This is a genomic window from Paracidovorax konjaci, assembly GCF_900112675.1.
Taxonomy (GTDB): Bacteria; Pseudomonadota; Gammaproteobacteria; order Burkholderiales; family Burkholderiaceae_C; genus Paracidovorax; species Paracidovorax konjaci.
Genome location: NZ_FOMQ01000017.1, coordinates 1 through 57,671, shown reverse-complemented (window position 1 = coordinate 57,671; position 57,671 = coordinate 1). Strand labels below are relative to the sequence as shown.

The following is a 57,671-nucleotide window of genomic DNA, read 5'->3' as shown; positions in this document are numbered from 1 at the left end:
GGCGAAGGCCGGGTTGAAGCGCCGGATCAGGCCATCGGCCACCAGCAGCACGGGCGGGGCGTTGTCGAAGATGGCGGTCTGCTGCGCCAGCGCCTCGTTGAGCTGGCGTTCGCGCAGCTGCAGCGCCTGGTGCGCCGTGATGCGTTCGGTGACGTTCTCGTGCAGGCCCACGATGGCGATGCGCCGGCCCCGGTCATCGAACACGGGCGACAGCGTCGCCTCGTCGTGGTAATGGCTGCCGTCCTTGCGCTGGTTGATGAATTCGCCGCGCCAGGGCAGTCCGGCGATCAGGCGCGCCCACATCTGGCGGTAGGTCTCGGGCGGCGTGCGTCCGGAGGCCACCAGCGAAGGCTTGCGCCCGCGCACTTCGTCCAGGCTGTAGCCGGTGTTGGCCTCGTATTGCGTGTTCACCCAGTCGATGCGGCCGTCCGCGTCGGTGATGACCACGGCCACGGGGCTGGACTGCAGCGCCGCACCCAGCACGCGGAAACGCTCCATGGCAAGCGCCATGCGGGCGCGGTGGCGCAGCATGTCCAGCAGCATGCCGCCCAGCACCATCAGCAGCGCAAACACGCCCCCGCCGATCTGCCAGCGCTGCGAGGCCGGCACGAGCGCCTGCAGGTCGTCGAGCATCACGAGCTGCCAGGGGCCGTCGGGGTCATGCCATTCGAGCGGACGGCGCTCCACGGCGTAGCGCACGCCGTCCACCACCGCTTCGCGGGCGTCCGGCCGGAACGGCAGGGCCTGCGCCACGCCGTTGTCGAACAGGGCCCCGAACTGGCGCTGCTGCCGCACGGCATCGATGCGCTCCTGCGTGAGCGGAGGCGCCATCGCATAGCGCCATTCCGGCCGCGTCGCCGCGAACGCCACGCCCTGCGGCGACAGCAGCAGCATGGGAAAGCCCGAGCGCTCCATCTGCGTCTCGAACGGCTCGAAGGACATCTTCACCAGCACCACGCCCACGATGGCGCTCGCGGGCGTATCGCCTTCGTAGAGCGGCGCCGCGTAGTACATGCCACGCTCCTGCGAGTTGCCGCCGAGCGCCGGGTACACGTTGACCGCGCCGCGCATGGCCTGGTGGAAGTACGGGCGGTGGGAGAGGTCCATGCCGAGCGCGGCCGGGCCCGGTGTCTCGTGGGCCACGACCTTGCCGTCACGCCCCAGGACATAGACGCCGCTCACCAGGAAACGGCCCCTCGCCACGGCCATGCGGGCCAGGGCCTGCGGCGCGTTGGGAGGCAGCGTGCCGAGCGCCACCGCCTTCAGCGTGGGCTCGCTCAGGCCCAGCAGGGTGACCGCGCCCAGCAGCGGGCTGCCCGCGGTCTGGTTGAGCAGCACGTCGGCCGTGTGCGTCAGAAGGCCCGCGCGCTCCGCGGACCGGGCCGCCGCGCGCCATTGCGACACCGCCTCCACCGCCAGCCACGCACCGCCCAGCGACAGCACCACCACTACGGCCCAGCCCTGCAGCCAGCGGCCGTCGCGCAGCGCCACCTTGTCGAACAGCGCGGTCAGGCTGCCCAGGCGCGGGCTCATGCGCATGGGCGCTCCGTACCGAGGCACGCACGGCGGGCCATCGCATGCGGCAGCACGCGCGCCATGCGCGCGGCCCGCCGCAGGGCAGTGGGAGGAATGGAAGAGGCATGGACAACCACAGTCGCTTTGAACCTTCGCAAACGGCAAGAAACACACTGGGCAGGCATGCGCGGCAGCGCATGGCCCCCACAGTATGGCAAAAGGTAACAAACTATGGATCTTTTTACACGCCTCTCTCCCTGGGTCGCCACAGCGGTCGCTGCGCTGGTCGCCGTGACCGCCGCGGCGATCGTGCACCGGATCGCCGCGCTCCTCGCCCTGCGTGCCACGCGCGGGCTGCCCGTGCTGCACACGGTGGTGAGGGCCTGCGTGCCGGTGGTGCGGGTGCTGCTACCGCTGGTGGCGCTGCAGGTGGTGTGGGTGGCGGCAAGCAACGATCAGGCGCACATCGGCATGGTGCGCCACGCCGGTGGCCTGGCGCTCATCGCGGCAGCGGCCTGGCTGCTGATCGCCGCGATCGGCGGCCTGGCGGACGGCGTGATCGCTCGCCATCCGGCGGACGTGGAGGACAACCTCATGGCGCGCCGCATCGCCACGCAGGCCCGCGTGCTGTCGCGCACGGCCATGACGGGCGTGCTGATGGCCGCGCTCTCGCTGATGCTCATGACCTTCCCGGGCGCACGGCAGGTGGGCGCCAGCCTGTTGGCTTCCGCGGGCGTGGTCGGCATCGTGGCAGGTATCGCGGCCCGGCCGGTGTTCAGCAACATCATCGCCGGCCTGCAGATCGCGCTGGCCCAGCCGATCCGGATCGACGACGTGCTCATCGTCGAGGGCGAATGGGGCCGCGTGGAGGAGATCACCGGCACCTACGTGGTGCTGCGCATCTGGGACGAGCGCCGGCTCATCATCCCGCTGCAGTGGTTCATCGAGAACCCGTTCCAGAACTGGACCCGCACCAGTTCGGCCATCCTGGGCACCGTGTTCCTCTACACCGACTACCGCATGCCGCTGGAGCCGTTGCGCGAGGAACTCGACCGCGTGCTGGCCACGGCCCCCGAATGGGACCAGCGCGTGAAGGTGCTGCAGCTCACCGACGTGACCGAGCGCACGATCCAGATCCGCGTACTCGTCTCGGCGCGCTCCTCGGGGCTCGCGTTCGATCTGCGCTGCCGCGTGCGCGAGGCGCTGGTCTCCTTCATCCAGCGCGAATACCCGGACTGCCTGCCGCAGACCCGGGCGCAGCTCTCCGGGAGCGAGGCCACCCCAGGCCCTGCCCGGCCGGAGGCGCCCCTGCCCGGCGTACCGGGCTGACGCCCCACCCCTTCCGGCGGCAGGGCGCGCCGCAATTCAACTGCCGGAGCCTTCCTTGCCGGAGCGCGTGCCAGAGGCCGCGGCGCCGCCCGACTTCTGGCCTGTCTCTGCCGTGCTGCCCGTGCCGCCCGTGCCGCTGCCGGAGCTGCCCGAACTGCCGGACTGGCCGGCGCGCTGGGTGCGCCAGCTGTTGAAGTCGTCCGAGAACTTGCGGTAGCGCTCGCTGCGCCAGCTTTCGTAGTCGCTGTCGAGATTGCGCAACTGCTCCTCGCGCCACTGGTGGTAGTCGGGATCGTGGTGGCCGCCGTGCTGACGGCCCTGGGGCGCGTATCCCTCCTGCTGGTCGTAGCCGCCGCCCCAGCCGCTCTGCTGGCCCCGGCCTCCCTGGCCGCCACCGTAGCCGCTGCCAGAGCCGCCACTGCCGTAACCGCCGCCGTGCCCATAGTCGCTCTGGCGGCCGCCACCACCGAACGACTCTCCCTGTGCCTGCTGCCGCCAGCCGCCGCGGTCGTCCTGCGACTGCTGGCCGCCATAGCCGCCGTAGCCGCCACCCTGGCCACTGCCATACCGGCTACCGCCGCCGTAGCCGCCAGAGAAGTCCCCGCCGCGGCCATAGCCGCCGCCCACACCCCCGTGGCTCTCGGGGTAGCCCTCGCCCTGCTGCCCCCAACGGGCACGGCCGCCATCGCCATCCCAGGCCTGCTGCTGGCCGCCATATCCGCCACCGCCATGGCTTCCCTGTTCGGGGTAACTGCCCTGGTGTTGCCGGCCACCACCGTACTGGCCATAGCCTTCGCTCTGCCCGCCGCCGTGGCGGCCCGAGCGATCGTCGTCCTGGTCGCGCCCCTGGTTGCGGCGCTGGTAGTCCCCGTAGTCACGTGAAGCCATTTGATCTCTCCAGAGTTCGTTCAAAGGTGGTGGGCTCGACGACGCGTCGCACCCGCTGCCCGGGCCGTCTGGGGCCGCGGTGCTTTCACTCTGCGCCCCGGCCGTGCTCCGCCGCGTCGGCTTTCGCCTACCCCACCCGCACAGCCGTGTCCAAATGCATTTGCGAAGGCAAGCCGTAAGCATCCGCCCGTACCGGAAACCATTCGGAGCGTCCTGTTACCGATGCCTCCGGGTGCGCTGCGCAGCGCCTACAACCGCCGGCGGAGCCCACGGCCCACACTGGTTCTCTCCCCCCTTTGGCGTCTCTTCCACGGTCCAGACCGCCTCCCACCCTGCTGAAAGGAGCTTTTTGATGCCGAACGTTTCCGATGTGATGACCCGCGGCGTGCGCACCATGGCACCCGGCGATTCGATGGTGCTGGCTGCCCAGGCCATGCGCGAATTGAATGTGGGCGCGATCCCCGTCTGCGACGGCGAGCGCCTCGTGGGCATGGTGACCGACCGCGACATCGTGATCCGCGGTGTGGCGCAGGAGCGGCACGATGCACGCCTCACCGAGGTGATGTCGCCCGAGCCCATCTACTGCTACGAGGACGATCCGGTGGACATGGCGCTGCAGGCCATGCGCGGCGAACAGATCCGCCGCCTTCCCGTGGTGGACCGCGACAAACGCCTGGTGGGCGTGGTGTCGTTCGGCGACATGGCGACCGATGGCGACGAGCGGCAGACTGGCGCGGCCCTGCGCGAGATCACCACGCCCTCCGAGCCCGATCGTTCGGGCAATTCGGCCGCCGCCGGCAACGCGGCGGGAGGCCAGACGCGCTGACGGCGTGGCAGGTCGCGGCGCGCGGCTTTAAGAAGCCCGGGATCGGAGGCGCCGCGAGGAGCCGCCTCGCTGCGCTGTCCGGCCCGCACGGGCGCAGCGGCCTGCCGCACGCCAATAATCGGCAGTGTTGCACCCGGACACACTGCATGACTGACTTCTGGCTCCTGCCGCTCTTCCCGCTCGTTTGGTTCGCCGCCAGCCACATGATCGCCACGCATTCGGGCTGGCGCGCACTCGCCGCACGGTTTCCCCAGGATGCGGCGCCACCCTCGGGGCAGCGATTCCGGTTCGTCTCCGGGCGCATGGGACGGGTCCACGGCATGCCCATCCACTACGCCCATTGCCTCACGGTCACCGTCGGGCCGGAGAGCCTGTCGATGTCGATGGTCTGGTTCCTGCGCCTGCACAGCCCGGCGTTCAGCCTGCCCTGGTCGCAGGTGGAAGCGGTGGAGCCGATCGCAGGCGGCCAGGACGCCCTGTTCCGCCTGCGGGGCGGCGGGGCGCCGACGGAGTTCGTGCTGGAGGGCCGGGCCGCGCAGGCCGCGCTGGCGGCGTTCGATGCCGCGCGCGGCATGCGGGCACAGCCACCGGGCCACGGCCGGGCCGGTGGCGGCACCGGTCCATAATCCCCTCCCCCGCACCGGGGGCGAAGCCGGCGGCCCGCTCCGCGCGGCGGCGCATTTCCCGAATTTGAGCAAAGGCACGAATGCAGCAGGCAGACGCTGGCACTCCCGACCCCCGCAACGCCCCTTCCTCCGCCGCACCGCCGGCGGCAGCGCCGACGGCGGCCGACTTTCCCCAGCACACGCCCATGATGGCGCAGTACCTCGCGCTCAAGGCAGGGCACCCGGAGACGCTGCTCTTCTACCGCATGGGGGATTTCTACGAGGTGTTCTGGGACGACGCCGAGAAGGCGGCGCGGCTGCTGGACATCACGCTCACGCAGCGCGGCCAGTCCGCCGGCCGGCCCGTGGTGATGGCGGGCGTGCCCTTCCACGCGCTGGAGAACTACCTGGCGCGGCTCATCAAGATGGGTGAATCGGTCGCCATCTGCGAGCAGGTGGGCGAAGTGGGCGCCGCCAAGGGGCCCGTGGAGCGCAAGGTGGTGCGCGTGGTCACCCCCGGCACGCTCACCGACAGCGAACTGCTCCCGGACAAGTCCGAGTCCATGCTGCTGGCCGTGCACCAGGCCGCGCGTGCGCGCTGCGGGCTGGCCTGGCTGAGCGTCACCCAGGGCGTGGTGCACCTGGCCGAATGCGCGCACGACGAAGTGGGCGCATGGATCGCCCGCATCGCCCCCAGCGAGGTCCTCTACAGCGCCGGCGTGACCGAGCGCTTCGAGCAGCAACTGCAGGCGCTGCGTCAGAACGGCGTGCTGACCTGCCCCTTGAGCCTGCGTCCCGACTGGCAGTTCGACACGGCTTTGGGCGCCCGCAAGCTGCTCGAACACCTGGGCGCCGCGAGCCTCAACGCCTGGGAGGCGCAGGACCTCGCCCATGCGCACGCGGCCAGCGCGGCGCTGCTCTCGTACGCCGAACACACCCAGGGCCGCGCGCTCACGCACATCCACGCCGTGCGCGTGCAGAAGAACGATGAGCTGATCGCCCTGCCCGCCGCCACCCGGCGCAACCTCGAACTCACGCGCACCCTGCGCGGCGAAGAGGCGCCCACGCTTTTCTCGCTGCTGGACACCTGCATGACGGGTATGGGCAGCCGGCTGCTCAAGGCCTGGCTGCTGGAGCCCCGGCGCGACCGGACCGAGGCGCGCCAGCGGCTCGCCGCCACGGCCGCCCTGCGCGGCGATGCGGAGGCCGGCGGCCAGGGCGACGGGCCGGCCCTGCGCGCCGCGCTGCGCGGCGTGAGCGACGTGGAGCGCATCACCGCACGCATCGCGCTGCGCCAGGTGCGCCCCCGGGAACTGGTCGCGCTCTGCAAGACGCTACAAAAAGCAGAGCAACTTTCTCAACAGAATCGGCGGCATGAGCCACTTTTGGCTCAGATTTTCGAGCACCTGCAGGCGCCCCCCGCCTGCGGCGCGCTGCTGGGCTGCTCGATCCTCGAGGAGCCCGCCGCGCTGGTGCGCGACGGCGGCGTGATCGCGGACGGCTTCGATGCCGAACTGGACGAGCTGCGCGGCATCCAGAACCACTGCGACGACTTCCTGCTGGCGCTCGAAACCCGCGAGAAGGCCCGCACCGGCATCCCCAACCTGCGCGTGCAATTCAACAAGGTGCACGGCTTCTACATCGAAGTCACCAGCAGCCATCTGGACCGCATCCCGGACGACTACCGCCGCCGCCAGACGCTCAAGAACGCCGAGCGCTTCATCACGCCCGAACTGAAGGCCTTCGAGGACAAGGCCCTGTCGGCGCAGGAGCGTGCCCTGGCGCGCGAGAAATGGCTCTACGAGCAGGTGCTGGACCAGCTGCAGCCGCACGTGCCGGCGCTCACGCGCACCGCGCACGCCATCGCCACGCTGGACGCGCTCTGCGCGCTGGCCGAGCGCTCGCTCACGCTGGGCTGGTGCGCGCCGCAGTTCGTGCCGGAGCCCTGCATCGAGATCGAGGGCGGCCGCCACCCGGTGGTGGAGGCGCGGCTGGCGGAGACCTCGTCGGGCGCGTTCATCCCGAACCACACGCGCCTCAACGCCAACACGCGCATGCAGATCATCACCGGTCCCAACATGGGCGGTAAATCGACCTACATGCGGCAGGTGGCCCTCATCGTGCTGCTGGCCAGCATGGGCAGCCACGTGCCGGCCGCGCGCTGCCGGCTCGGCCCGATCGATGCGATCCACACGCGCATCGGCGCGGCCGACGACCTCGCCAACGCGCAGTCCACCTTCATGATGGAGATGACCGAGGCCGCGCAGATCCTGCACGCGGCCACGCCGCATTCGCTGGTGCTCATGGACGAGATCGGCCGTGGCACCAGCACCTTCGACGGCCTGGCGCTGGCCAGCGGCATCGCCACCCACCTGCACGACCGCACCCGCGCCTTCGCCCTCTTCGCCACGCACTATTTCGAGCTGACCGAACTCGCCGCGCGCCACGCGCATGCGGTGAACGTGCACGTGGGTGCCACGGAATCGGGCTCGGACATCGTCTTCCTGCACGAGATCCAGCCCGGCCCGGCCAGCCGCAGCTACGGCATCCACGTCGCGCGGCTGGCCGGCGTGCCCGCTCCGGTGCTCAACCATGCGCGCCACGCGCTGGCAGCCCTGGAAGAGCGCGCCAGCGAGGGCGAGCGGCAGGTGGACCTGTTCGCGCCACCGCCCGAAAGCGAGGCGCCCGGCGCCAGCGCCGTGGAGGCCGCGCTGCAGGACATCCACCCCGACAGCCTGAGCCCGCGCGAGGCGCTGGACGCGCTCTACCAGCTCAAGCGGCTGGCGCAGCCGGGCTGAACGACCCCCGCGGCGGCCCGGGCGGGGGCAGCCGCCCCCGCACCGCTGCGGGAATGTCCCCCGGGTTAAGATCCGGCCGCGCTCCGGGGTGCACACCTGTGCTGAGATCCACACCCGCGAACTTGAACCGGGTCATTCCGGCGGAAGAAGAGCCACCGTCCCCACGCGGCCCCGCGCGGGCGCGGGACACCTTCGGAGCCTCGTGCCACAGGTCGAGAAGGAAACCCATGCATTCGGTCGCTCCGCTGATCGCGGAAGTTCTCTCATTCATCGCGCAGGACGGCTGCACCGATGCGCAGTTCGACGCACTCGCGCTGCGGCTGTTCGCGCACCAGTACGCCGCCAACGGGGCCTACCGCGCCTTCTGCCAGGGCCGCGGCACCACGCCGAGGAGCGTGCGGGCCTGGAGCGACATCCCGCCCGTGCCCATCGACGCCTTCAAGGCGCAGGAACTGCGCTGCGAACCCGCCGCGCCCGGGGAGCGCGTCTTCATGACCAGCGGCACCACGCGCGGGGACACGCGCGGCCGGCACTTCCACCCTCGGCTGGACGTATACGACCTGTCGATGGAACGCAACTTCGCGCGGCGCTTCATGCACGGACAGGCGCGCATGCCGATGGGCATCCTGTTCCCGGACGAGGACGCGATGCCGAACTCATCGCTCGCGCACTACCTCGCGCTGGCGAAGTCCACCTTCGGCGCGCCCGGCAGCCGCTATTTTCTGGGCCCGCAGGGCACCGACTGGGACGGCCTGTGGGAGGCGCTGCAATCCGCCGAGCGCACCGGCACGCCCTATGCGCTGCTGGGCGCGAGCTACAGCTTCGTTCACCTGATGGATGCGCTGCGCGCGCAGGGCCGCACTTTCCGCCTGCCGCCGGGCAGCCGCCTGCTCGATACCGGCGGCTACAAGGGCCAGTCGCGCGAATTGCCGCTGGAGGCGTTCTACGCGGAGCTGTCGCAGGCGCTGGGCGTGCCGCGGGAGCACTGCATCAACATGTACGGCATGACCGAGCTCAGTACGCAGTTCTACGACGGCGGCAATGCCGTGGTGCCTTCGGTCAAGTCGGGGCCGCACTGGATCCGCTCGCGGCTGGTGGACCCGGCCACGGGCCGCGACGTGCCGGCGGGCGAGCGCGGCATCCTCGTGCACTGCGACCTCGCCAACGTCAATTCCGTCACCACCATCCTCACGGAAGACGTGGGCCTGTGGGCCGAGGGCGGCTTCCTGCTGCTCGGGCGGGCCGAGGGCGCGCAGGCCAAGGGCTGCTCGCTGGCGGTGGACGAATTCATGCGGGCCACGGCCGCATGACGGCTGCGCAGAAGGCACTGCGGGCCGGCTACCTGCCAGGGATCGATCCGCAGGACGTCGCCTGGGAGGTGCTGCCGTTCACGCAGGGCCGCACCCGCGTGGACGTGGCCGTGCCGGTGCTCTCCGCCGCGCAGATGGCGGCGCTCGCCGACCGCGTGCGGCAAGCGGCCGCACGGCACCTCCAGACGATGACGGTGGCGCAGATCATCGCGGTGGTCGACCGTGCCGTCGCGCGCCTGCTCGACCGCGCCGACCCGTTCCGCCGCCAGGCCGAGGCGCTGCTGCCCGTGGTGAGCGGCTACGACGCCGAGATGGTGCGCCTGGGGCTGACGGGGTTCTTCAAGACCTTCCGAGCGCCGCAGCTGCGCCGCTTCGTGGCGGAGGATTTCGCCAACCCGCTGGTGCTCGACGGCTTCCAGCCCGCCCCCAAGGGCGGCGCGGTGCGGGCCGTGGGCCCCGGCCTGCTGGTGCACAGCTGGGCCGGCAACGTGCCGGCGCTGCCGCTCTGGAGCCTGGTGTGCGGCCTGCTGGTCAAGGCCGGCAGCATCGGCAAGGTGCCGAGCGCCGAGCCGCTGTTCGCCGGGTGGTTCGCGCAGTTGCTCGCCGAGGTGCATCCGCCGCTCGCCGATTGCCTCGCCGTGGTGTGGTGGCGCGGCGCGGGCGCGGACGACGCATCCGCGCTCTACGCCCGCGCCGACACGGTGCTGGCTTACGGCGGCAACGCATCGCTGGATGCGATCCGGCGCCGCCTGCCCGTCACCACGCGGTTTCTGCCGCACGGGCACAAGCTGGGCTTCGGTCTGGTGGCCGCCGCGGCGCTCGACGCGCTCGAAGGCCCCGCGCTCGCGCGCCGTGCCGCCTGGGACGTGATGCGCTACGACCAGCAGGGCTGCTATTCGCCGCACGTGTTCTACGTGGAGCGCGGCGGCGCCATTGCGCCGCGCGATTTCGCCGGGCGGCTGGCAGGCGAACTCGCCCAGCTGCAGCGGCGCTTTCCGCGGCGGGCGCTGGCGGTGGAAGACGCGGCCGCCCTCGCCCACTGGCGCCAGGGCGTGGAATGGCGGTCGATCCCGGGCGCTTCCGGCGAGGCCTGCGAACAGCTCATCGGCACGCTGGACGATGCCTGGTGCGTGGCCTTCGCCGACGGGCCGCGCGCCCTCTCGCCCACCGCGCTGCAGCGCACGGTGCAGGTGGTGGCTGTCGATGCGCTGGAAGACGCGGTCGCCGCCGTCGCCGCGCAGAAGGATTACCTGCAGACCGCCGGCCTGGCCGCGCCACCCGAAGCGCTCTACCGCCTGGCTTCGCTGCTGGGCGACGCCGGCGTGAGCCGCGTCTGCGCCATCGGCGCGATGAGCACGCCCGAGGCCGGCTGGCACCACGACGGGCGCTTCAACCTGCTCGACCTCGTGCGCATGGTGGAGATCGAGCCCTCCGCCGAAACCGCCGCCGAACCGTTCGCCCCCTATGCCGACTGATCCGCAGGCACAGGTCCCACAGGTGCAGGCACGTGCGGATGCCGTGCCCTCCTCCGCACCCTTCCTGGAGATCGACGGGGCCACGTTCGCCTACCCGGGCCGGCCGCCGGCCGTGGACGGCGTGCGCTGGCGCGTGGGCGCCGGGGAGCTGCACTGCCTCGTCGGCCGCAGCGGCTGCGGCAAGACCACGCTGCTGCAACTCGCCGCCGGGCTGCTGCGGCCGCAGTCGGGCACGGTGCGCCTGCAGGGCGGGCCGGTGCCTGCACCGGGGCCGTGGCTCGGTTTCATGTTCCAGGCCCCCACGCTGCTCGACTGGCGCAGCGTGATCGACAACGTGCTGCTGCCCGTGTCGCTGCAGCGCCGGCCGCAGCCACGCGACGTGGAGCGCGCGAGCGCCCTGCTGGAGCAGCTCGGGCTGGCCGGCCATGCGCACCACCATCCGCGCCAACTCTCGGGCGGCCAGCAGAGCCGGGTCGCGCTGGCGCGCGCGATGGTGCTGGAGCCCGCCCTGCTGCTGCTGGACGAGCCGTTCGCGGCGCTGGACGCGATCACCCGCGCCGACCAGCAGGACGACCTGCTGCGCACCTGCCGCCGGCACGGCACCACCGTGCTCTTCGTCACGCACGACATCACCGAAGCCGTGTATCTGGGCGACCGCATCGCCGTGATGCACGCCGGGCGCGTGGCGGCCGACATTCGGGTGGATCTGCCCGCGCCGCGCACCCAGGCGATGCGCCACGAGGCACCTTTCAACCACCTGTGCGCACGCGTGCGGGCCGCCATGGACGGCGTGGACGGCATGGGAGCTGCCGCATGACGCCCGCCTCTTCTTCGCTTCCCGGCTCCCCCTGGGGACACCGGGCCCTGGGCGCCGCACTGCTGCTGACACTGCTGGCCGCCTGGGAGTGGACGGCGCGGCACGCAGGCCTCTCGGCCCTGGTGCTGCCCGCGCCCTCGGCGGTGGCGGCCGCGCTGTGGACAGGGCTGCGCTCCGGCTACTTTCTGCCCCACGTGGGCGCCACGCTGCATGCACTGGGGCTGGGCCTGGCCGGCGGCGGCGCGGCGGGCCTGCTGACCGGCGCGGCGCTGGCCGAATCGCCCCTGCTGGAGCGCGTGCTGCGCCCCTACGTGGTGGTGAGCCAGGTGGTGCCCAAGCTGGCGCTCGCGCCGCTCTTCGTGCTGTGGTTCGGCTTCGGCATCACCTCCACCGCGCTCATCACCGGCCTGATCTGCTTCTTCCCGCTGATGGAGAACACGCTCACCGGGTTGCGCCAGGCCGATCCGCAGCGGCTGCAGCTCTTTCGCATGCTGGGCGCCACGCGCTGGCAGACCCTGCTGCGGCTGAAGCTGCCGATCGCGCTGCCGACCATCCTCGCCGGGCTGCGCATGGCCGTGGTGCTGGCATTGGTCGGCGCGGTGGTGGGCGAATTCATCGGCGCGAGCCGCGGCCTGGGCGCGGTCATCATCGCCGCGCAGGGAATGATGGACACCACCCTGATGTTCGCCGCGCTGGTGCTCATCGCCGCGATCGGGCTGCTGCTCTACCAGGTGGCGCTGCTCGTCGAGCGGTGGCTGCTGCGCGCCCATGCGGGCACCGACTGACCTTTTTCACGACTTCCACGGCAACGACCATGTCCACATCCCGCAGTCTCTCCCGCCGCGCCCTGCTCGCGGCCTCCGCCGGCATCGCCGCCGCGCCCTGGGCCGGCACGGCCCTGGCCCAGTCCGCACAGCCGCCGATGCGCGGCAAGGTGACCGTGGCCGGATGGAGCAAGCCGATCAGCGAGATCACCAACCTGCTCGCCGAACCCGACAAGGGCTTCTTCCGCGCCCAGGGCGTGGAGCTCGCCTATCTGCCGGGCGCGGGCGGCGGGGACGCGCTGCGCAACACGCTCAGCGGCCAGGGCGACGTGGCCTTCACCGACCCGGGCTCGTTCTTCATGGCGCTGGACAAGGGCGAGCGCCTCACCGCCATCTACGACATCTATCCGCAGAACGTGTTCAACGTGGTATCGCTGCAATCGGCCGGCATCCGCACGCCGGCCGACCTGAAGGGCAAGCGCATCGGCGTCTACAGCCTCTCCAGCGGCACGCGGCAGAACCTGCTGGTGCTGCTGCACCAAGCCGGGCTCAAGGAATCCGACGTCACCATCGTGGTCACCGGCCTGCTCAATTTCGCGCCGTTGCTGCAGGGGCAGGTGGACGCCACCGCCGCCACCGACACCGGCCTCGCCGTCGGCCGGCGCCGGGGGCTCGGCCCGGTGAACGTGATGCAGGTGCGCGACCACCTCAACGTCTCCAGCGACCTGTTCGTGGTCCGGCAGGACGTGCTGTCGCAGAAGAAACCGTTGCTGCAGGCCTTCCTGAAAGGCTACCGCGACAGCGCGGCCTGGATGATCGCCCAACCCGACGAGGCCGCCGGCGTGGCCGTGAAACACGCGATCGACGGCACGCAGCCGGACGTCAATCTGGAAGTGATCCGCCTGCGCAATGCCGCCGCGCAGCCCTCGCTGCCGGGCCAGCCCCTGGGTGCGTTCAACCTCGCGTCGCTGCAGCAGGCGGCCGACGCGTACCGTGCGCTCGGCCTGGTGCAGCGCGGCATCCGCGTTGCCGACGTGGTCGACGCCAGCCTGCTGCCGGCCGCATGAGCAAAAAGAAGGAGCGATGACCATGCAGTTCAAAGGCCAGGTCGTGCTGGTGACGGGCGCGGGACGGGGCATCGGCGCCGCCATCGCCCGGGCCTTCGCGCAGGAAGGCGCCACCGTGGCGGTGAACCATCTGTCGAACGACGCGGCCGCGGCCGACACCGTCGCGGCCTGCCGGGCCGCGGGCGGCGATGCCTGGGCCGCGCGGGCCGACGTGGGCGACGCGGCGGCGGCGCAGGCCCTGGTGGAAGGGGTGCTGCTGGAGGCCGGCCGCATCGACGTGGTCGTCAACAATGCCTTCCGCCCCTACACGTTCGACCCGCGCCGCCGTGCGCTGTTCGACAGCCTGCAGTGGAGCGACTACCAGGCCCAGTTCGACGGCGCGGCGGGCAGCGCCTTCCACGTCTGCCGTGCGGTGCTGCCGCACCTGCGCCAGCGCGCGCGCGGCAGCATCGTGAACATCGCCACCAACCTGGTGGAGCATCCCGTCGTGCCCTACCACGACTACACCACCGCCAAGGCCGCGCTCATCGCCTTCAGCCGCAACCTCGCGGCAGAAGTCGGGCCGCAAGGCATCCGCGTGAACTGCGTGGCCCCGGGCCTCGTCTACCCCACGCAGGCCAGCCAGGCCACGCCCGAGGCGCTGCGCGAATCGATCACCGCCGCCACGCCGCTGCGGCGCATCGCCAGGCCCGAGGACGTGGCCGGGCCGGTGCTGTTCCTTGCCTCGGAGTGGAGCGGTTTCATGACCGGGCAGGTGCTGTACGTGGACGGCGGCCTCGTCATGCGCTGAGCGGCGCGCGGGGACGCCCCGAGGCTTGCGGTTCCCGCACGCCGGCACGGCATGTCCGCTGGGCGAATGCGGCCCCGCGCCGGCCCCACTACACTCGACCCCTTCGCCTTTCCCTTCCCTACCGTTCTCCATGACGTACTGCGTCGCCATCAAGCTCAACGCCGGACTGGTCTTCCTGTCCGATTCCCGCACCAACGCCGGCCTGGACCAGATCAGTTCGTTCCGAAAGATGATGATCTACGAGCGCCCCGGCGACCGCTTCATGGTCCTGCTGTCGGCCGGCAACCTCAGCATCTCGCAGTCGGTGCGCGAAATCCTGCAATCCGAACAACTCGTGGACCGCGACCGCGACGGCAGCGATCCGATCACCATCTGGAACGCCAAGAGCATGTTCGATGCCGCGCGCGTGCTCGGCTCGGCCGTACGCCATGTGTACGAACGCGACGGTGCCGCGCTCAAGCGCTCGGGCGTGGATTTCAACGTGTCGCTGGTTTTCGGCGGGCAGATCCGGGGCGAAGGCATGCGCCTTTTCCAGGTCTACTCGGCCGGCAACTTCATCGAGGCCACCACCGAGACGCCGTACTTCCAGGTGGGTGAATCGAAATACGGCAAGCCCGTGCTGGACCGTGTGCTCACGCCCGACACGCCGCTGGACGAGGCCGCCAAGTGCGCGCTGGTGTCGATGGACAGCACGCTCAAATCCAACCTCTCGGTGGGCCTGCCGCTGGACCTCGTCGTCTACGAGGCCGGCCGGCTCTCCACCGACAAGATCGTCTGCATCGACGAGCAGAACCCCTATTTCCGCATGCTGCACAGCACCTGGGGCGAGCGGCTGCGCCAGGTGTTCGACAGCATCGAGGACCCGGCCTGGAACGGCGGGGCCACCGACGTGCCGATCAAGGTCGAGCCGTCGCGCAGCCGGCCGCTCAAGAAGATCAACACGCCCGACGAAAAGCTCATCTGAGCCTGGCCCACCCGCCCCGCCCGCCATGACGCCGCTGGTCTTCTCCCACGCGAACAGCTTTCCGGCGGATACCTACCGCGTGCTCTTCGGGCACCTGCGCGGGCGCGGATTCGGGGTGAGCGCGGTGGACCGCTTCGGACACGACCCGCGTTACCCCGTCACGAGCAACTGGCCTGCGCTGGTGCAGCAACTGGCCGATTTCGCACGCGAGCAGGCCGAGCGCGCCGGCGGGCCTGTATTCCTGGTGGGGCACTCGCTCGGCGGATTCCTGAGCGTGATGACCGCGGCGCGGCACCCGGAAATCGCGCGCGGAGTGGTCATGGTGGACTCGCCGCTCATCGGTGGCTGGCGCGCGGGCGCGCTCGGCATGGCCAAGCACACGCAGGTCGTCGGAGCGGTGTCGCCCGGCAAGATCAGCCGGGCCCGCCGCAACCGCTGGGAGAGCGCCGATGAAGCGCTGGAGCACTTCCGGCGCAAGAAGGCGTTCGCACGCTGGGACGAGGCGGTGCTGCGCGACTATGTGACCCATGGGCTGCACCCGCACGCCGACGGCGGCGTGGCGCTGCATTTCGAGCGCGAGGTCGAGACCGCCATCTACAACACGCTGCCCCACAACCTGGGCCGGCTGCTGGCGGCACACCCGCTGCGCTGCCCGGCCGCCTTCATCGGCGGGCTGGCCTCGGACGAATTGCGCCAGGTGGGCCTGGACTTGACACGGCGCGTGACGCAGGGGCGCATCACCATGCTGGACGGCAGCCACCTCTTCCCGATGGAGCAACCGCGCGCCACCGCCGCGGCCATCGAGGCCGCGGTGTTGAACCTGGACGGAGCGGCGGCCCGCTGATCCTGCCGGACGAGGCCGGCACGGCCGGGTTGCACGTGCCCGGCAGGTGTCCCGGGACGCCGGCAGGCGCGGCGCTCGGCATTCTCGGCAGAAAGCTCTGCAGCGGGGAAAACCCGGGCCGGCAACCTGCGGGAAACCTGCGCAAATGCGCTGGATTCCCATAAACTGGCCGCACCGTTACATATCGTGACAGCCATGCCGCACGCACCGCTCTGCCGCTCCCACCCCTCCACCCTCGGCCTCACCAAGGCCCGGCACGGCCCCGCCGGCTGACACGCGCCCGTCACCGCTGCGCCCAAGAATCGTGCGCAGCGGCGTCGCATTCCGGTTACCACCCGGGTCACCGCAGCCCTGGCTCCTGCCGACCCGGACACCCCCGAGCCTGTTCTCGAAAAAATCCTGAGGGAGAACCCACCGCCATGGCCCATCGCAAGAGTCCCGCCCGCCGCGCCAAAGACCAGCGCATCGCCCACCTCCACGCGCTCTCCGCGGCCAACACGGAGGTCGGGTTCCCCTGGGACGCACTGATCCAGCTCGAAAAAGCCCTGGTCGGCCACATCGTTCTCCCGCTCAGCCCCTCGTACAACGATGCGCGCCAGGAATCGAACCACGCCTTCCAGGCCTATCCCGCGCTCATCGCCTACTGCGAATGCGAGAACGACGTGCTCGTCTGCCTGCAGTTCGCGCAGACCTATGAGGCCTGGGTGGCGGTGCGCTGCGGCGGCCACAGCACGGCCGGCTATTCGGTCAACAACCGCGGCATGGTCGTGGACCTGAAGGGCCTCTCCGGCGTCACGCTCGACCCGCAGGCACAGCGCGTGCATGTGCTCCCGGGAACGGACTTCGACCATTTCAACGGCGCGATGGGCGCCACCGGCTGGCATGTGCCCACGGGCGCCTGCGGCAACGTGTGCGTGGGCGGCTTCGTGCAGGGCGGCGGCTACGGCTACACCTCGCGCCAGTTCGGCATTCAGAGCGACATGGTGGAATCGATGCGGGTGGCGCTCGCCGACGGCAAGACCATCGTGACCGCCAGCGCCACCGAGAACCCGCTGCTCTACTGGGCCCTGCGCGGCGGCACGGGCGGCAACTTCGGCGTGCTCCTGCAGGTGACCTACCGCATGGTGCAGCTGCCCCAGGTGTGGGCCTGGTCCATCAGCTGGGATGCCGCGAATGCCGCGGATGTGCTGGTAATGCTGCAAAAGGACTTCATGCGCACCGGCGCGCCCGACGCCCTCGGCTACATGATGAACCTGGGCTACCAGAACGGGGAGCCCGTCTTCATGATCCAGGGCATGTACTGCGGCACGCGCGACCAAGGCATGGCGGCCGTGAAATCCCTGCTGGACGTGCCCAGCGCGCAGCTGCTCGTGGACTGTTCTGGCACCTACCCGGAAATGAACGCCTGGCTGGAAGACCATCCCTACGACCTGCCGCAGAACCTCACCGCGAACGTCTGCGAGACCAAGTCGAGCGGCTACATCAATCAGACGCTGACCAAGGCGCAATGGCAGGCCGTGATCGACTACTTCGCCACGTCGCCCAACACCTGGTCGCTGGCCTACCTGGAGCCCTACGGCGGCGCGATCCAGCGCTACCCCGTGGAAGACAGCGCCTTCATCCACCGTGACGCGGATGCCGATCTGGTCGTGGATGTGTTCTGGACCACGGCCGAGGAGCGGCGCCAGACGGAGACATGGCTCGCGGGCTTCATGGACCTGATGCGCCCCTTCCTGAGCGGCGAGGTGTACCAGAACTACCCCGACGGCTCCCTGGACGACTTCGCCCAGGCCTACTGGGGCCCGGCCTACCCGAAGCTCCAGCAGGCCAAGCTGCAGTACGACCCCGGCAACTTCTTCCACTTCGCGCAGAGCGTGGCGCTGCCTGGATGAGGGGCATCCCCCCTGCGGCTTGCGCCGCTCCCCCCTTCTCTCGCTGCGCTGCGCTTCGCGGGAAGGGGGGGTGAGGACCGCGGCTCCGTGCCCGCCTGCGCGGGCACGGACGGGCCGAACGCCCCTTGTCTCTGGCAAGGGGCTTCACGCCGGTGGCCGGGCAAAGCCGGATCCACGGCGTCTGCTGGCCTGGCCTGCTCCGCGGCCATCGGACGGGTGAGATCTAAAGCAACTCGTACGACGCGCCCTCAGCACATGCGCCTTGATCCCGAAGAACAACTGCCGCAGTGGGTGCGTCAGCCCGAGCCGGCGTAGCGCACGCACCCCGGGCCGGCGCGCTTGGCGGCGTACATCGCCTGGTCGGCGCGGGCCATGAGCAGTTCGATGTCGCCCTCCAGCGGGGGGTGCATGGCCACGCCGATGCTCGCGCCCACGCGCACCGCATGGCCCGCGACCTCCATGGGCTCGGAGAGCGCATCGATGATGCGCGCGCCGATGTGCTCGGGCAACGCCGCCTGCACGTCGGTATCCAGCATGACCAGGAATTCGTCGCCGCCGAGCCGTGCCACGGTGTCGTGCCCGCGCACGGCATGGGCGAGTCGCCGGGCCACGTAGCGCAGCACCTCGTCGCCGACCTTGTGGCCATGGCCGTCGTTGATCTTCTTGAAGCCGTCGAGGTCGATGAAGAGCAGCGCCACCGCCCCGCCCTGCGCACGGACTTCGGCCAGCGAGCGCTCGAAGCGGTTCTGGAAAGCCGAGCGGTTCTGCAGCCCGGTGAGCGAGTCGTGGTTGGCCAGGTAGTGCTGCTGGCGCGATATCTCGATCTTGGCCGAGATGTCCTGCACCAGCGACATGATCGAGGTCACGCGCCCCGCGTCGTCGGTGAGTGCCGAGTTGAACCACTCGCAGTGCACTTCCGAGCCATCGACCCGTTGCAGGCACGATTCGGTACGGTTGCGCGTGGCCCGGCCCGACCGCAGGTCGGCCAGCGCATCGGCCAGGTGGTGGTCCATGGCCGAGGTCACGGGCAATTCGAGCAGGCTGCGCGATTCGATCTGCACCAGGTCCTGCCAGCCCATGAGTTCGATCGCGCGGCGGGAGCAGCGCAGCACGCGCAACTGGTCGTCCATTTCCAGTACGGCCAGCGGGCTGTTGTCCATGTGGGACGACAGCCGCTGGTTGGCCGCCCGCAGCGCTTCCATGGCCACTTGCAGCTCATCCACATCGAGCGCGGACGTCACGAAACCGAGGATGTCGCCGCCCGGGCCGCGCCAGGGCGACAGGCAGATGGTGCGCCAGGACTCGTAGCCTTCGGGGTTCAGCACCAGGCGCTGGTAGCTCACGCGTTCGCCGCGCAGCACGCGCTGCACGAAGGGGGTGAACTGGGTGTAGTTGAATTCGCCGTAGAGGTCCATCAGCGACTTGCCCACCAGCGCCGAGGGCGGCATGCGGAACCAGCGCGCGTATTCGTCGTTCACGTAGACGACGCGTTGCGCGCGGTTCACCACGGCCACGGTCGCGCCCACGTTGCGCGTGAGCAGATCCAGCATCCCCGGGTCGGCCGGTCCGGGCGCGAGCCCCCCGGCGGGCCATGCGCCGCCATCCAACGGCAATTCGTTCGGCGTCATACGGACAGCAATCCCTCGTACCCGTCCGGAGCCACCGCCGCATGCGCGCAGTGCGGTCGAAGGCCTGGAAGCGGCTGCTTTCATCTCCCCTGCGGTGGCGGCGCAGCCTAAGGGGTGCTATTTCGGCCGCAGCTTATCACTTTCTTTTTTTAATAGAAGCCCTTGAGATGCTGCACCGCGGTGCTTCCCACGCACTGGGACGGCATGGGTTGGAGGCCACGCCCGTGACGACGGCTTCAACCCGACCAGTTCACCCAGCCCGTCCAGGCCGTGATGAGCACCACGACGCCGAACGCGATGCGGTAGTAGGCGAACGGCACGAAGCTGTGCGTGCTGATGTAGCGCAGCAGCCAGCGCACGCAGAGCCAGGCGCTGACGAACGAGAACACCAAGCCCACGGCGAAGAGCGGCAGGTCGGCCATCGAAAGCAGATGGCGTTCCTTGTAGAGGCTGTAGACGCCCGCCCCGATCAACGTCGGGATCGCGAGGAAGAAGGAGAAATCCGTGGCAGCCTTGCGCGACAGGCCCAGCAGCATCCCGCCGATGATGGTGGCGCCGCTGCGGCTGGTGCCGGGCACCATGGCCAGGCACTGCACCAGGCCCACCTTGAGTGCATCCAGCGGCGTCATGTCGTCCACCGACACCACGCGCACCGCGCGCGGCGCGCGGCGCTCGGCCCAGAGGATCACGAAGCCCCCCAGGATGAAGGTGGTGGCCACGACCACCGGGGTGAACAGGTGCGCCTTGATCGCCTTGCCGAAGATGAGGGCCAGCACCACCGCGGGCAGGAAGCCGATGAGGACGTTGAGCGTGAAGCGCTGCGCCTGCCGCTGGGTGGGCAACGCGACCAGCGTTTCCCGGATCTTCTGCCAATAGACGAGGATCACCGCGAAGATCGCCCCCGTCTGGATGGCGATGTCGAACACCTTGGCCTTTTCGTCGTCGAAGCCGAGCAGCGCGCCGGCCAGGATCAGGTGGCCGGTGGAAGAGATGGGAAGGAACTCGGTCAGGCCCTCGACCACGCCCATGATGGCGGCCTTGGCCAGCAAGATGAAATCCACGGAAATCCTTTGTACTGGAGCAGGAACAGCCGCGGATTATCGGGGCGCGGCAGCCGCGGCCGGCGCACCGGCCGTACCGTCCATCCAGGAGGCCTGCCAGCCGCCGCCCAGGGCCTGCACCAGCGAGGCCACGGCCAGTTGCCGGTTCACCTGCAACTGCAGCAGCGACCGCTGCGCGGAGAGCGCAGCCACCTGCGCGGTGACCACCTCGGTGTAGCCCACCTGCCCGGCACGGTAGCGGTTGAGCAGTTGCTCCTCGGTGCGCTGCGCGGCCGAGACGGCCTCCTGCCGCAGCGGCTCCTGCGCCTGCAGCGTGCGCAGGGCGGTGAGCTGGTCTTCCACGGCCTGGAAGGCGCCCAGCACCGTCTGGCGGTAATTGGCCACGCGCGCCTCGCGGGCGGCACGGGCCTGCTCCACGCGCGCGGCGATGGCACCGCCGTCGAACACCGTCTGCGCCGCCGACAGCCCCAGCGACCAGAGCGCGCCCGAGGCGCTGAAGAGGTCGCCCAGGCCGGTGCCGGAACGGCCGAGCGATGCCGACAGGCTCACGCTCGGGAAATACGCGGAGCGCTGCACCCCGATCTGCGCATTGGCGGCGGCCACGGCCCGCTCGGCCGCGGCGATGTCGGGCCGCCGCTCCAGCAGCGTGGAGGGCAGCCCCGGCGGAACGTCGGGCACGCGCGCCACCCACGGGCCCTGCGGCAGGGCGAATGCGGCGGGCGGCTGCCCCACCAGCACCGCGATGGCGTGCTCGTAGCCGGCACGGCTGCGCTGCACGGTGGCGAGGTCGGCGCGCGCGTTGGCCAGTTGGGTGCGTGCCTGCAGCACGTCGGATTGCGCGGCCACGCCTGCGTCGTAGCGGTTCTGGGCGATGCGCAGGCTGCGCTCGTACGCCTGGACGGTCGCGCCCAGCAGGCTCGCCTCGGCGTCGGCCTCGCGCAACTGGAAGTACGCGGCCACCAGGGACCCCACGGCCGACAGCCGCGCCGAAGCCAGGTCGGCCTCGCTGGCCTGCGCATTGGCCTGGGCGCTGTCCACTGCGCTGCCGAGCCGGCCCCACAGGTCGGGCTCCCAGCTGGCGCCCAGGGCGGCCTGCGTGGTGGTGCCGCGGCGCGCGGAGCCTTCGCCGCCCGCACGCGTGCCGCTGGCCGAGAGGTTCACGCCGGGCAGGAAACCGGCGCGCTGCTCGCGCACCAGTGCCTGTGCCTGGGCATAGGCCGCCACGGCGGCGGCGATGTTCTGGTTGGACACCTGCACCTGCGCGGCGAGGCGGTTCAAGTCGTCGTCGCCGAACAGCGTCCACCAATCGCCGCGGGGCTCGGCATCGGCAGGCGCGGCGGGCTGCCAGAGCGCGCCGGCCTCCTTGAATGCGGCAGGCACCGGCGTGGCGAGCACGGGCGGCTCGTACACCGGCGCCACCGAACACGCGGTGAGCCACACCGGCAGCAGCGCCGCCATGCAGGCATGCCGCGCTGCGCAGGCGACGAAGGAGCGCGCCGGGCGGCGGGAGGAAGAGAGGACGAGGGTCATGGTCGTTGCGCGGGAGCAGGCAGCGCCGCGGTGCCGGCGGCGCGGCTGAGTTGTCGTTCGTTGTCCGAGGGGCGGCGGAGCCGGTCGAGCAGCACATAGACCACGGGCGTGGTCAGCAGCGTGAGCAACTGGCTGGCGATGAGACCGCCGATGATGGCGACGCCCAGGGGCTGGCGCAGCTCCGACCCCTGCCCGAAGCCGATGGCGAGCGGCAGCGCACCCAGCGCGGCGGCCAGCGTGGTCATCAGGATCGGGCGAAGGCGCAGCATACAGGCCTCGCGCACCGCGTCGGTGGCCGAGAGGCCCCGCGCGCGCTCGGCCTCCAGCGCGAAGTCGATGATGAGGATGGCGTTCTTCTTCACGATGCCGATGAGCAGGAACACGCCGATGAGCGCGATGATGGTGAACTGCATGTTGAACAGCAGCAGCGCCAGCACCGCGCCCACGCCGGCCGAAGGCAGCGTGGTCAGCACCGTGACCGGATGGATCAGGCTCTCGTAGAGCACGCCGAGCACGATGTAGATCACCACGATCGCCGCCAGGATGAGGAAGAGCTGCTGCCCCTGCGTCTGCTGGAAGCTGCGCGCCGTGCCCTGGAAGCTGCCGCGCACGTTGGTGGGCATGGCGATGTCGGCCTCGGCCTGCTCGATGATCTGCCGCGCCTGTCCCAGCGAGGTGTTGCCGTCCAGGTTGAACGAGATGGTGGTCGCCAGCTCCGCGTCCTGGTGGTTGATCGAGGTGGGCGCCGCGCGCTCCACCACCTTCGCGATGGCGCTGAGCGGCACCATGCTCTCGGCGGTGTTGGCCAGCACCTGCCCCGTCGATGCGCCGCGCTGGCCGGGGTTGGCGGAGGTGCCGGCCGCATTGGTGGGGTTGGCCGCGACGAAGATGTCCGAGAGCGCCGGGGGGCCGCGCGTGTATTCCGGCGCCCATTCCATGATCACCGAATACTGGTTCAGCTCCCCGTAGATCGTGGCGACGGACCGCTGCCCGAAAGCGTTGTAGAGCGCCGCATCGACGGCGGACGCGCTCACGCCCAGCCGCGCCGCACTGTCGCGGTCCACCTGCACGTAGGTCTCCGAGCCGTTGTCGGCCTGGTCGGTGTCCACGTCGGTCAGCAGCTCTTCCTGCTTGAGCCGGTCGGCCAGGCGACGCGCCCACAGGCGCATGTCGGCCATGTTGTCGCTCTTGAGCGTGTACTGGTAGGTCGAGTTGCTGGAGCGCCCGCCCATGCGCAGATCCTGCACGGGGCTCAGGAACACCTGCAGGCCCGTGATGCGCGCGAGCTGCGGGCGCAGCCGTGCCACGGCGGCCATGCTGGGCTCGCTGCGCTCCGACACGGGCTTGAGGTTCACGAACATGAAGCCGCCGCCCGCGCGCCCGCCGCCGGAGAAGCCCACCACGGTGTCCACCGCCGGGTCCTGGCGGATGATCTCCAGCGCCTGCCGCAGCTTGCCCGACAGCGCCTCCGACGAGATGCTCTGGTCCGCGCGCAGGCCGCCCGCGAGCTGGCCGTTGTCCTGCTGCGGGAAAAAGCCCTTCGGGATATGGCTGAAGAGGTAGACGTTGAGGCCGATGACGGCCACCAGCACGAGCATGACGAGCAGCTTGCTCGCCAGCGCCCAGTCGAGCGCATGGCCGTAGCCGCGCAGCACGGCGGCCTGGCCCTGCTCGGCCCACCGGGCGAGCCGCCCTGGCGCACGGGGAGGCCCGCCGCGCAGGCGCGCCTCTTCGCGTTCGGAACGCAGCAGCCACGCGCACATCATGGGCGTGGTGGTGAGCGAGATCACCAGCGAAATCATCACGGCCACCGACAGCGTGATGGCGAATTCGCGGAACAGGCGCCCCACCTGCCCGTCCATGAACAGCAGCGGAATGAACACCGCCACCAGCGACAGGCTGATGGAGAGCACCGTGAAGCCGACCTCTCGCGCGCCCTGCAGCGCCGCTGCCATGCGGTCCATGCCGTCCTCGATGTGGCGGCTGGTGTTCTCCAGCACCACGATGGCATCGTCGACCACGAAACCCGTGGCGACGGTGAGCGCCATGAGGCTCAGGTTGTTGAGGCTGAACCCCAGCAGGTACATGATGCCGAAGGTGCCCAGCAGCGACACCACGGTGGCCACGGCCGGGATCACGGTGGCGCGCGCCTTGCGCAGGAAAAGGCCCACCACCAGCACCACCAGCGCGATCGAGGCCATCAGCGTGAACTCGATCTCGCGCAGCGAAGCCCGGATCGAATTGGTGCTGTCGGAGGCCACGGCGATGCGGATGTCCGGCGGCAATTGCGCCTGCAGGGCGGGCAGCAGCGCGCGCACGCCGTCCACCGTCTCGATGATGTTGGCCCCCGGCTGCCGCGTGATGAGCACGATGATCGCCGGCTCGGCATTGAAGAGCCCGAGCGTGCGCGTGTTCTCGACCCCGTCGATGACCTTGGCCACGTCGCCCAGGCGCACGGGCGCGCCGTTGCGCCAGGCGATCACCAGGTCGGCGTAGTCGGCCGCGCGCCGCGACGGCGAAGGCGTGTAGATCTGCAGCCGGCGCCCGTCCTGCTCGATGGCGCCCTTGGGTCGGTTCGCGTTGGAGGCCTGGATCGCGGCGCGCACGTCCTCGGTGCCGATGCCGTAGCGGTTGAGCGCGAACGGCAGCAGCTCCACCCGCACGGCGGGCAGCGAGCCGCCGCCGATCTCCACGTCGCCCACGCCGTCCACCTGCGAGATGCGCTGGCTCACCACGTTGGAGACGGCGTCGTAGATCTCGCCCGGCGTGCGCGACTTGGAGGTGAGCGCCAGGATGATGACCGGCGCATCGGCCGGGTTCATCTTGCGGTAGGTGGGGTTGCTGCGCAGCGTGGCCGGCAGGTCGGCGCGTGCGGCGTTGATGGCCGCCTGCACCTCGCGGGCCGCGCTGTCGATCTTGCGATTCAGGTCGAACTGCAGGTTGATGCGGGCGGAGCCGTTGGAACTGCTGGACGTGATCTCGTTCAGGCCTGCGATCACGCCCAGGCGCCGCTCCAGCGGCGTGGCCACGCTGGTGGCCATGGTTTCCGGACTGGCGCCGGGCAGGCTGGCCGAAACGGAGATCGCCGGGTAGTCCACCTGCGGCAGCGGCGCCACCGGCAGCATGAAGAACGCGCCGATGCCCGCCAGCGCCACGCCGATGGTCAGCAGCACCGTGGCCACCGGCCGCTCGACGAAGGGGCGCGACAGGTTCACGGCCGGCCCTCCGCGGCGGATGCCGGCACCTCGGGCGCCGCGGCGGTGCCGCGCCCCGTCCAGCGGCGGCCCACGCGGTCGAAGGCCAGGTAGATCACCGGCGTGGTGAAGAGCGTGAGCAACTGGCTCAGCACCAGCCCGCCGAAGATCGCCAGGCCCAGCGGGCGCCGCAACTCGGCGCCCTCGCCCCAGCCCAGCATCAGCGGCAGCGCGGCGAACAGCGCGGCCAGCGTGGTCATGAGGATGGGCCGGAACCGCAGCAGCGCCGCCTGGTGGATGGCCTCGTGCGGCGCCAGGCCCTGGTTGCGCTCGGCATCGATGGCGAAGTCGATCATCATGATCGCGTTCTTCTTCACGATGCCGATCAGCAGGATGATCCCGATGATGCCGATCACCCCCAGGTCGTTGCCCGTGACCATGAGGGCGAGCAGCGCCCCCACGCCCGCGGAGGGCAGCGTCGAGAGGATGGTGAGCGGATGCACGTAGCTCTCGTAGAGCACGCCCAGCACGATGTACACGCACACCATCGCCGCCAGGATCAGCCACAGCTGGCTGGTAAGCGACTTCTCGTAGGCCCCCGCCGCGCCCTGGAACTGCAGGGAGAGGCTAGCGGGCATGCCGATCTCCTGCGCGGCCGCGCGGATGGCATCCACCGCCCCGCCGAGCGACGTACCCTCGGCCTTGTCGAAGCCCAGCGTGGCGGCCGGGTACTGCGCCACGCGCGTGACCTGCAGCGGCGCGGGCTGCTCGCGGATCGTCGCCAGCGCCGAAAGCGGCGTGGGCGTGCCCCCGCCGGTGCGCAACTGCAGCGTGCCCAGCGCCTCGGGGCTCGCGAGCCCTTCCTGCTGCGCCTCGAGGATCACGCGGTACTGGTTGGTCTCGGTGAAGATGGTGGAGACGATGCGCTGGCCGAAGGCGCTGTAGAGCGTGTCGTCCACCGAACTTGCGGTGACCGACAGGCGCGAGGCCGTGGCCCGGTCGATATCGACGAAGGCCGAGAGGCCCTGCGCCCCCGCATCGGTGGTGGCGTTGCGCACCTGCGGCACGGTGCGCAGGCGCTCCACGAGCTTGTTCGTCCAGGCGTTCACCTCGGCGGAATCGACCCCGCCGATGGTGGCGCGGTATTCCGTGGGGCCCGTCTCCGCGTCGATGGTCAGGTCCTGCGTGGGCTGCAGGTACAGCGTCACGCCCGCCACCCCTTGAACGCGCTCGCGCAGCCGCTGCATCACGGCCTCCTGGCCGTCTCGCCCATCCTTCAGGTTGATGAGCATGCGGCCGGAATTCAGCATGGTGTTGTTGGCGCCGTCCACGCCCACGAACGAGCTGAGCGAGGCGACGTCGGGGTCCTGCAGGATGGCGCGCGCCGCGGACTGCTGCAGCTCGCTCATGCGCGCGAACGACACGTCCTGCGCGGCGATCACGCGCGCCTGCAGCTGGCCCGTGTCCTGCGTGGGGAACAAGCCCTTGGGGATGAGCACGTACAGCAGCGCTGTGAGCGCCAGCGTGAGCAGGGCCACCAGCAGCGTGGCGCCCTGGTGGCGCAGCACCCACTGCAGCCAGCCGTCGTAGCGCACCACCACGCGGTCGAAGCCGCGCTGGATGGCCCCGCCCACGCCGCGCGGCGGCGTGTCGGGCACGGCCCGCAGCCAGCGCGCCGCCATCATGGGCACCAGCGTGAGCGAGACCACGGCCGAAATCAGGATGGTGAGCGCCAGCGTCACCGCGAACTCGCGGAACAGCCGGCCCACCACGTCGCTCATGAACAGCAGCGGAATCAGCACCGCGATGAGCGATACGGTGAGCGAGATGATGGTGAAGCCGATCTGCGTGGCCCCCTTGAGCGCGGCCTGGAACGGCGGCTCGCCCTCCTCGATGTAGCGCGCGATGTTCTCGATCATCACGATGGCATCGTCCACCACGAACCCCGTGGCGATGGTGAGCGCCATCAGGCTCAGGTTGTTCAGGCTGTAGCCCAGCAGGTACATCACGCCGCAGGTGCCGATGAGCGAGATCGGCACCGCCAGGCTGGCGATCACCGTGGCGCGCAGGCTGTGCAGGAAGAAGAAGATCACCAGCACCACCATCAGCACGGCCAGCACCAGTTCCATCTCCACGTGGTGCACCGATGCGCGGATGCCGGTGGTGCGGTCCGAGAGCACCTGCACGTCCAGGCTGGCCGGCAGCCCGGCCTGCAGCTCGGGCAACTGGCGCTGGATGCTGTCCACCGTGGAGATGACGTTCGCGCCCGGCTGGCGCTGCACGTTCAGGATGATGGCAGAGGTCAATGAGGCCCCCACGCTCCCGGCTTCGCCTGGTTCGCTGCCCCCCGAGGGGGCGCTCGCCGCCTTGGGGCGGCCCGGCTGCGGCTCGGTGGCCCCCACGCTCCCGGCTTCGCCTGGTTCGCTGCCCCCCGGGGGGGCGTTCGCCGCCTTGGGGCGGCCCTGCAGCGGCTCGGTGGCGCGCACGCCGGCCCAGGCGCGCAGGCGGTCGTTCTCGGCGCCGTTCACCACGCGTGCCACGTCGATCATGCGCACCGGCGCGCCGTTCTTCCACGACACGATGAGGTTGCGGTAATCGTCGACCGTGAGGAGCTGGTCGTTGGCGTTGATGGTGTAGGCGCGTTGCGGGCCGTCGAAACTGCCCTTGGCGCTGTTGGCGTTGGCCGAAGTGATGGCCGTGCGCAGCGTGTCGAGCCCGATGCCGTAGGAGGCCAGCGCCTTGGTGTCGGCCTGGATGCGCACCGCCGGCCGCTGGCCGCCCGCGAGCGTGACGAGGCCCACGCCCGGCACCTGGCTGATCTTCTGCGCCAGCCGCGTGTTGACGAGGTTCTGCACCTCGGTGAGCGGCAGCGTGTCCGAGCTGATCGCCAGCGTGAGCACCGGCGCGTCGGCCGGGTTCACCTTGGCGTAGACGGGCGGCGCCGGCAGGTCGGTGGGCAGCAGCGAGGTGCCCGCGTTGATGGCGGCCTGCACTTCCTGCTCGGCCACGTCCAGGGCCAGGCCCAGGTCGAACTGCAGCGTGACGATGGAGACGCCGGCGGCGCTGGTGGAGGCCATGCGGGCCAGCCCCGGCATCTGCCCGAACTGCCGCTCCAGCGGCGCGGTGACATTGCGGCTCATGACCTCCGGGCTCGCGCCCGGGTAGAGCGTCTGGACCTGGATGGTCGGGTAGTCCACCTGCGGCAGGGCCGACAGGGGCAGGAAGCGGAAACCCACCAGCCCCGCCAGCACGATGGCCAGCATGAGGAGCGCAGTGGCGACGGGCCGCTCGATGAAGGGACGCGACGGGCTCATGGGCGGACGGCGCGGCGGATCACGGTTGCCCGGCGCCACGCGCGCCGGATGCAGGCGCCGTGCCCGGCCCGGCCGGAGCGGAAGCCGCCCCCTCGGCGGCAGGCCGCGGGCCGTGGCGCCGGCCGCCTTCGCCCTCGCCCCCCGCGGGCCACGACGCACCGGACGCGCGCTGGCGCCGCCCCGGCGCGCCGGCCGCACCGCTGGCGCCGCCGCGCGGACCGCTGGCGCCCTGCGCCGGCCCCTGCAGTTGCACGCGGGCGCCATCGCGCAGGCGGTCGCCGCCCTCGGTCACCACGCGGTCGCCGGCCTGCAGTCCGTCGGTGATCGCGATCCACTCCACCGTGGCCTGGCCGCGGCGCACCTTGCGCATCGTCACCGTGCGGTCTTCGTTGATCACGTAGACGAAATCCCCGTTGGCGCCCGTGCGCACCGCCGTCACGGGCACCACCAGCGCCGGCACCTCGCGCAGCTGCAGCCGCACGTTGACGAACTGGTTGGGAAAGAGCCTGCCGTCCGCGTTCTCGAAACGCGCCTTGCCCTTGACCGTGCCGGTGGTGGTGTCCACCAGGTTGTCCAGCGTGGAGAACCGTCCCCGGGCCAGCTCGGTGGTGCGCGTGCGGTCGCTCGCGGCCACCGCCAGGCCGGCGGCCGCAGCGGCATCGGCGGCGCCCTGCACGTCGGCCACGCGGTCCTGCGGGATGGAGAACTGCACGTCGATGGGTGCCGTCTGCGTGATGGTGGCGATGCCCGCGGTGTCGCCCGTGGTCACGTAGTTGCCGGCGTCCACCGTGCGCAGGCCGATGCGGCCGCTCGATGGCGCGGTGACGCGCGTGTAGTCGAGGTTCAGGCGCGCGGTGCGCTCCTGGGCCCGGTCGGTCATCACCGTGCCTTCTAGCTGCTTGACCAGCGCGGCCTGGGTGTCCACGTCCTGCCGCGCGATGGAATCCTGCGACAGCAGCGTGCGGTAGCGCTCCAGCGTGATGCGCGCGTTCTCCAGTTGCGCCTCGTCGCGGCGGCGCGTGCCTTCGGCCTGCATCAGCGCCTGCTCATAGGGCCGCGGGTCGATCTGCGCCAGCACCTGGCCCTTGCGCACCGTCTGCCCTTCCGTGAACAGCACCTGGGTGAGCACCCCCGCGACCTGGGGCCGCAGCGTGACCGTCGCCACGGAGGTCACCGTTCCCAGCGCATCCAGCGTGACCGGCAGGCTGGCCATGCGCGCCGTGGCTTCCCCCACGGTCACCTGGGCGCGGCCGCCGCCGCCACCTCCCGGGCCGGGACCGGCAGGCCCTGCGGGTCCGCCCGGGCCGCCCACCGCCGGGAACCCCGCCCCGCCCACGGGGGCCTTGGAGCGCTGCACCAGCCACCACGCCCCACCGCACAGCAGGGCCACCACCAGCAGCGCCACCGCGGACCCCAGCCACCGGGCGCGCCGCCCGGGGCGCCGCGCGGCCCCTTCGGGGTAGGCGGTGGGGGCGGCGGGCGGAGCGGCGTTCGGATCGTGTGGACTCATGGTGTCGGGCAAGGCGGAATCATTCGGAAGGGACACGTCCCGGCGCACGGGTGATGGCCATGCGGTGCGGGCGCTCCATCGTAGAAGCTCAAAGTTAGCGGTTTTTCCAATGCCGTGCGAAGAAACGTAAATCCCCTACATCCGTGCCGCCCCCTCCGTTGGCGGCGCGGTGCGCGCAACTCGCGGCGCCCGGGCGGCATCCCGTCGCCCGGCGCTGGTCCGGGCGGCGGCAGAGCCTGACAGTGCGCTCCAGGCCGGCGCACCGCCCCGGCCCGCCCACCCGCCATCCCCCTTGCCGGAGACCCGCCATGCCCTTCGAACCGCACACTTCCTCCTGCCCCGGACACCTTCACGGGCAGGAACGCCTGGCCCATCGCCGCGTGCGTGCCAAGCTGGGCTGGCTGCTGCACGCCAGCGTCTATGTCTGCGTGAACCTGGGCCTGGCCGCGCTGGCGGCATGGCAGGGGCGGCACTGGGCGGTGTTTCCCGCGCTCGGGTGGGGCATCGGCCTGCTGGCGCACGGCATCGCAGTCGCGCTGGGCGGCCGCGGCGCCGGCCTGTACCAGCACCTGCTGGAACGCGAGCGCGCCGCGCTGGTCCGCCTGGGCCGGCCCTGACCGCCACGCCGCCGGGCGCACAATTGCGTCGCCCCGCCGGTTCTCCCTGCGCACCGCACCGCCACACGCCATGCAGCACTTCCAATTGCGCCTGTTCCTACGCCACGGCCTGGTCATCGCCGCCTTCAGCACGGCGATCGCCGGGCTGCAGGTGGCCTATGGCCGGGGTCCCTGGCACGTGCAGCTCGTGTATTCGCTCGGCATCGGCATGAGCAGCTGGCTGCTGATCGACCTGGGCCGGATCTGGCTGGCGCGCAACAGCCCCATCCCCTGGCCGCTGGGATGGCGCGGCTGGGCGCTGGTGGCCGTGGGCGGCTCCATCGGCTTCCATGCCGGCTCGGCCATCGGCGACGCCTATGCCCGCGCCGTGCTGCCCGGCTTCGCGCCCACGGGGGCCTCGGCCGGGCCCAGCTCGGCCATGGTCACCACCGTGCTCGCCTGCCTGGCGATCTCGTTCTTCTTCTATGCGCAGGGCAAGGCGCGGTACCTGGAAGGCCGTATCGCCGAGGCCCAGCGCGACGCGGCCGAGGCCCGGCTCAAGCTGCTGCAGAGCCAGCTCGAACCGCACATGATGTTCAACACGCTGGCCAACCTGCGCGTGCTCATCGCCACCGACCCGCAGCGCGCCCAGGCCATGCTGGACCACTTCATCGCCTACCTGCGCGCCACCCTCGGCGCCTCGCGCACGGCCCTGCACCCCCTGGCCGACGAGTTCGCGCTGCTGCGCGACTACCTGGAAATCATGGCCGTGCGCATGGGCCCCCGCCTCGCCTACACGCTCGACCTGCCCGAGGCACTGCGCGGCCTGCCCGTGCCGCCGCTGCTGCTGCAGCCGCTCGTGGAGAACGCCATCCGCCACGGGCTCGAGCCGCAGGTCCAGGGCGGCCGCATCGCGGTGTCGGCCCGCCTGCACGCTGGCGCGCCTGCCTGCCTGCACCTGGCCGTGCTCGACACGGGCGCGGGCCTGTCGCCCGCGTCCGCCCTCTCCCCGGCGGTACAGCAGGGCGCGCAGGCCGAGCCCGCCGGCACGCGCTTCGGGCTCGCCCAGGTGCGGGAACGGCTCGCCACGCTGGGCGGCGCCGCTGCCGCGCTGGAACTGGGCCCCGGCGAGGCCGGCGGTACGCGCGCGCTCGTCATCCTTCCACTGCCCACGCCCGCGCCCCAGGCCGCGGTCGAACCGCCATGCCCCCTCCAAGCGCCCTGATCGCCGAAGACGAACCCCTGCTCGCCGAGGCGCTGCGCCAGGAACTGGCCCGCGCCTGGCCCGAACTGCGGATCGCCGCCACCGTGGGCGACGGCCACGGCGCCGTGCAGCGGGCGCTGGAGCTGCGCCCGGACGTGCTGTGGTTCGACATCCGCATGCCCGGCCAGACCGGCCTCGAAGCCGCGCTGGAGCTGGCCGATGCCTGGCCGCTGGACGAGGCGCCCTTCCCCGCGCTGGTCTTCGTCACCGCTTACGACCAGTACGCCGTGCAGGCGTTCGAAGCCCAGGCTCTGGACTACCTACTCAAGCCCGTGGAAGGCCCGCGCCTGCGCAAGACCGTGCAGAAGGTACAGGCCGCGCTCGCGGGCCGCGACCGTGCGCAGGCCCCGGTACCCGCACCCCACGCCGAGGCCCAGTTGCAGACCCTGCTGGAGCGGCTGCGCGGGCTGGCTCCGCCGCTCCCCCCGGAGAACGCGCCGCCGGCGGCCGCCCCGCTCACCGTCATCCAGGCCAGCAGTGGCGCGCGCATCCACTTCGTACCGGTGGCGGACGTGCTGGTGTTCGAAGCGGCCGACAAATACGTGCGCGTGCTCACCGCCGCGCAGGAATACCTGATCCGCACGCCGCTCAAGGAACTGGCCGCGCAGCTGGAACCCGAGGTGTTCTGGCAGATCCACCGCGGCACGCTGGTGCGCGCGACGGGCATCGAATCGGTGGAGCGCGACGAATCCGGCCGGCTGCACCTGCGGCTGCGCGACCGTGCGGACCGCCTGCCCGTCAGCCGGCTGCACGCGCACCGCTTCAAGGCGATGTGAGCTGCGCGCCACCGGTGCGGCCGCGCGGCAGTCCGGGCGGCGGCTTACCGGTTGGCCGCCAGCAGCAGCCCGCCCGCACCCATGAAGAAGCCGCCCGTGGCCTTGTTGAGCCGCACCACGCCGCGCTGCGACCGGATCACGCGGCGGATCTGCCGGCCGCAGGAGGCGTAGACGGCCGTGGAGACGAACTCGGCCAGCAGGTACACCGAACCCAGCACCAGGAACTGGCGCGCGGCCGGCTGCGCCGGATCGATGAACTGCGGAAACACCGCCGCGAACAGGATGATCGCCTTGGGGTTGGTGATGCCCAGCAGGAACTCCTGCGCGATGAGCGCGCGCCACTTCGGGGCGGCAGCACTGCCGGGCGCGGCCGGCGCGGCGCCCTCGCCCTCCACCAGGTCCAGCCCGCCGAACTCACGGCTGTTCCAGGCGCGCCAGCCCAGCCAGAAGAGATACGCCGCCCCCACCCACTTCACGGCCGTGAAGGCCGCCTCGGACGCCAGCAGCATCGCGCCCAGGCCCACCGCCGAAACCGTGAGGAAGATCGCGAACGAGGCCACGCGCCCGAGCGTGGCCACCATGGCGGCCCCCACGCCGGCACGGATGCCGTTGTTCAGGCCGCAGAAATTGTTGGGGCCGGGCGTGAGCGCGATGGCCACGGCGACGGGGGCGAACAGCAGGGCGTCCATGGTGCGGGTTCCTGGAAAGAAAAGGGTCGGCGGGAAGAAAAGCCTGCCGATGTTACGGCGGCGCGCGCCGTTTGCCACGCAAGCCAAGCCGCTGCCACCAGCGCCCAGGCGCTCGCCCCGAACGCGGCCTGTTTGCCACCAGTGTCGAACGGCACTCCGCAGACGACCGGTCAGCAGCAGCCAGAACCGCCGGTACAGCCACGACCTGCCGCCGCCCGGGCGTCGCGTGGCGCGGGGAGCAACGAGGCAGGTCAGTCCCCCAGCTCCACCACCTGCCCCCAGGGCACACCGCCCAGCGTGTCGTAGTGCGCCACCACCACGGCCTGCCCGTGCCCCGGACCGACCGCCGCCGCCTCCGCCGACACGCCCATGAGCACTTCGCGCAGGTAATCCACCGAGGCCCGGTCCAGCGCCGCCACCGGCTCGTCCACCAGCAGCACCTGCGCCCCGCTCGCGAAGCCCGCGGCCAGCAGCACCTTGCGGCGGGTGCCGGTGGAGAGCTGCTCCATGCGCTTGCCGGCGTGCTCGCCCAGGCCGAAACCGGCCACGTGCGCGGCCAGGGCCGGGCCGCTCCAGCGCGGCCACCGGGGGGCCTGCGCGTCCCACCACGCGGCCGGGGTCTGCTGCTCGCCGGGCAGATCGGCGCCCTCGCCCTCGCCCGCAGGGCGGTCGGCCACCAGCCGCCGCGGGTCCTTCCAGAAGACCGTGCCGGCGCCTGCCGCGGCGGTGCCGGCCTGGGGGCGCAGCTCACCCGCGATGAGCCGCAGCAGCGTGGTCTTGCCCCGGCCGTCGCCGCCGCGCAGCAGCGTGGTGCCCGGCAGGATCCGGAGGTCGAGCCCGTCGAACAGCGGCGCGCTCGCCCCCGGCGGCACGTGGCGCAGGCCGCGGCATTCCCACAGCGGGGGCGAGGGGGGCAGGGGCCGCAGGGCGTCGGGGGTGGCGTCGGTCATGGCATCGGGCAAAGAAAAGCGCAAGCGCAGGCAGCATCGGACACAGAGCGGCGTGGCCAAGTCGGCGCCGCACGGCAGGGGCAGAAGGCCGGTGCGCCCAGGGGGGCACACATTCTGTGGCAAAACCTCCGCTGCGCTGGCCGACAATGGTCCGCTCGGCTCCCATTTCCCCCACCCCCTTCTGGACAGGACGGCACATGACCCTGCGTTACCTCGATTTCGACTACAGCGAAGACGGCGAAGGCTGCGGCACCTGGGACGCGATGGCGAGCGTCGGGGCCGCCCAGTTGCAGGCGCTGCACGACGAGATCGCGGCCGTGCTGGACTGGGCCCATGCCCAGTTCGCCGAAGCGCAGGGCCCCATCGAGGACGGCGGGCTGTGGGACTACGACCTGCAGGCCGTCGAGGAAGTCTCCACCGTGCAGACGCTGCGTTTCGACCAGGGCACGCGCCGCCTGGTGGCCGAATCGGGCGTGGCCGCCGCGCCGCGCCACACCGTGACCCTGTCGTTGAGCGGCACCGAAGCCTTCTGCACCGCCTTCCGCGAGCACTTCGGCTTGGCCTGAGCACACCGCGCGGGCGGGGCCCGCATCCAGGCATCGGGATGTTTTCGGCCCCATGCCGCCGGATCCATTCAATAGTTTGCTACTTAATTAATAGCAAAACACGCCCCTGCGCCCGCCAGGGCGGCGGCGATCAGCCGCCCTCCACGACGGCCAGCACCACGGCGGATTCGTCCACCGACAGCACCACGCGCCGGCCCGCGCGCAGGCCCGAGCCGGGCGGCGCGAAGCCCACCATGCGCACGCCGGCCTCCAGCCCGGCCGAGACCTCGTCACCCGCCGCGCCGCCGCGCGACACCCGCGACGCGCGGCCGGGCCAGGCATTCGCGCCGGATGCGTGGCCGTCTCCGCCTGCCGCAGCAGGACCGCCACGCGCAGCGCTTTCGGTGGCCGCCGCCACCCGCACCGCCGTCGCCTTGCACAGCGCCAGCACGGGGGTGCCAGGGCGCAGCCCCAGCAGTTCGGCGCTTTCGCGCGTGATGCGGGCGGCTAGGCGGAGCCCGCGCTCCGAGGCCCGTGCGGCGGCCGCAGGCTTTTCATCGTCCCCGGCCTCCGGCTCACCCGCACCGAGCAGGCGCACACGCACCACTGGCCCGAGGGGTTCCAGCGCCTGCACGATGCAGGGCCACTGGTTGCGCATGCTCGTGCGCAGCGCCAGCCGCGCGGCGGGCGGCGCTCCCTCCCCGTGGCCTGCCGAGGCCAGCACCCCCGCGCGGGCCTGCTCCAGCGCCTGCGCAGCCTGCAGCAGCGCCGCGCCGGCAGCGGTCAGCCGCGCGCCGCCGCCGCCCGCCCCGCCCACCGCCCGCTCCACCAGCGGCACGCCGGCCAGGTTCGTGAGCGTGTCCACCGCCTGCCAGGCAGCCTTGTAGCTCACGCCCACCGCCCGCGCGGCCTGCGAGATGGAGCCCCCCGCCCCGATCTCCCGCAGGACCGCCACCCGGCGATCGGCCGGCCCGTGGGCCAGCGCCTCCGAGAACGCGATGGGCGGAGGCGTGGCAGGGGACTCTGGCAGTGGAGCGGACGGCGGGCAGGCAGGACGACTCGGGCGGGGCGTGCGGGGCATCCGCGGATGATGCCGCAGCGGCCGGCACGCCCGCCGCCACCGGGCACGCTTACACGGCGACACAAAATGTTTTCGCGCCATGGGATGCGCCACGGCCGAGTTCCTCCTAGCATCCCGCCCCAACTGAAAACCATCGATCGGGCGCCAGCGATAGCTTTTGCTACAGCGCCGCAGACAGGGCCCGGAACCCGTGTGGGGCACCGGAATGCACCCGATCGCAAGACAACGAGGGAGGGAAAACACATGAGCGGCAAACCGGCAGCGCGCCAGGGCGACTTGACCCAGAAAGGCGGGCCCATCGTCCAGGGCTCGGCCACCGTGCTGATCGGCTCGGCCGGCGGCATCGCGTGCTCGGTTTGCCCCGGCGGCATCACGGAGGGGCACCCGGTGAACCCGCTGCTGGGCGCCAAGGTGCTGCCGGGCGAAGAGGATTTCGCGCTGCCCGGCCCGCTGCCGTTCTCGCTGGTCCGTTCGTACTCCAGCCACCAGAGCCCCCGGCCGGCGCCCGTCGGCCTGCTGGGCCCCGGCTGGTGGCTGCCCGGCGAGACCAGCCTCTCGCATGCGCCCTCCGGCAGCGGCACGCCCGGCGGCGTGCTGCGCCTGCACGACGGCCGCGGGCGCTGCATCGCCTTCGAGCCGCTGGCGCCCGGCGAAATCGCCCACAGCGCCAGCGAGGGGCTCTGGCTCGTGCGGTGCGGCACGCGGCATCTGCCGGGCATCCCGGGTACGGGTGCGGGACCGGGCTCGGTCGGCCACGCCGAGCGCCTCGCCCGGCTGTGGAGCGCCCTGCCCGCCGCCGTGCGGGCCGATGCGCGCATCACCGTGGCCACCGCCTCGCCGCTGGGGCCCTGGTGGGTCTTCGCACCAGGGCGGGCATCGCCCGCGCAGGCGCCGGACGGCGACGCCACCGCCCGCCACGACGTGCTCCACGGCCTCTGCGACCGCTTCGGGCGCGTGCAGCGCCACGAACGGCATGCGGACGGTCCGTTCGCCGGCCACCTGCGGTCCGTGACCGACGGCGCCGGCCGCCGCTACACCTTCGATCTGGAGCGCGTCGCCCCGGCCGCGCCCGCGGCCCACGGCTGGGGGCCGGACGGCGGCGTGCGCCTCACGGCCGTGCGGCTGGAAGCCGACCCCTACCAGGCCCACGCAGCGCTGCCCGAGCCGCTCGCCCTGGTACGTTATGCCTACACCGACCGGGGCGAACTGGCCCGTGTGACCGACCGCACGGGCCGCACCGTGCGCCGCTTCGAATACGGCGACGCGGCGCACCCCGGCCGCATGACCGGCCACGCCCACGCCGGCCGCCCCACCACCCGCTACACCTACGACGCGCAGGGCCGCGTGGTGGCCCAGGCCACCCCGGACGGCCTGGACCTGCGCTTCGACTACACCCCGCTGCCCGCCGCCCCCCTGGCCAGCCCGCCCCGGCCCGCGCGCGCCAGCACCCTGGTCACCGACGGCCTGGGCCGCCAGCGCCGCTACGTCTTCGCCGGCGAAGCGGGCCTGGCCCGCGTGGCAGAGCGCATCGAGGCCGACGGCGCCCGGTCCACCTGGACGCACGACAGCGCCGGCCGCCTGCTGGCCCACACCGACCCGCTGGGCCGCACCGCGCGCCGCGAGATCGACGCGGCCACCGGACTCGTCGTGGGCATGACCGATGCGGCCGGGCGCACCCACCGCATCGCGCACGATGCGCTGGGCCTGCCCCTGCGCCACCTGGCCCCCGCGCCGGAAGGCCCGGCCGGCGAGCCGCTCGCCACCACCTGGGAGCACGACGCCTGGGGCCGCCTCGTGCGCCACACCGACCCGCTGGGCCGGACCACGCATTACCGCTACCCCGAGATACCGCCCAGGAGCGATACCGGTGCTGGCGCCGATCTGGATGCGGATGCGGAGCCCCTGCCACTGCACCCCGACCTGCCCATCGCCGTCACCGATGCGCGCGGCGGCACCTCCACCCTGCAGTGGAACGCCCTGGGCCTGCTCGCCTGCCGCACCGACTGCAGCGGGCGCGCCACCCGCTTCGCCTACGACGGCTGGGGCCGCACGGTCCGCGTGCAGGGCGAGGAAGGGCTGGCGCTGCGCACCACCTATGACGCCCTGGGCCGCCCTGCCGAAAGCACCGACGCGCTGGGCCGCACCACCCGCTGGCGCCACGCGCCGGACAGCGGCGACCTCATCGCCATCGACCACCCCGGCGGCCTGCGCGAGCGCTTCGCCCACGATGCCTGGGGCCGTGTCATACGCTATGAATACGATAGCAATGAATCCAATGGATCCGGCGGCATGGAGCATGAAACAGCCCTAAAACACGCCCAGCACTACCGCTACGACCCCGCGGGGCGCCTGGTGGAGCTGCACAACGAGAATGCGCGTGCCCACCGCTTCGCCTACGACGTGCGCGACCGGCTCACCGAAGAAACCGGCTTCGACGGCCGCACCACCCGCCACGCCTACGACCTGGGCGGCCAGCGCATCCGCACCGAGGACGCGCGCCACGCCATCGCCTACCAGTGGAGCGACGCGGGCCAGCTCACCGCGCGCGTCATCGTTCCAACCGCCGCCGGGGCCAACGCTCCGGACATGGCGCCGCAGGCGGGCGCCGGCAACAACGCAGATGCCTGGAACACAGAACAGGAAGGCCCGGCCCGCGCACCGGCCTGGCCCGGCACCACCGCAGGCGGCGACGCATCGTCCCTCATCGAATGGTTCGACCACGACGGCGCCGGCCGGCTCGTGGCGGCCCACCACCACACCGCCCTGCAACGCCACCGCGTGAGCGTGCACCTGCGGCGCGACCGGCTCGGCCGCATCCTGGGCGAACGCCAGGAGATGCATTCGGTCGAGGGCGCGCTGCTCTGGAGCCACGAAAGCACGCACACCCTGGACGAGGGCGGCGCCCCCGCCGGCGCCGACCTGCCCGGCCTGCCGCCGCTGCAATGGCTCACCTACGGCTCCGGCCACGTGCACGGCCTGCTGCTGGGCGGCGAGCCCCTGCTGCACATCGAGCGCGACGGCCTGCACCGGCCCGAGGCGCTGGACTTCGGCGCCAGCCAGACCCGCTGGCGCCGCGATGCGCTCTCGCGCCTGCAGGCGCTCTCCGTGCAGCGCAGCACCGAAAGCCCGGCGGACCCGGGCGCGCCCGGCCCGGCCCTCTCGTCCCTCGCGCGCCAGCACCACTACGACGGCGCGGGCCGCCTCGCGCGCATCGACACCCCGCGCGGCACCATCCACCACGCCTACGACGCGGCCGGCCGGCTGGCCGCCACCCACCTGCCCGGGCGCGAGCCGCTTCACTACCGCTACGACCCCGCCGGCAACCCCTGGATGCCCTCGCCCGGGCAGCCCCAGGGCGCGCGCGAGGACTGGGCCGGCGAGGTGCGCAGCCACTGGCACGACCCGGCCTTCGACCTGCTGCGCCAGGACGGCCCGCCCCTGCCCGGCCACGCCCACGACCGCTGGCCCGACAACCGCGTGCACGCGCACGGCCCCTGGCGCTACCACTGGGGGCCGTGTGGCAACCTGCTGGAAAAAACCCACACCGACGGCCAGCAGACCCACCGCCTGCACTGGGACCACGCCCATCGCCTCATCGCCCACGAACAGCACCACCGCGCCACCGGCGAGCGCATCCGCCGCACCCACCACTACGACGTCTTCGGCCGCCGCATCGCCAGCCGCATCGAGCGCTCATCGCCGGCAGGCCAGGCCACCACCGAGCAGCGCTGCCACGGCTGGCAGGGCGACACCTTGACCCTCACCGAACTGCGCGATCCGCGCAGGCCGCAGCACGCCCAGCGCATCCACACGCTCTACGCCCCGGGCTCCTTCGTGCCGCTGCTGCGCATCCAGACCCGCGCCGGCGCCGAGCCCCCGACCCTGGCGCAGCTGCTGGGCGCCGCCGATCCCGGCGACCGCGAACAACCCTCGCCCCTGCAAGCCCTGCAGGGGGAATTGCTCCACGGCACCGCCAGCGACCACACCCGCCGCCACCTCCAATCGATGGGCCTGGATGTGCAGCGCCTGCAGCAGCAGCTACGCGGCGAAGGCGCCGAGATCGTCCACCTGCACCTCTACCACTGCGATCACCTGGGCACCTCCGCTCGCGCTCAGGACCCGCACCGCGCTGAGCTGCATCTGAGCGCACGATCTGCCACCACCCCCAGTGACGGAAGGTGCCAAAAAATCAAGCCCGTCACCGCATCTGGTGACCATCCAGTTCGCCACCCTGGGGCAATGCGCGCGCCGGCACACCGCACAGTGCCGCCCCCCGCCCACCCTCGATTTCAATCAATCGCATAACCGGAATTTCCGCTTATGCGAGGAAGAACGTCGCGCGCCGGCCGGGGATGCGCGCTGCGGGCCGGATGGGCCCATAGTCCGGCGCAGGCAGCGTCGACACTTCCACACACCCTTTCCACAACCCTTTTTGCAGATCTCAACATGCAGCACTCTTTCGCTCTGAAATCTCTTTGGCTGGGTATTCCTGCGCTGTCCCTGGCGTTCTCGGCGGTGGCCGATGAGCCTGCGCCGCTGACGTTGCCGCTCGGTCCCGCCGTGTCGGCCTATCTGGCCAGTTCGGGCACGCAGGCCGTCTCGGGCAGCGGCACGGTGAACAACCAGGCGGGCACGGGCACCGGCACCGCCGTGCGCGATGCCGCCGTCACCGTGACGTTCGAAGGCCAGCCCGCGCTGCGCAAGAGCACGGTGATCACGCTGAACTTCACGACGAGCAGCGGTTCGTCGACGGTCGACAGCACGCTGATCAACTACTACGACGCCGGCTACACGGTCCCGCGCGGCGCGGTGATCAGCGGCCTGTATTCGGTCACGAACACCGCCACGCCGCTGCCGGCCACGGCCAAGGCGGGCGACTCGGGCTCGTGGTACACGCTGAGGGTCTACAGCGATTCCGGCAAGTGGCTGCAACTGGGCACGGCGACGGTGAACTACTCGGTCAAGGCCGATACCGATTCCACGCTGCTGCTGTCCGTCGTGACGACGGCCACGCCGGTGCTGGGCACGCCCATCGTCAACACCTCCACCTACCGCCTCGCCGCGACGGGCGCCGCGGTGCCCCTGACCGAGAGCGCGACCAGCTCCGGCACAGACCTGCAGATCACCTACGAGTGATGCCCCGGGGAGGGGCCCCTGCGGGGCGCACGGCACGCGGCCCCGGGGCACATCCCCCCTCCCTCCTTTTCCCTTTCCCCGCTGCGTCGTCGCCGTGCACCGCCAGCGGAGCAGCGCACACTCAGCCATGCATTGGGCACGGCTCATCTGTGCGGCCTGCCTGCGCGGCGCGCCCATCCGCACGCGACGGAGGGTTCCCAGGCGCGATCCCCCCGCAGCCGGGCGCGCTGCCCGACCTGCCTATACTCTGGCGCTATTCCATTAATGAATAGCGCCATGCCCTGCACTCTTCCTACCCCTTCCACGCCTTCGCCGCGGGCCCTGCGGCTGCTGCCGGGCCTGTGCCTCTGCGCCCTGTCGTCCGCCTGGGCGGGCGAGGTGCCTGTCGCCGTGGCCGCGAATTTCACCGCGCCCATGCAGAAGATCGCCGCCGCGTTCGAACAGGACACGGGCCACAAGGCGGTGCTGTCGTCCGGGGCCACGGGCAAGTTCTACGCGCAGATTCGCAACGGGGCGCCGTTCCAGGTGTTCCTGGCGGCCGACGATACGACGCCCGAACGCGTGGAGCGCGAGGGGCTGGCCGTGGCGGGCTCGCGTTTCACCTATGCGGTGGGCCAACTGGTGCTGTGGAGCCCGCGCGAGAACTATGTGGACGGCCAGGGCCAGGTACTGCGCACGGGCGATTTCACGCACCTCTCGGTCGCCAACCCCAAGCTCGCGCCCTACGGGCTGGCTGCCGTGCAGACCCTGGAAAAGCTGGGCCTGGCCGATGCGCTCAAGCCGCGCCTGGTGACGGGCGAGAACATCGCGCAGGCCTACCAGTTCGTGGCCAGCGGCAATGCGCAGCTGGGTTTCGTGGCGCTGTCGCAGGTGATGGAGGACGGGCGCATCGCCAAGGGATCGGCGTGGCAGGTGCCGGCCGCGATGCACGAGCCGATCCGCCAGGATGCCGTGCTGCTGGCCACGGGCAAGGACAACGCGGCCGCCACGGCGCTGATGCAGTACCTGCGCGGCGACAAGGCGCGCGCGATCATCCGCAGCTACGGCTACGGGTTCTGACGCGCCGGGCATGCCTTTCTCGGCGGACGACCTCGCGGCCATCGGCCTCACGCTGCGGCTCGCGGGGCTGACCACGCTGCTGTTGCTGGTGCTGTGCACGCCGCTGGCCTGGTGGCTGGCGCGCACGCCCTCGCGCTGGCGCGGGCCGGTGTCGGCCGTGGTGGCGCTGCCGCTGGTGCTGCCGCCGACGGTGATCGGCTTCTACCTGCTGCTGCTGATGGGCCCGCACGGCGCAGTGGGGCGCTTCATGCAGTCGCTGGGCCTCGCCACGCTGCCGTTCACGTTCGGCGGGCTGCTGGTGGGGTCGCTGGTGTATTCGCTGCCGTTCGCGGTGCAGCCGCTGCAGCGCGCCTTCGAGTCGGTGGGCGAGCGGCCGCTGGAGGTGGCCGCGCTGCTGGGCGCGGGGCCGCTGGACCGGTTCTTCACCGTGGCGCTGCCGATGGCGCGGCCGGGCTTTCTCACCGCCGGGGTGCTGAGCTTCGCGCACACCGTGGGCGAGTTCGGCGTGGTGCTCATGCTGGGCGGCAACATCCCGGGCGTGACGCGCGTGGTGTCGGTGCAGATCTACGACCATGTCGAGGCGCTCGAATACGTGCAGGCGCACTGGCTCGCGGGCACGATGGTGGTGTTTTCGTTCGCGGTGCTGCTGGCGCTGCACTGGCTGCAGCCGGCGAGGGGGCGCGCATGACGGCGCACATGACGGCCGACACGCGCGCGGACGCCGCGGCGCCGGCCATCGGCGTGCGGCTGCAGTTGCCGCGCCCCGGGCGGTTCACGCTCGACGTGGACCTGTGCCTGCCGGGCCAGGGCATCACGGCGGTGTTCGGGCCGTCCGGCTGCGGCAAGACCAGCCTGCTGCGCGCCATGGCCGGGCTGGAGCGCGGCGCGGGCCGCGTCGCCGTGCCGGGCGATGTGTGGCAGGACGACGCCCGGGGCGTGTGGCGCCCGCCGCACGAACGCGCGCTGGGCTACGTGTTCCAGGAGCCCGGCCTGTTCACGCACCTGGACGTGCGCGGCAACCTCGCCTACGGCCTGCGGCGCACGCCGGCCGCGCGGCGCCGCGTGTCCCTGGAGCAGGCGGTGGAGCTGCTGGGCATCGGCCCGCTGCTGGCGCGGCGCACCGAAGCCCTCTCCGGCGGCGAGCGCCAGCGCGTGGCGATCGCACGGGCGCTGGCGGCCAGCCCGCGCGTGCTGTTCATGGACGAGCCGCTCGCGGCGCTGGACGCCGAGCGCAAGGCCGAGGTCATGCCCTACCTGGAGCGGCTGCAGCGCGGCCTCGACATTCCCGTGCTCTACGTGAGCCACGCGCACGACGAGGTCGCGCGCCTGGCATCGCACCTCGTGCTGCTGCGCGAAGGCCGCGTGCTGGCCAGCGGCCCCATCGCGCAACTGATGGCGCGGCCCGACCTGCCGCTCGCCCACGGCGAACTGGCGGCCACGCTGGCCGAGGGCGTGGCCGAGCACCACGATGCAGCCGACCAGATCGCCACGGTGCGGCTGCCGGGCGGACAGGCGCTCTACCTGGCGGCGGAGCGCGCACTGCCGCCCGGCACCCCGGTGCGGCTGCGCGTGCAGGCGCGCGACGTCAGCATCGCGCTGGCGCCGCCGGCCGACAGCAGCGTGCTCAACGTGCTGCCGGCGCGCATCGTGGAGCTGCGCGAGGACCGCGCCGGCCAGGTGCTGGTGGTGCTGGATGCCGGCGGCACCCCGCTGCTGGCGCGCATCACGCGCCGTTCGGCCCGCCTGCTGGCGCTGGCGCCGGGGCTGGCGGTGCATGCCCAGGTGAAGGGCGTGGCGCTGCTGGGCTGAGCCGGTGCGCGGCCCGCACGGCCGGGCGGTCCGCAGGGCCGCCCCGCCCCGTACGACGGCCTGCGCGGGCCGGGGACGCCGCGCCGCGCAGGCGCACCCGACATGCTATTTATTTGATAGCAAACTATCGAATGGAATCGGCGGCATGGAGCCGAAATGACCCATGCAATGCGCACCGGCACGGCTCGACCGTTGCCGGCATCGGCTGACAGACCCGGGCCGCGTCCGTCACCACACTGCCCGGATGCCGATTTCTCCGCCGTCCCCGCCTTCCTCCCCGCCGCCGTCCCCTCCGCCGTCCGCCCCCTCTCCCACCCCCGCGGCGGGCTCGCCGTTCACCCGCGCCTGGCACGCGGCGCGCAGCAACCTGCAGCTCACCGTCTCGGCCGGGGTGATCGCGCTCATCGTGCTCTGGGGGCTGGCCTCGCCGGCCACGCTGGGCACCTTCTTCGGCACGCTGCTGGCCAGCATCACGCGCAATTTCGGGTGGCTGTACCTGTGGGTGGTGCTGGGGCTGGTGGGGCTGGCGCTCTTCCTGGCGCTCAGCCGCTACGGCGACCTGAAACTGGGCGACGAGGACGAGGAGCCCGAGTTCTCCACCGCCACCTGGTTCGCGATGCTGTTCGCTGCGGGCATGGGCATCGGGCTGGTGTTCTGGGGCGTGGCGGAGCCGGTGTCGCATTACGGCCTGCCGCCGCCGGGCGTGGCCGCGCAGACGCCGGAGGCCGCGGGCGCGGCGATGCGCTATGCCTTCTTCCACTGGGGGCTGCACCCCTGGGCGATCTACGGGGTGGTGGGGCTGGCGATCGCGTTCTTCCAGTTCCGCCGGCAGGCCCCGGCGCTGGTCAGCTCGGCCACCGAATCGCTGCCCTGGCGCGGCATGCGCCATCTGTCGCCGCTCGTGAACGTGCTGGCGGTGGTGGCCACGGCCTTCGGCGTGGCGGCCTCGCTGGGCATGGGCGCCGCGCAGATCAACGGCGGGCTGCAGGCCGTCTTCGGCATCCCGGTGGGGCCCTGGCCGCAGGCCGCGATCATCGTCGTCACCACGGCGATGTTCATCACCTCGGCCGTGAGCGGGGTGGACCGGGGCATCAAGTGGCTCTCCAGCGCCAACCTGCTGCTGGCGGCGCTGCTGGCGCTGGCGGTGTTCCTGATCGGCCCCACGGTGTCGCTGGTGAACACCTTCACCAACACGCTGGGGGCCTACCTGAGCGAGTTCGTACGCACCAGCCTGCGCATGTCGCCGTTCCGGGACAGCTCCTGGGTGGGCGACTGGACGATCTTCTACTGGTCGTGGTGGATCGCGTGGTCGCCGTTCGTGGGCCTGTTCATCGCGCGCGTCTCGCGCGGGCGCACGATCCGCGAGTTCGTGCTGGGCACGGTGATCGCGCCCAGCCTCGTGGGCTTCATGTGGTTCTCGATCTTCGGCGGCACCGCGCTGCACCTGGAGATCTTCCAGCAGGTGCCGCTCTCGGCCGCGGCGCAGGCCGATCCGGCCACGGCGATGTTCGCGATGTTCTCGGCCATGCCGCTCGGGATGGCGATGTCCATCGTGGCGACGGTGCTGGTGGTGGTGTTCTTCGTCACCTCGGGCGATTCGGCCACGCTGGTGCTGGGCACCATGAGCACGCGCGGCGACCCGGATCCTTCCGCCCGCGTGAAGATCGCCTGGGGCCTGCTGGTGGCCGGCATCGCGCTGTCGCTGCTGTTCGCGGGCGGGCTGCAGGCCGTGCAGACGGCCACCATCGTGTTCGCCCTGCCCTTCGCGCTGGTGCTCGTGCTGATGGCCGTGGCGCTGCTGCGCGCCGTGCGCGAGGACCACGAGGCCGAGCGCCTGCGCGAACGCGCGCTGCGCCGCCGCATGCGGGAGATGGTGATGCGCGAGTGACCCGCTCCGGGCCGGCGCCCAAGCGGCGCCGTCCTACAGACCCAGTCGCCACTGCCGCGCGAGCTCGACCGCGGCATGCGTGCGCCAATGGTCCCTTGCCGACGGGGTCGTGCAGGCAGCCGTTGTTCCTCCTCCGCCTTGCTTTCGTTTTTCCACGACCATTTTCAGGATCTCCACCGTGCCGTCCAACGCTTCCCCCCTGCTGACCGCCCACGACGCCTACCTGATGCGCGAAGGCACGCATGCGCGCCTCTACCAGTCCCTGGGCTGCCACTTGCGGGGCTCCGGCGGCGGCGCCGGGGCGCAGGACGCGCGCGGCGCGGACTTCGCCGTATGGGCGCCGAACGCGGCCTCGGTCTCCGTGATCGGCGACTGGAACGGCTGGAACCCCGACGCCGACCACCTCGCCCGCCGCACCGACGACAGCGGCGTGTGGGAAGGCTACGTACCCCACGCCGCGCACGGGCAGGCGTACAAGTACCGCATCGTCTCGAACCACGGCGGCCGCGTGCTGGAGAAGGCCGACCCCTTCGCCACCTGCGCGGAGCTGCCACCGGCCACGGCGTCCCGCGTGTGGGCGCTGGAGGGCTACGCATGGCAGGACGCCGAGTGGATGGCCACGCGCGGGCCGCGCAACGCGCTGGACGCGCCCATGTCCATCTACGAGGTGCATGCCGGCTCCTGGCGCCGCAAGGACGGCCAATTCATGAACTACCGCGAGCTGGCCCACGCGCTCGCCGACTACGTGCACTCCATGGGCTTCACGCACGTGGAGCTGATGCCCATCACCGAGCACCCGTTCTACGGCTCCTGGGGCTACCAGACCACGGGCTACTTCGCGCCCACGTCGCGCTACGGCACGCCGCAGGATTTCATGTACTTCGTGGACCACCTGCACCAGCGCGGCATCGGGGTGCTGCTGGACTGGGTGCCCTCGCACTTTCCGGTGGACGGCCACGGGCTGGCCGAATTCGACGGCACGCACCTCTTCGAGCATTCCGACCCGCGCCAGGGGTTCCACCCCGAATGGAGTTCGGCCATCTTCAACTACGGCCGGCACGAGGTGCGCAGCTTCCTGATCTCGTCGGGGCTCTTCTGGCTGGACAAGTACCACCTGGACGGCCTGCGCGTGGACGCGGTGGCCTCGATGCTCTACCTCGACTACGCGCGCAAGCACGGCGAATGGATCCCCAACCGCCACGGCGGGCGGGAGAACCTGGAGGCGATCGAGTTCCTGCAGTTGCTGAACCGCGCCGTGTACCGCGACCACCCGGACACGGTGAGCATCGCGGAGGAATCCACGGCCTGGCCGATGGTCTCGCGGCCCGTGGAGATGAACGGCCTGGGCTTCGGCATGAAATGGAACATGGGCTGGATGAACGACACGCTGTCGTACCTGAAGGAAGACCCCATCAACCGCCGCCACCACCACCACAAGCTGACGTTCTCGCTGGTGTACGCGTTCAACGAGAACTTCGTGCTGCCGCTCTCGCACGACGAGGTGGTGTACGGCAAGGGATCGCTCGTCAACAAGATGCCGGGCGACGAGTGGCAGCAGTTCGCCAACCTGCGCGCGCTGTTCGGCCTCATGTGGGCCCACCCGGGCAAGAAGCTGCTCTTCATGGGCGGCGAATTCGGCCAGCGCCGCGAATGGACGCACGAGGGCGAACTCGAATGGTGGGTCTGCGACGGCCCGCTGCACGGCGGCGTGCAGCGCCTGGTGCGCGAATTGAACCGCGTGCTGCGCAGCGAGCCCGCGCTGCACGACGTCGATTTCTCGGGCGACGGCTTCCAGTGGGTGCAGGCCGACGATGCCAACCAGAGCGTGATCGCCTTCCTGCGCAAGCCCGGCGAGCGCTCCCGCCAGCAGGGCGCCGGCCCCGTGCTGGTGGTCTGCAACATGACGCCGGTGCCGCGCGAGAACTACCTCGTCGGCGTACCCGGCGACGGCTACTGGCGCGAGGTGGTCAACACCGATGCGCGCGAATTCGGCGGTGCCGGCTGGGGGAACCTGGGCGGCGTAGAGGCCGCTCCCGTGCGCTCGCACCACTGGGCGCAGTCGATCTGCCTCACGCTGCCGCCGCTCTCCACCCTCATCCTTCGACAGGAGCCTGCACGCCATGCCCTCACCGCCTGACTCCGCGCCCTCGTCCCGCGCCGCGCAGCCCGCGCCGGCCACCGCCCCTTCCTCCACAGCCCCGCAGGCCGCTGGCAGCGGCCGGCAGTTCCCCGTGGCCACCGCGCCGCGCGCCGCGGGGGCCGTACCGGCTTCCACGCTGCCGCCCGGCGACGCGGGCCGCGCGCGCGCGGTGATCGATGCCGTGCTGCCCGCCGTGGACGGCGGCCGCTTCGCGGTCAAGCGCGTCGCGGGCGAGCCCGTGCGCGTCACCGCGCACTGCTTCACCGATGGGCACGACGTGCCGCGCGCGATGCTGCAGTGGTGGCGCGACGATGGCGATGGGGCCGCCCCCGCTGGCGGCACCGCGCCCGCCGAGGTGCCCATGCACCCCGAGCCGAACGACGAATGGTGGGCCGAGTTCACGCCGCCCGAGCCGGGCCTCTACCGCTACACCGTGGTGGCCTGGGTGGACGGCTTCGAGTCGTGGCGCCGCGACATGGAGCGCCGCGTGGACGCGGCCGACATCCGCGTGGCAGCCCGCGTGGGCGCGGCCGAGGCACGGGCCGCCGCCATGCGCGCCGCCGCCCGCTCCGCGCCCGCCGATGCGCGCCTGCTGGAGGGATGGGCCGACACGCTCGAGCGCGAGGCGCTGGGCCAGGACAACGCGCAAGCGCTCAAGGCGCTGGCGCTGCAGGAGGCCGCGGCCGAGGCGATGCGCCGGCACCCCGACCGCACCCTGGAGGCGCGCTACGCCGCCGCGCTGCCGCTGCGCGCGGACCGCGAGCGCGCGCGCTATAGCACCTGGTACGAACTGTTCCCGCGCTCCACGGCCCCGGTGGCCGGCATGCACGGCACCCTGCGCGACGTGGAATCGCGCCTGCCGGCCATCGCGGAGATGGGTTTCGACGTGCTGTACTTCCCGCCGATCCACCCGATCGGCCGCGTGCAGCGCAAGGGCCGCAACAACACGCTCACGCCCGAGCCCGGCGACGTGGGCAGCCCCTGGGCGATCGGCGCCGACGAGGGCGGGCACAAGTCGATCCTGCCCGAGCTGGGCACGGCCGAGGACTTCCGCCACCTGGTGGCCCGCGCGCGCGAGCACGGCATCGAGATCGCGCTGGACATCGCCTTCCAGTGCGCGCCCGACCACCCCTACGTGCGCGAGCACCCCGACTGGTTCCGCTGGCGGCCCGACGGCACCGTGCAGTACGCCGAGAACCCGCCCAAGAAGTACCAGGACATCTACCCCTTCCACTTCGAATGCGAGGACTGGCAGGCCCTGTGGCAGGAACTGCGCAGCGTGTTCGCGCACTGGATCGGCGAGGGCGTGCGCATCTTCCGCGTGGACAACCCGCACACCAAGGCCTTCGGCTTCTGGGAATGGGTGATCGCGGACATCCAGCGCGAATACCCCGACACGGTCTTCCTGGCCGAGGCCTTCACGCGGCCCAAGGTGATGCACGGCCTGGCCAAGCGCGGCTTCACGCAGTCCTACACCTACTTCACCTGGCGCAACAGCAAGCAGGAACTGGCCGACTACTTCACCGAGCTGAACACCGCGCCGGGCCGCGATTACTTCCGCCCCAACGCCTGGCCCAACACGCCGGACATCCTGCACGAGCAGCTGCAGAGCGGCCAGCCCGCGATGTTCGCGCTGCGCTTCGTGCTGGCGGCCACGCTCTCGGCCAACTACGGCGTCTACGGCCCGGCCTACGAGCTGCTGGAGCACGTGCCGCGCGAGCCCGGCAGCGAGGAATACCGCGACTCCGAGAAGTACCAGCTGCGCCACTGGGACCTGGACCGCCCCGGCCACCTGCGCCCGCTCATCACCCGCGTGAACCGCATCCGCCGCGAGAACCCGGCCCTGCAGGCCGACCACAGCCTGCGTTTCCTGCCGGTGGACAACGACATGCTGCTGGCCTACCTCAAGCGCTCGCCCGATGGGCGCGACGTGGTGGTGACGGTGGTGAACCTCGACCCGCACCACGCGCAGTCGGGCTGGATGCGCCTCACGCCGGCCGACATCGCCATCGCGGCCGGCGATCCGCCCGCCGCCGACTGGCTGATGCACGACCTGCTGAGCCAGCAGCGCTTCGTCTGGCAGGGCGAGCACCACTACATCCTGCTCGACCCGTACCGCGCGCCCGCGCACATCTTCGCCGTGCGGCGCCGCATCGCGGGTGCCGGCGACACCGATCCCTTCCAGTGAGCGAAGAATCCCTCCATGAACGCCCCCCTGCTCCACCAGACCACGCCCGCCGCGCCCGCCCTGGCGCAGGCGCATGACCCCGCCCTGCCCGAGCCCGGCCCGGCCGTGATGCCCGAGACGCCGGAGATCGACACGCAGGGCGATCCGCAGTGGTACCGCGACGCGGTCATCTACCAGTTGAACGTGAAGGCGTTCTTCGACAGCAACAATGACGGTTACGGCGACTTCAAGGGCGTGACGGCCAAGCTCGACTACGTGAAGGACCTGGGCGTCAACACGATCTGGCTGATGCCGTTCTACCCCTCGCCGCTGCGCGACGACGGCTACGACATCTCCGACTACGAGAACGTGCACCCGCAGTACGGCACCCTCGCGGACTTCAAGGAGATGCTGGACGCCGCGCACGAGCGCGGCCTGCGCGTGATCACCGAGCTGGTCATCAACCACACGTCGTCCGAACACCCGTGGTTCCAGCGCGCGCGGCGCGCGCCGCCGGGCTCGCCCGAGCGCGACTTCTACGTCTGGAGCGACACCGACCAGATCTACCAGGGCACGCGCATCATCTTCACGGACACCGAGACCTCCAACTGGGCCTGGGACCCGATCGCGAAGGCCTACTACTGGCACCGCTTCTTCAGCCACCAGCCGGACCTGAACTTCGACAACCCGCTGGTGATGGAGACCGTGCTCAAGACCATGCGCTTCTGGCTCGACATGGGCGTGGACGGCTTCCGGCTCGACGCCATCCCCTACCTGATCGAGCGCGACGGCACCAGCACCGAGAACCTGCCCGAAACGCACGCCGTCATCAAGCGGCTGCGCGCGGCCATCGACGCCGAATACAAGAACCGCTTCCTGCTGGCCGAGGCCAACATGTGGCCGGAAGACGTGCGCGAATACTTCGGCGACGGCGACGAGTGCCACATGGCCTACCACTTCCCGCTGATGCCGCGCATGTACATGGCCATCGCCCAGGAAGACCGCCACCCCATCGTCGAGATCCTGCAGCAGACGCCCGACATCCCCGACGGCTGCCAGTGGGCGATCTTCCTGCGCAACCACGACGAGCTGACGCTGGAGATGGTGACCAGCCGCGAGCGCGACTACATGTACAGCATGTACGCGGCCGACATGCGCGCGCGCATCAACCTGGGCATCCGCCGGCGGCTGTCGCCGCTCATGGAAAACGACGTGGACCGCGTCAAGCTCATGAACGGCATGCTGCTCTCGATGCCGGGCTCGCCCATCATCTACTACGGCGACGAGATCGGCATGGGCGACAACGTGTTCGTGGGCGACCGCAACGGCGTGCGCACGCCCATGCAGTGGAGCCCCGACCGCAACGCCGGCTTCTCGCGCGCGGACCCGCAGCGGCTCTACCTGCAGCCCATCATGGACGCGGTGTACGGCTACGAGGCGCTGAACGTCGAGGCCCAGTCCGGCGACCAAAGCTCCCTGCTGCACTGGACGCGCCGCATGCTGGCCGTGCGCAAGACCAGCCGCGCCTTCGGCCGCGGGCGCCGCACCTTCCTCAAGCCCGGCAACCGCAAGATCCTGGCCTATGTGAGCGAGCACGAGGACGACGTGATCCTGACGGTGTTCAACCTCTCGCGCGCGGCCCAGCCGGTGGAGCTGGACCTCTCGGCCTACCGCGGCCGCACGCCCATCGAGATGCTCGGGCGCGTCACCTTCCCGCCCATCGGCGACCTGCCCTACCTGCTCACGCTGCACTCCTTCGGCTTCTACTGGTTCCGCCTCTCCAACGAGGCGCCCGTGCCGTCCTGGCACCAGGAGGGGCTCGACCTGCAGGAGCGGCCCGTGCTGGTGCTGTTCGACGGCTGGACGAGCTTCTTCCGCGAGCAGGTCATGCCCTGGCGCATCGGCATGGCCGAGCGCATGCGCGCGCAGCTCGAATCCGACACGCTGCCGCGCTTCATCGAACTGCAGCGCTGGTACGCGGGCAAGGGCACGGCCATCGACGGCGCGCGCATCCTCGACCACACCGTGTGGACCTTCGGCGGCGATTGCGAGTGGATGCTGCCGCTGCTGGGCGTGGAAGCCGGCGGCGCGCCGGCCGCACCGTATTTCGTGCCGCTGGCCCTCGCCTGGGAAGAAGGCAGCGAGGAACGCATGCGCCGCATCTCCCCCGCGGGCGTGGCGCGCGTGCGGCAGCAGGCGCAGGTGGGCGTGATGGGCGATGCCTTCCACGACGAATCGTTCTGCCGCGCCGTGGTGCGCGCCATGGCGGCCGGCACCGAGCTGGCCACGGCGCGCGGCGGCATGGTGCGCTTCCGGCGCACCACGGCCTTCGATGCGATGGTGCCCGAGCTGGACGGCCTGCCCGTGGCGCGCCCCGGCGCGCAGAGCAGCAACACCGTGGTCGCCCTGGGCGAGGCGCTCTTCCTCAAGGGCTACCGGCGGCTGCGCGAAGGCGTGAACCCCGAGCTGGAGGTGGGCCGCTTCCTCACGGAGGTGGCGCGCTTCCCGCACTGCGTGCCGGTGGGCGGCGCGGTGGAATACACCGGCCCCGATGGCGCCACCATGACGCTCGCGCTGGTGCAGGCCTACGTCTCCAACCAGGGCGACGGCTGGGACTACACGCTGGGCTACCTGGAACGCTTCCTGGAAGACGCGCGCATGGCGCAGGGCGTGCCCCAGCCCGACGCGCACGGCGGCTTCCTCGCGCTGGCGGCCACGCTGGGCCAGCGCACAGCGGAGCTGCACCAGGCGCTCTCGCTGCGCACGGGCGACCCGGCGTTCGACCCCGAGCCCGTCACCGCCGCCGACGTCTCGGCCTTCCACGAGCGGGCCCGCGCCGAGGCCGAGGACACCATGGCCCTGCTGGAGCGGCGCCTGCACGATCTGCCCCCGGCCGCCCAGACCGACGCGCAGGCCGTGCTCGCGCGGCGCGGCGCCATCCTCGAGCGGCTGGCCGCCAGCGGCGCCGGCACCCCCACGGGGCACAAGATCCGCTACCACGGCGACTACCACCTGGGCCAGGTGCTGGTGACCGGCAACGACTTCGTCATCATCGACTTCGAGGGCGAACCCGGCCGCAGCTTCGAGCAGCGCCGCGCCAAGAGTTCGCCACTGCGCGACGTGGCCGGCATGCTGCGCTCGTTCAACTACGCGCGCTGGGCCGCCCTCAAGCACATGACGCAGTCCACCGAGGAAATGCTGCGCCTGGACGAGGCCGCCCGCGACTGGGAGCACCAGTGCCGCGATGCCTTCCTGGGCGCCTACGCCGCCGCGGGCACCACCCGCCCGGACCTGCAACTCGTCGCGCTCTTCGAGCTGGAGAAGGCGCTCTACGAACTGCGCTACGAACTGGGCAACCGCGTGGACTGGGCCCAGGTGCCCCTGCAGGGCATCCTCGCGCTGATCGGCGCGGCGGCCGCGCCCACGCCCACCCCGGCGATCCCGGCCCATCCGCCCGCGGGCACCGCCACGCCCCCGGAGGCGCCGTGACGGCGCCCCGGCCCCCGGCCGCCCTGCACCCGCTGCCCGCCCGCGGGCCCCACCCCACACGAGGAGGTTTCACCCCATGGACAACTTAGCCATCCACCTGGAGCCGGCGCGCGCCATGCTGTTCCAGCTCGGCGCGTACCTGCCGCGCATCCTGGTCGCCCTGCTCGTCATCGCAGGCGGCTGGCTGGTCGCCAAGGCGGCGCGCTTCGCCGTCACGCGCGGCCTGCGCGCCATCAACTTCCAGGTGCTGACCGAGCGCGCGGGCCTGGACGGCTTCCTGCGCCAGGCCGGCGCGCGCGGCGACACCACGGCCCTCTTCGGCCTGCTGGCCTATGGGCTGGTGCTGCTGGCCGCGCTGCTGATCGCCTTCAACGGGCTGGGCCTGTCCTACGTGACCGCGCTGCTGAGCCGCGTGCTCTGGTTCATCCCCAACCTGTTCATCGCGCTGCTGATCCTGGCGCTGGGCACGTATTTCGCGCGCTTCGTGGGCGACATGGTGTCGGCCTACTGCCGGCGCGCCGGCATGGCCGACACGGTGCTGCTGGGCAAGGCGGCGCAGTACGCCATCGTGCTGTTCTCCGTGCTGATCGCGCTCGACCAGCTGCGCATCGGCGGCGACATCGTGCGCCAGAGCTTCCTGATCGTGCTGGGCGGCATCGTGTTCGCGCTGGCCCTGGCCTTCGGCCTGGGCGGGCGCGACCGGGCGGCCGAGTGCATTGAGGAATGGTGGCCGCGCAAGCGCCCCGCCACGCCGCCACCGCACATTCCGCCCGCCCACACCCCGGGGGCGCACACGCCGCCGGCCGCCGGCCACCGCCCGCCGCCGCGCCATCCCCTGCCGTAGGGCGGAATCTCCGCAGGGGCCGGCGGCCCCCATGCCCTGCCGCCGCCCCTGCGCACGGGAAAACCCCACCCCCGTGCGTCAGCCTTTTCTCAGCCCAGGCGCCGTACGATCCGCTTTAATCCCGGGCGGACGCGGCGCCATGGTTTTCTGCCGCGCGCTCCCCACGAACGACAGGAGACAGCAAGCGTGACAGGACTTCTCCAACTGGCCAGCGGCATGGACTGGATTTCCACCAAGCTCAGCAAGGTCGCGGCCTGGGCCGTACTGGCCGCCGCATTGATTTCCGCAGGCAACGCGCTCACGCGCTACGGCCTGGACCTCAGCTCCAACGCGTGGCTCGAGATCCAGTGGTATCTCTTCGGCACCACCGTGATGCTGGGCGCCCCGCTGGTGCTCAAGCTCAACGAGCACGTGCGCGTGGACATCATCTACGGCAAGCTGCGCGGCCGCGGCCCGGTCTTCGTGGACCTGTTCGGCCTCATCTTCTTCCTGCTGCCCGTGATGGGCCTGCTCACCTGGCTCACCTGGCCCTTCTTCTGGAACATGTTCGTGACCAAGGAGATGTCGGGCAACATCGGCGGCCTGATCCGCTGGCCCGCGGCGCTGCTGCTGCCCGTGGGCTTCGGCGCGGTCTTCCTGCAGGGCGTGGCGGAGATCATCAAGCGCGTGGCCTACCTCACGGGGCACGTCAAGACCAGCCCCCATTACGAGAAGCCGGTGCAATAAGGGCGCGCAGCGCCCGAGCCCGCCGCCCGCCACCCCGACTTCTCCAGGAAGACACCCCCCATGCACATGGAAAACTTCGCCCCGATCATGTTCGCGGGGCTGATCGTGATCATGCTGATCGGCTTTCCGGTCGCGTTCTCGCTCTCGGCCCTGGGCCTGTTCTGCGGCTTCTTCGCCATCGAGATGGGCTGGTTCCCGGCCAACTTCATGGCCAACCTGCCGATCAACATGTTCGGCATCCTCTCCAACGACCTGCTGCTGGCCATTCCGTTCTTCACGCTGATGGGCGCGGTGCTCGAGAAATGCGGCCTGGCCGAGGACATGCTCGACTCCATGGGCCAGCTCTTCGGCCCCGTGCGCGGCGGCCTGGGCTACTCGGTCATCATCGTGGGCTTCATCCTGGGCGCCATCACCGGCACCGTGGCCGGCCAGGTGATCGCCATGGCCATGATCTCGCTGCCGGTGATGATGCGCTACGGCTACAACATGCGCTATTCGACCGGCGTGCTGGCGGCCTCGGGCACCATCACGCAACTCGTGCCGCCCTCGCTGGTGCTGATCGTCATGGCCGACCAGCTCGGCCGCTCGGTGGGCGACATGTACAAGGGCGCCTGGGGCCCGGCCATCCTGCAGGTGCTGATCTTTGCGGTCTACACCTTCCTGCTCGGGCGCTTCCGCCCCGAATACGTGCCCGGCCTGCCCCGCACGGCGCGCACGCTGCACGGCTGGGCGCTCTGGGGCAAGTGCCTGCGCGGCATCATTCCGTCGGCCATCCTGATCTTCGCGGTGCTGGGCTCCATGGGCGGCCTGCCCTTCATGGACCACGCCATCGCCACGCCCACCGAAGCCGGCGCCATGGGCGCCGTGGGCTCGCTGATCCTGGCGGCCATCCACAAGCGCCTGACCTGGTCGCTCATCAAGGAGGCCATGGACGGCACCATGCGCCTCACGGCCATGGTGGTGTTCATCCTGATCGGCTCGCGCGTGTTCTCGCTGGTGTTCCAGGGCGTCGATGGCGCGATCTGGATCGAGCACCTGCTGTCCGACCTGCCGGGCGGCCAGGTCGGCTTCCTGATCGTGGTGAACATCTTCATCTTCTTCCTGGCGTTCTTCCTCGACTTCTTCGAGATCGCCTTCATCATCCTGCCGCTGCTGGGCCCCGTGGCGCACAAGCTGGGCATCGACCTGGTCTGGTTCGGCGTGCTGCTGTGCGTGAACATGCAGACCAGCTTCATGCACCCGCCCTTCGGCTTCGCGCTCTTCTACCTGCGCGGCATCTCCGACACGCTCTTCAAGGAGAAACGCATCGACCGGCCCGTCAAATCGAGCGACATCTACATGGGCTCGATCCCGTGGGTGGTGATGCAGCTGATCCTGGTGGCGATCGTGATCTTCTTCCCGCAGACGGTGACCGTCTTCCTGGACAAGGAGCAGGTGGTCGACGTGGACAAGGTGCAGCTCGAAATGCCGGCCGACCCCTCCGCCTCCGAGCCCAGCATCAACATGGACGACCCGTTCGGCACCGGCGAGAAACCCGCCGAGGGCAGCAGCAACCCCGCACCGGGCGCCGAACCCGCCATGCCGGTCCCCGAGGCCGCGACGCCCATGCCCGAGCCACAGCCCGCCCCGCCCGCCGACGGCGCGGCCAGCACCCCGCAATGACCATGACGGCGGCCCCGGGCGACAGCGGCCATGGCCACGGCCGGGGCGGCGAGAGCGGCAACGGCGGGCCCTCCGCGCTCGAAAGCGCCGCCTTCCCGCCCCTGGTGCGTGCACTCGCCGTGGTGATCGTCGCCGGCCTGGCGGCGTTCGCGCTCTGGTCCCTGCCCGCGCTGCAGGGCGCGCAGTGGACCTTCGCCAGCCTCGCCACCTTCGGCCTCGCCGGCGTGCTCATCGCCTGGGTGGGCTGGTGGATGGTGTTCAGCCGCACCCGGTTCATCGCGGCCGACGGGCTGCTGGTGCAGACCTGGCTGTGGGACAAGCGCGTGCGGGCGGCGGACGTGGCGAGCTTCAAGATCGTGCACTGGCCGTGGCTCTCGGGCGTGATCGCGCCGCGGATCCTGCTGCGCCGGCGCGGCGGGGGGATCACGTGGGTGCATGCGGCGGATGCGGGGTTGTTGGTGGGGTTTGGGGAGTGTGTGGTGAGGCAGGGGGCGGGGGTTGCCCCGGGTGAACCGCGTTGATGCTTTTTGATCCTTTGGCGCCTCATGCCGGCGGATTCATTGGATAGTTTGCTATTGTTTTTGTAGTGGATTGATGGGATTTTGGGCTCTGCGGCTCTCTGTGCTGTGGCGGGGTTTTGTTTTTTGTTTGTTTCCCGGGGCCGGGTCTCGGCCCGGCGGCCGAGGCACTTTTCTTTGCTTCGCCAAAGAAAAGTACCCAAAAGAAAGG

Annotated in this window: 42 protein-coding genes (1 of these 42 running past the window's edge); 30 read left to right on the top strand and 12 right to left on the bottom strand. The window is 71.3% G+C overall.

Annotated elements, in window-relative coordinates:
- On the bottom strand, positions 1-1,539 hold the 5' portion of the coding sequence (locus BM144_RS19850) for a PAS domain S-box protein (RefSeq protein ID WP_092956513.1). The gene continues 3,345 nt to the left of window position 1, outside the view; the window shows 1,539 of its 4,884 coding nt (coding positions 1-1,539); it begins with the start codon at positions 1,537-1,539; its stop codon lies off the left edge, out of view.
- Between the two features lie 207 nt (positions 1,540-1,746).
- On the opposite strand from BM144_RS19850, the gene BM144_RS19845 reads away from it, so the two are divergent.
- Entirely contained in the window at positions 1,747-2,844 is a 1,098-nt protein-coding gene (locus tag BM144_RS19845) for a mechanosensitive ion channel family protein (RefSeq protein ID WP_092956510.1), read from the top strand.
- Between the two features lie 36 nt (positions 2,845-2,880).
- Here BM144_RS19845 and BM144_RS19840 read toward each other — a convergent pair whose 3' ends face one another.
- Entirely contained in the window at positions 2,881-3,732 is an 852-nt protein-coding gene (locus tag BM144_RS19840; RefSeq protein WP_092956507.1) for a hypothetical protein, read from the bottom strand.
- A 352-nt stretch (positions 3,733-4,084) separates the two neighbouring features.
- On the opposite strand from BM144_RS19840, the gene BM144_RS19835 reads away from it, so the two are divergent.
- The 12 genes from BM144_RS19835 (at position 4,085) to BM144_RS19780 (ending at position 17,884) form a co-directional block, all read left to right on the top strand.
- On the top strand, positions 4,085-4,558 hold the full coding sequence (locus tag BM144_RS19835) for a CBS domain-containing protein (RefSeq protein ID WP_092956504.1): 474 nt from the start codon (positions 4,085-4,087) through the stop codon (positions 4,556-4,558).
- A gap of 146 nt (positions 4,559-4,704) precedes the next feature.
- A complete protein-coding gene (locus BM144_RS19830) occupies positions 4,705-5,184 on the top strand; it encodes a hypothetical protein (RefSeq protein WP_175526087.1) in 480 nt (159 codons plus the stop codon).
- A gap of 185 nt (positions 5,185-5,369) precedes the next feature.
- Positions 5,370-7,961: a DNA mismatch repair protein MutS gene (gene mutS, locus BM144_RS19825; RefSeq protein ID WP_092956583.1), complete on the top strand. Its 2,592-nt coding sequence runs from the start codon at positions 5,370-5,372 to the stop codon at positions 7,959-7,961.
- 227 nt (positions 7,962-8,188) lie between these two features.
- Complete coding sequence (locus BM144_RS19820) at positions 8,189-9,271, top strand: LuxE/PaaK family acyltransferase (RefSeq protein ID WP_092956501.1); 1,083 nt, start codon at positions 8,189-8,191, stop codon at positions 9,269-9,271.
- Complete coding sequence (locus BM144_RS19815; protein ID WP_092956498.1) at positions 9,268-10,746, top strand: acyl-CoA reductase; 1,479 nt, start codon at positions 9,268-9,270, stop codon at positions 10,744-10,746. The genes BM144_RS19820 and BM144_RS19815 overlap by 4 nt, the downstream gene beginning before the upstream one ends.
- Positions 10,736-11,563: an ABC transporter ATP-binding protein gene (locus BM144_RS19810; protein ID WP_092956495.1), complete on the top strand. Its 828-nt coding sequence runs from the start codon at positions 10,736-10,738 to the stop codon at positions 11,561-11,563. The genes BM144_RS19815 and BM144_RS19810 overlap by 11 nt, the downstream gene beginning before the upstream one ends.
- A complete protein-coding gene (locus tag BM144_RS19805) occupies positions 11,560-12,348 on the top strand; it encodes an ABC transporter permease (RefSeq protein WP_092956493.1) in 789 nt (262 codons plus the stop codon). The genes BM144_RS19810 and BM144_RS19805 overlap by 4 nt, the downstream gene beginning before the upstream one ends.
- Before the next feature lie 29 nt (positions 12,349-12,377).
- Positions 12,378-13,394, top strand: coding sequence for an ABC transporter substrate-binding protein (locus BM144_RS19800; RefSeq protein WP_092956490.1), 1,017 nt, complete (start codon positions 12,378-12,380; stop codon positions 13,392-13,394).
- Between the two features lie 22 nt (positions 13,395-13,416).
- Positions 13,417-14,184 carry an SDR family oxidoreductase gene (locus BM144_RS19795; protein ID WP_092956579.1) on the top strand — a complete coding sequence of 256 codons (768 nt, stop codon included), beginning with the start codon at positions 13,417-13,419 and terminating at the stop codon, positions 14,182-14,184.
- A 130-nt stretch (positions 14,185-14,314) separates the two neighbouring features.
- Complete coding sequence (locus tag BM144_RS19790; protein ID WP_092956487.1) at positions 14,315-15,148, top strand: proteasome-type protease; 834 nt, start codon at positions 14,315-14,317, stop codon at positions 15,146-15,148.
- A 25-nt stretch (positions 15,149-15,173) separates the two neighbouring features.
- A complete protein-coding gene (locus tag BM144_RS19785) occupies positions 15,174-15,992 on the top strand; it encodes an alpha/beta hydrolase (RefSeq protein WP_092956484.1) in 819 nt (272 codons plus the stop codon).
- 419 nt (positions 15,993-16,411) lie between these two features.
- Positions 16,412-17,884, top strand: a complete 1,473-nt coding sequence (locus BM144_RS19780) for an FAD-binding oxidoreductase (protein WP_092956481.1) — start codon at positions 16,412-16,414, stop codon at positions 17,882-17,884.
- Between the two features lie 296 nt (positions 17,885-18,180).
- Here BM144_RS19780 and BM144_RS19775 read toward each other — a convergent pair whose 3' ends face one another.
- The 6 genes from BM144_RS19775 to BM144_RS19750 form a co-directional block, all read right to left on the bottom strand.
- Entirely contained in the window at positions 18,181-19,512 is a 1,332-nt protein-coding gene (locus BM144_RS19775; RefSeq protein ID WP_092956478.1) for a diguanylate cyclase domain-containing protein, read from the bottom strand.
- 236 nt (positions 19,513-19,748) lie between these two features.
- Complete coding sequence (locus tag BM144_RS19770; protein ID WP_092956475.1) at positions 19,749-20,573, bottom strand: undecaprenyl-diphosphate phosphatase; 825 nt, start codon at positions 20,571-20,573, stop codon at positions 19,749-19,751.
- Between the two features lie 36 nt (positions 20,574-20,609).
- Positions 20,610-22,031, bottom strand: a complete 1,422-nt coding sequence (locus BM144_RS19765; RefSeq protein WP_092956472.1) for an efflux transporter outer membrane subunit — start codon at positions 22,029-22,031, stop codon at positions 20,610-20,612.
- Between the two features lie 68 nt (positions 22,032-22,099).
- Positions 22,100-25,318: an efflux RND transporter permease subunit gene (locus BM144_RS19760; protein ID WP_092956469.1), complete on the bottom strand. Its 3,219-nt coding sequence runs from the start codon at positions 25,316-25,318 to the stop codon at positions 22,100-22,102.
- Complete coding sequence (locus BM144_RS19755; RefSeq protein ID WP_092956576.1) at positions 25,315-28,611, bottom strand: efflux RND transporter permease subunit; 3,297 nt, start codon at positions 28,609-28,611, stop codon at positions 25,315-25,317. The genes BM144_RS19760 and BM144_RS19755 overlap by 4 nt, the downstream gene beginning before the upstream one ends.
- A 19-nt stretch (positions 28,612-28,630) precedes the next feature.
- Positions 28,631-30,121 (bottom strand): efflux RND transporter periplasmic adaptor subunit, encoded by a 1,491-nt coding sequence (locus BM144_RS19750; protein ID WP_092956573.1) that lies wholly within the window; start codon positions 30,119-30,121, stop codon positions 28,631-28,633.
- Positions 30,122-30,429: 308 nt separating this feature from the next.
- Between BM144_RS19750 and BM144_RS19745 the strand changes: the two genes are divergently transcribed.
- The 3 genes from BM144_RS19745 to BM144_RS19735 all read left to right on the top strand — a co-directional run bounded on the left by BM144_RS19745 (position 30,430) and on the right by BM144_RS19735 (position 32,757).
- Positions 30,430-30,738 carry a 2TM domain-containing protein gene (locus BM144_RS19745; RefSeq protein WP_092956466.1) on the top strand — a complete coding sequence of 103 codons (309 nt, stop codon included), beginning with the start codon at positions 30,430-30,432 and terminating at the stop codon, positions 30,736-30,738.
- A 70-nt stretch (positions 30,739-30,808) separates the two neighbouring features.
- Positions 30,809-31,942, top strand: coding sequence for a sensor histidine kinase (locus BM144_RS19740; protein WP_092956463.1), 1,134 nt, complete (start codon positions 30,809-30,811; stop codon positions 31,940-31,942).
- Positions 31,921-32,757 (top strand): LytR/AlgR family response regulator transcription factor, encoded by an 837-nt coding sequence (locus BM144_RS19735; RefSeq protein ID WP_092956459.1) that lies wholly within the window; start codon positions 31,921-31,923, stop codon positions 32,755-32,757. The genes BM144_RS19740 and BM144_RS19735 overlap by 22 nt, the downstream gene beginning before the upstream one ends.
- 44 nt (positions 32,758-32,801) lie before the next feature.
- Here BM144_RS19735 and BM144_RS19730 read toward each other — a convergent pair whose 3' ends face one another.
- Complete coding sequence (locus tag BM144_RS19730) at positions 32,802-33,446, bottom strand: LysE family translocator (protein WP_092956456.1); 645 nt, start codon at positions 33,444-33,446, stop codon at positions 32,802-32,804.
- A 251-nt stretch (positions 33,447-33,697) separates the two neighbouring features.
- A complete protein-coding gene (locus tag BM144_RS19725; protein WP_092956453.1) occupies positions 33,698-34,396 on the bottom strand; it encodes an ABC transporter ATP-binding protein in 699 nt (232 codons plus the stop codon).
- 197 nt (positions 34,397-34,593) lie between these two features.
- Here BM144_RS19725 and BM144_RS19720 point away from each other — a divergent pair, with 197 nt between their 5' ends.
- The gene (locus BM144_RS19720) at positions 34,594-34,962 is read left to right on the top strand and encodes a hypothetical protein (protein ID WP_092956450.1); all 369 of its coding nucleotides are present in this window, start codon (positions 34,594-34,596) and stop codon (positions 34,960-34,962) included.
- A 130-nt stretch (positions 34,963-35,092) separates the two neighbouring features.
- Here the strand turns inward: BM144_RS19720 and BM144_RS19715 are convergent, their stop codons facing one another.
- On the bottom strand, positions 35,093-36,022 hold the full coding sequence (locus tag BM144_RS19715) for a TOBE domain-containing protein (RefSeq protein WP_092956447.1): 930 nt from the start codon (positions 36,020-36,022) through the stop codon (positions 35,093-35,095).
- Between the two features lie 243 nt (positions 36,023-36,265).
- On the opposite strand from BM144_RS19715, the gene BM144_RS19710 reads away from it, so the two are divergent.
- From BM144_RS19710 to BM144_RS19650, 13 genes are all read left to right on the top strand, one after another.
- Positions 36,266-40,327, top strand: coding sequence for a DUF6531 domain-containing protein (locus tag BM144_RS19710; RefSeq protein WP_245783747.1), 4,062 nt, complete (start codon positions 36,266-36,268; stop codon positions 40,325-40,327).
- Between the two features lie 141 nt (positions 40,328-40,468).
- Entirely contained in the window at positions 40,469-41,158 is a 690-nt protein-coding gene (locus BM144_RS19705; protein WP_092956444.1) for a hypothetical protein, read from the top strand.
- 276 nt (positions 41,159-41,434) lie between these two features.
- The gene (modA, locus tag BM144_RS19700; protein ID WP_092956441.1) at positions 41,435-42,217 is read left to right on the top strand and encodes a molybdate ABC transporter substrate-binding protein; all 783 of its coding nucleotides are present in this window, start codon (positions 41,435-41,437) and stop codon (positions 42,215-42,217) included.
- A gap of 10 nt (positions 42,218-42,227) precedes the next feature.
- Positions 42,228-42,905, top strand: a complete 678-nt coding sequence (gene modB, locus BM144_RS19695; RefSeq protein WP_092956438.1) for a molybdate ABC transporter permease subunit — start codon at positions 42,228-42,230, stop codon at positions 42,903-42,905.
- The gene (gene modC, locus BM144_RS19690) at positions 42,902-44,026 is read left to right on the top strand and encodes a molybdenum ABC transporter ATP-binding protein (protein WP_245783746.1); all 1,125 of its coding nucleotides are present in this window, start codon (positions 42,902-42,904) and stop codon (positions 44,024-44,026) included. Before modB ends, modC begins: the two co-directional genes overlap by 4 nt.
- Positions 44,027-44,270: 244 nt before the next feature.
- A complete protein-coding gene (locus BM144_RS19685; RefSeq protein ID WP_434802684.1) occupies positions 44,271-45,914 on the top strand; it encodes a BCCT family transporter in 1,644 nt (547 codons plus the stop codon).
- Positions 45,915-46,140: 226 nt separating this feature from the next.
- Entirely contained in the window at positions 46,141-48,051 is a 1,911-nt protein-coding gene (gene glgB / locus BM144_RS19680; RefSeq protein WP_245783749.1) for a 1,4-alpha-glucan branching protein GlgB, read from the top strand.
- Positions 48,035-50,242: a maltotransferase domain-containing protein gene (locus BM144_RS19675; protein ID WP_175526085.1), complete on the top strand. Its 2,208-nt coding sequence runs from the start codon at positions 48,035-48,037 to the stop codon at positions 50,240-50,242. The genes glgB and BM144_RS19675 overlap by 17 nt, the downstream gene beginning before the upstream one ends.
- Positions 50,243-50,257: 15 nt before the next feature.
- On the top strand, positions 50,258-53,710 hold the full coding sequence (gene treS, locus BM144_RS19670; protein ID WP_092956435.1) for a maltose alpha-D-glucosyltransferase: 3,453 nt from the start codon (positions 50,258-50,260) through the stop codon (positions 53,708-53,710).
- A 76-nt stretch (positions 53,711-53,786) separates the two neighbouring features.
- Positions 53,787-54,554, top strand: coding sequence for a mechanosensitive ion channel family protein (locus tag BM144_RS19665; protein ID WP_092956432.1), 768 nt, complete (start codon positions 53,787-53,789; stop codon positions 54,552-54,554).
- 186 nt (positions 54,555-54,740) lie between these two features.
- Positions 54,741-55,280 carry a TRAP transporter small permease subunit gene (locus BM144_RS19660; RefSeq protein WP_092956429.1) on the top strand — a complete coding sequence of 180 codons (540 nt, stop codon included), beginning with the start codon at positions 54,741-54,743 and terminating at the stop codon, positions 55,278-55,280.
- 60 nt (positions 55,281-55,340) lie between these two features.
- Positions 55,341-56,942 carry a TRAP transporter large permease gene (locus BM144_RS19655; protein ID WP_092956426.1) on the top strand — a complete coding sequence of 534 codons (1,602 nt, stop codon included), beginning with the start codon at positions 55,341-55,343 and terminating at the stop codon, positions 56,940-56,942.
- Positions 56,939-57,463 (top strand): hypothetical protein, encoded by a 525-nt coding sequence (locus BM144_RS19650; RefSeq protein ID WP_245783745.1) that lies wholly within the window; start codon positions 56,939-56,941, stop codon positions 57,461-57,463. The genes BM144_RS19655 and BM144_RS19650 overlap by 4 nt, the downstream gene beginning before the upstream one ends.
- A 22-nt stretch (positions 57,464-57,485) precedes the next feature.
- Here the strand turns inward: BM144_RS19650 and BM144_RS23330 are convergent.
- Positions 57,486-57,671, bottom strand: a 186-nt coding sequence (locus tag BM144_RS23330) for a hypothetical protein (protein WP_217644360.1), incomplete at its 5' end; no start/stop codon positions are given.

Bases quoted from the DNA above. Each gene is read 5' to 3' on its own strand.
- BM144_RS19665 (WP_092956432.1), top strand. From the start codon at position 53,787: ATGGACAACTTAGCCATCCACCTGGAGCCGGCGCGCGCCATGCTGTTC.
- glgB (WP_245783749.1), top strand. From the start codon at position 46,141: ATGCGCGAAGGCACGCATGCGCGCCTCTACCAGTCCCTGGGCTGCCAC.
- BM144_RS19775 (WP_092956478.1), bottom strand. From the start codon at position 19,512: ATGACGCCGAACGAATTGCCGTTGGATGGCGGCGCATGGCCCGCCGGG.
- modA (WP_092956441.1), top strand. From the start codon at position 41,435: ATGCCCTGCACTCTTCCTACCCCTTCCACGCCTTCGCCGCGGGCCCTG.
- treS (WP_092956435.1), top strand. From the start codon at position 50,258: ATGAACGCCCCCCTGCTCCACCAGACCACGCCCGCCGCGCCCGCCCTG.
- BM144_RS19675 (WP_175526085.1), top strand. From the start codon at position 48,035: ATGCCCTCACCGCCTGACTCCGCGCCCTCGTCCCGCGCCGCGCAGCCC.
- BM144_RS19800 (WP_092956490.1), top strand. From the start codon at position 12,378: ATGTCCACATCCCGCAGTCTCTCCCGCCGCGCCCTGCTCGCGGCCTCC.
- modB (WP_092956438.1), top strand. From the start codon at position 42,228: ATGCCTTTCTCGGCGGACGACCTCGCGGCCATCGGCCTCACGCTGCGG.
- BM144_RS19790 (WP_092956487.1), top strand. From the start codon at position 14,315: ATGACGTACTGCGTCGCCATCAAGCTCAACGCCGGACTGGTCTTCCTG.
- BM144_RS19740 (WP_092956463.1), top strand. From the start codon at position 30,809: ATGCAGCACTTCCAATTGCGCCTGTTCCTACGCCACGGCCTGGTCATC.
- BM144_RS19785 (WP_092956484.1), top strand. From the start codon at position 15,174: ATGACGCCGCTGGTCTTCTCCCACGCGAACAGCTTTCCGGCGGATACC.
- BM144_RS19735 (WP_092956459.1), top strand. From the start codon at position 31,921: ATGCCCCCTCCAAGCGCCCTGATCGCCGAAGACGAACCCCTGCTCGCC.
- BM144_RS19780 (WP_092956481.1), top strand. From the start codon at position 16,412: ATGGCCCATCGCAAGAGTCCCGCCCGCCGCGCCAAAGACCAGCGCATC.
- BM144_RS19795 (WP_092956579.1), top strand. From the start codon at position 13,417: ATGCAGTTCAAAGGCCAGGTCGTGCTGGTGACGGGCGCGGGACGGGGC.
- modC (WP_245783746.1), top strand. From the start codon at position 42,902: ATGACGGCGCACATGACGGCCGACACGCGCGCGGACGCCGCGGCGCCG.
- BM144_RS19835 (WP_092956504.1), top strand. From the start codon at position 4,085: ATGCCGAACGTTTCCGATGTGATGACCCGCGGCGTGCGCACCATGGCA.
- BM144_RS19810 (WP_092956495.1), top strand. From the start codon at position 10,736: ATGCCGACTGATCCGCAGGCACAGGTCCCACAGGTGCAGGCACGTGCG.
- BM144_RS19655 (WP_092956426.1), top strand. From the start codon at position 55,341: ATGCACATGGAAAACTTCGCCCCGATCATGTTCGCGGGGCTGATCGTG.
- BM144_RS19815 (WP_092956498.1), top strand. From the start codon at position 9,268: ATGACGGCTGCGCAGAAGGCACTGCGGGCCGGCTACCTGCCAGGGATC.
- BM144_RS19705 (WP_092956444.1), top strand. From the start codon at position 40,469: ATGCAGCACTCTTTCGCTCTGAAATCTCTTTGGCTGGGTATTCCTGCG.
- BM144_RS19720 (WP_092956450.1), top strand. From the start codon at position 34,594: ATGACCCTGCGTTACCTCGATTTCGACTACAGCGAAGACGGCGAAGGC.
- BM144_RS19725 (WP_092956453.1), bottom strand. From the start codon at position 34,396: ATGACCGACGCCACCCCCGACGCCCTGCGGCCCCTGCCCCCCTCGCCC.
- BM144_RS19685 (WP_434802684.1), top strand. From the start codon at position 44,271: ATGCCGATTTCTCCGCCGTCCCCGCCTTCCTCCCCGCCGCCGTCCCCT.
- BM144_RS19650 (WP_245783745.1), top strand. From the start codon at position 56,939: ATGACCATGACGGCGGCCCCGGGCGACAGCGGCCATGGCCACGGCCGG.
- BM144_RS19845 (WP_092956510.1), top strand. From the start codon at position 1,747: ATGGATCTTTTTACACGCCTCTCTCCCTGGGTCGCCACAGCGGTCGCT.
- BM144_RS19715 (WP_092956447.1), bottom strand. From the start codon at position 36,022: ATGCCCCGCACGCCCCGCCCGAGTCGTCCTGCCTGCCCGCCGTCCGCT.
- BM144_RS19820 (WP_092956501.1), top strand. From the start codon at position 8,189: ATGCATTCGGTCGCTCCGCTGATCGCGGAAGTTCTCTCATTCATCGCG.
- BM144_RS19710 (WP_245783747.1), top strand. From the start codon at position 36,266: ATGAGCGGCAAACCGGCAGCGCGCCAGGGCGACTTGACCCAGAAAGGC.
- mutS (WP_092956583.1), top strand. From the start codon at position 5,370: ATGATGGCGCAGTACCTCGCGCTCAAGGCAGGGCACCCGGAGACGCTG.
- BM144_RS19840 (WP_092956507.1), bottom strand. From the start codon at position 3,732: ATGGCTTCACGTGACTACGGGGACTACCAGCGCCGCAACCAGGGGCGC.
- BM144_RS19805 (WP_092956493.1), top strand. From the start codon at position 11,560: ATGACGCCCGCCTCTTCTTCGCTTCCCGGCTCCCCCTGGGGACACCGG.
- BM144_RS19830 (WP_175526087.1), top strand. From the start codon at position 4,705: ATGACTGACTTCTGGCTCCTGCCGCTCTTCCCGCTCGTTTGGTTCGCC.
- BM144_RS19765 (WP_092956472.1), bottom strand. From the start codon at position 22,031: ATGGCGGCGCTGCTGCCGGTGTGGCTCACCGCGTGTTCGGTGGCGCCG.
- BM144_RS19755 (WP_092956576.1), bottom strand. From the start codon at position 28,611: ATGAGCCCGTCGCGTCCCTTCATCGAGCGGCCCGTCGCCACTGCGCTC.
- BM144_RS19730 (WP_092956456.1), bottom strand. From the start codon at position 33,446: ATGGACGCCCTGCTGTTCGCCCCCGTCGCCGTGGCCATCGCGCTCACG.
- BM144_RS19745 (WP_092956466.1), top strand. From the start codon at position 30,430: ATGCCCTTCGAACCGCACACTTCCTCCTGCCCCGGACACCTTCACGGG.
- BM144_RS19750 (WP_092956573.1), bottom strand. From the start codon at position 30,121: ATGAGTCCACACGATCCGAACGCCGCTCCGCCCGCCGCCCCCACCGCC.